The organism is Paenibacillus plantarum (assembly GCF_013141695.1).
Taxonomy (GTDB): domain Bacteria; phylum Bacillota; class Bacilli; order Paenibacillales; family NBRC-103111; genus Paenibacillus_E; species Paenibacillus_E plantarum.
The window spans coordinates 1-57,671 of record NZ_WHNY01000043.1 but is presented as its reverse complement, the minus strand read 5'-3'; the positions used below and the strand labels follow the sequence as shown (position 1 = coordinate 57,671).

Here is a 57,671-nt window from a genome sequence, read left to right as displayed (position 1 = left end):
AGACAGTAACCTATTTGAACATTGCTTTCCTGAATGCGATTGACCGGGTGTCTTCCTTTGAAATCTTAGGCTCGAATCAGGCGGATTTCCAGCAATCGACGGTGCTGTTATCCAAACGAAGCAGCCGGGCACTTCGCGTCGGCGACAGTATTTTGCAGCCCTATGTGCTGAGTCAGCCTGGAGCCTACCGCTATTTACGGTTGGTTGGGTATGGCAATAGTGCGTCAGGGAGCTCAAGCAGTTGGAACAGTATAACCGAAGTTGAGCTGTACACGGGAACACCACCAGAAGTGACTGAGCCGACAGGACCAACTGGGCCGCCGCAAGCGGGGGATAAACCGGTAGATCCGCTGCCGCCGGTTCAAGTTGTTCGTGTGAATACAGCAAGCGAGTTGCAGTCTGCGCTCGACCAGGCTGCTCCTGGTACGACGATTGAGTTGCAAAATGGCACCTACGAGCAGCAAGGGGCATTCATCATTAAGGATAAGCATGGAACGGCTGCGCAACCGATTCGGGTGGTGGCTGTGGAGCAAGGGAAGGCGATTATCGCTGGGGACAGTTATATGTATATCCACAATGCCAGCTACGTCAGCGTGGAAGGGCTTACGTTCCATTCCGGCGGCGGGTCGGCGAATAGCGAAGATTCGTTGAAAAGTCGAGGTATTGTTGACGACAATTTCTTAAAAACATTGAAAGAGCTGCACCCTGGTGTAGAACTGTATGACACCAACAATGTCTCCATTCTGCGCAACACATTTGCCTTAGATGAAACGGGGCAGAAATACAGGTTTACAAAAGGTGGGCAGATCATTTGGTGCGTCATCGGCGTGGAGAACAGCTGCCGTTATGGCAGCGAATATAACGCTAATAACGCCGTCTATACAGGGGAAACGTCGCATACACCGGGCTCTACGCTGCAAACGGATGGTGGGACGGATCGGCACTATATCCGGGTAGAGGGCAACGGCAGTCATAACCGGATTGCTTACAACGATATTGGACCGAAGACCGGCTTTGGCGCTGCAATTACGTACGATGGCAAAGATATGGTTTCGCAATACGACGTGATTGAGTACAATTATTTCCACGATATGGGTCCACGGGTCTCCAATGGGATGGAAGCGATTCGTCTCGGACTCTCAGGATTGTCTCTGGTGCCCGGCCATGTGACCGTGCAATACAACCTGTTCGATGGCTTGAACGGCGAAGATGAGATCGTGTCGGTGAAAAGCAGCGACAATACGATTCGGTACAACACGATTCTGAATTCCTTTGGAGGCATGGTGGCTCGGCATGGTCATCGTAACAGCTTCTATGGTAACTTTATTATTGCAGACGGGAAAAAAGAAGGTACCAGTGGCTTCCGTATTTATGGGAATGACCATCAAATATATAACAATTACATGGAAGGCTTGACTGACGATGCCATTACAGTTGATGGCGGCACGGAGGATGCGGGACCGGATGGCAGTGCGAATCCGATGATCCACTGGGGGATCGGCGTGAATGAGGTGGCTCCACTCCGGAGCTTGTCAGAGGAAAGACAGACGGAATTGCTTCGCGGACATTGGCGGCAATATAACGTACAGATTTTTAACAATACGATCGTCAATTTAGCCAGCAAAGCTTCCGCGCTGAAAATGGCGAAACGGACATTCGAGCCGACGGGGACGCAAGTGTATAACAATGTGATTTTCAGCAATGCGGGAACGATATTCAATGAAAAAGATATTACCGATGGCAGACCGACCTATGTCGGCAACATGACCGACGGTCTTGCGGTTGTGTCAGCAGCTGCGACTGTTGTAAGCGCCACGTACAAAGGTGATTTGAAGCTGGTTCGTGGCATTGACGGATTGATCCGTTTATCGCCGTTAAGTCCAGCGGTTGACGCCGCACAAGGCCCGTACCTGCCGAGGGATGATATGGACGGTCAAAGACGGACAAATACGGTTGACGTCGGTGCGGATGAGTATGTGCCTGCGAGCGTGCTGACGCAACGGCCGTTAACGTCGGCCGATGTTGGGCCAACTGCAGGTCGGAACGTGCCAGCTGAAGAGGAGAAGCCAGCTTTAAGCGGCATTCAAATCAGTTCGAATCTGACAATCTCACCGGCATTCAGCTCGGAGATCACTTACTACACAGTGACGGTCCCAACTGGGATCAACAGCTTGACGTTGACGCCGACTTCCCTCGCTAAGGGGGCTGCGATTCAAGTTAGCGTAGACGGTGGTGCGCAGCAAACCGTTCTCAGTGGCAGCGAGAGCAGAACGCTCGCCATTGCCGCTAGCGGCAGTGTGGTTCTGCTGGATGTGACAATGCCTTCCGGTGTACATAAAACGTACACGATACGGGCACAGCGTCCAGCGGCAAGTGGTTCGTCTTCATCGGATTCCTCATCGGGTTATACTCCAGCGCCTGTACCAACACCAACGCCGAAGCCAATACCGGAACCGAGCAAACCGCCTGTAAGTCCTACAGATCCGTCCAAACAGCAATCGTTCGTTGATGTGCCGAAACATTGGGCATCGGAGGTTATCTCTCGCGCAGCTGCCAAAGGCATCGTGAACGGTTACGCGGATGGCAGCTTCAAGCCTGACGAGCCCATGACGAGAATGCAATTTGCAGCTATGTTAGTTCGAGCTCTTGGTTTGAAGGCTGAAACGTCAACGACGAAGTTTGCCGATGGAGCAGATATTCCAGCTTGGGCTGTCTTCGAATTGGGGGCAGCGCTGAAAGCTGGTATTCTTCAAGGGTATGAAGACGAATCCTTGCGGCCGAATAACCCGATCAACCGAACAGAAATGGTTGCTATGCTAATAAGGGCTTATAATCAGCAAGGGGGAGTTTCATCCCAAGTGTCATTTAGCGACAGTTCCCAAATTCCAGCTTGGGCATTGCCAGCCATTTCGCAAGCTGTTTCCTTAGGGCTTGTAACCGGACGTGAGCAAAATACGTTCGAGCCGTTAGCTAAGGCAACGAGGGCGGAAGCCGTAACGATTATTATGCGGTTATTGGATCGCTAACGTTATTTTGATCTCATATCTCATGCACAAATACGTATAAAAGGTAGATCATATGCAGTAGGCCTGACATCCCGTTTTTTTCGGGATCTGGCCTGCTGCATTTAGTGCTTTGTTTGCACACCTGAAGGGGGAACAATAATATGGAACATTTTGGACAAGTTAATAAAGATCAATGGAACTTATATATCGATCTGACCGCGATCATCCAACAGGCTGATGTTTGCCTGACGTCACTTCCTGTTCAGATTACGGATGAGATAGCCCCGCATAGTCCGGGAAGCGCTCATGACTATTATTCAAATGGCGATTACTGGTGGCCAAATCCCAATACGCCAGATGGACTGCCGTATGTGCGCCGAGATGGTGAGAGTAATCCAGGTAATTTTCATGCACATCGGATTCTCCTTCGCCGAATGCGATCTAGGGTTGCTTGTCTGGTTGCCGCATATCGAATAACGGGTGAGCAGAGGTACGCTTCCCACGCAGTTCGGCTGCTAGATGCATTTTTCGTCAATGAGAGCACACGAATGAATCCGCATCTGCTTTACGCGCAAGCAGTGCCTGGCGTATGTGACGGAAGAGGGATCGGTGTCATCGATACGCTGCATTTGATTGATGTGGCAGCAGCTGTTCAGATGCTACAACGCAGTCACTTGTCGGTAGCAGATTCACTCGTCCTACAGGATGTTTCCACATGGTTCGCGGAATACTTGCAATGGATGAATGAGCATCCGCAAGGGGTGGAAGAAAGAAACGAACCGAACAATCATGGGGTATGCTGGTATGTGCAGGCTGCCGCATTTGCACGGTTGACCGGTCAACATACGATGTTGGATTGGTGCAGAGAACAATACAAAACCAAACTACTGGTCGAACAGATGGCCACAGATGGCAGTTTTCCGCGGGAATTGTCCCGTACGAAGCCCTATGCCTACTCCCTCTTTACACTCGATAATTTCGTTACGCTTACGCATCTACTTTCTACGCCAGACGATAATTTATGGAAATTTCAGCTGTCGGATGGCAGAGGTATAGAGAAAGGGATCGCATTCTTACTTCCCTACATTGAAAATAAGCAAACTTGGCCCTATGGCCGAGATGTCGAATATGATGCGCAATGGCCTGTAGCTATGTCATTTTTACTGCTTGCAGGATTGGCTTATGATTCTGATAGGCTACTCGCCTTATGGCATACATTAGATCAAAAGCCGAAAGAAGCAGAACTGCGGCGGAATATGGCGATTAGGCAGCCGCTGCTTTGGATATGAGGGACTTAAAACAGAGACGGGTTCCTCTATTTTCGCTATAATATATGAAAACAGTGACAAATGGGGATAAGGGGTTAGTGCTAATGAAGTTTAATCGGATCCGGTTTAATAAACGCAGCGTAATGTTTACTTGGTTTACTTCTTATATTTCCGTGCTGCTCGTCCCAATCATCATAAGCGGAATTCTATACGCGGCTTCATGGCATGTGGTCGAATCGGAAGTAAATCGTGCCAACACGAACGCATTGAAGCAGATGGAATTAGCGATAGATAACAGTTTGGGAGGTATTGAGCGATTAAGTCTGGAAATTTCCCTCAATAAACAGGTGAATGCGTTTATCAATACCTCACTGCCGCTTTCGGATAACGATTATTACGATTTAGTCACCATTTCGAATGATTTGCGGGTGTACCAGACAGCGAATGAGTTCATTGAACAAATTTATCTGTATTACAAAAATAGCGATACGGTCATATCGACCCGTAATCGGACGGACGGGCGCCAATTGTTTCAGATGTTGGACGGACAAACCTTGAGAGGTTATGATGCTTGGAAGTCGTTTCTAGACGAACGCTATGTTCAGGCCTATATGCCCGTGACGATGAAAGAGAATGACAATTCGTACAAAGCTGTTTTATTTGCTAAATCGGTGTCATTGGCGAATCGCGATCAGCCAGGAGCAGTGCTCCTGTTCGTGATGAGAGATACGAAACTGCTTGCCAATCTTCCGCCATCGGAAGCGACATCTGTTGCGCTGTTGGATAAAGAAAACCGACTAGTTGCTTCTAGTGGTCTTGAGAAAAGGCCGCAATTTCTTACTTATGACAAATTTACTGGCGAAAATGGACTCTTCTACGGGGATGTAGCCGGAGAACAGGTCGCTGTATCCTATACCACGTCAGCTAGGACAGGCTGGAAATACATGTCGATGATTCCTGCTGAGCGTTTTGACGACAAGATGAGATATATGAAAAGGCTCGTGTATGCTAGCATTTTGCTCAGCCTTCTGCTAGGCGGGGTGGTCACTTTCTTGTTCCTTCGCAAAAATTACAATCCGATTAATCTGCTCATCCGCAGTTTCTCCATGAAAGCAGGGATTTCATTTGCCGAGGGAACGAATGAGTATGGCTTCCTGCAAGATGCGCTGAACAATACATTCGCGGAGAAAGAGCAGGTTGATCGCCGTCTGCATCAGCACCGCGATGCTATTCGCTCGCATTTTCTGCAAGGGCTCTTAAAGGGGAATCTGGAGCAGGACATTCCTGTACATGAATCGCTCTCAGCGCACGATATTCGATTGTCATCCGCTCATTTTGCTGTACTCTTGTTCCATATCGATCATTTTGGCAAATTCCAGGAAGATGTCACTGTAGATCCACAGAAGGTGAAGTTGATGCAATTCATCCTGATGAATGTGGTGGAAGAAGTGATCGGCAGCCAGCATCGTGGTTTCGTAACGGAAATTGACGACATGCAGGCCTGTATTTTTAATTTCGGCATGGGGCAGGACCCCGAGGACCTGCAGCAGGTTGCCGAGCAGGTGAAATTGTTCTTGCTTGACCATTTCCATGTACATTTGACGGTGTCGATTAGCGGAATTCATACCGAGTTGTTCGGGATTGCCGGGGCCTATCAAGAAGCGCTGTCGGCGATGGCTTATCGACTTGTGGTAGGAGGGGGAGAGATCATTCGATACGATGAATTACCGAGTTCCGAAGCTGCCCACCAGGCCGGAAATTATTATTACCCGTTACATGTGGAGCAGCAATTGATTAATTTTGTCAAAACAGGCGATTATGAAAAGTCGAGCTCTATCATTGAGCAAATTATAGAAACAAATGCATCCAATGCGGTGTTGTCCGTACCGCTTGGCAAGTGCCTCATGTTTGATCTAGCCAGCACGATGTTGAAAACGATGAATGAAATCGGCTCGCAAAGTAATAAAGCGTCCTTTATCGAGCAGTTTCATCCTGTGGAACGACTTTTCGGATGCGAAACGATGAAAGAAATGAAAGGGGAAATCCTTTCGATTCTTGGGCAGGTCTGCCAGTCCATCCAAGCTGAGCGCAAACAGGAGTACAGCCCGCTTGGCGAGCTTGTGAGCTCCTTTGTGAAAGCCAACTATGCGGAAGATAATTTGAACATTTCGATGATTGGAGAGAAGTTCGGAATCACGCCTTCTTATTTATCCAAACAATTTAAGGCACAAACCGGCGATGCACTGCTTGATTTTATAAGTCGAACACGGCTCGAAGAGGCCAAGAAGCTGCTAAGCGAACAATCGCTCTCTATTATGGAGATTGCGCGGAAGGTTGGGTATGCAGATATCAATACGTTTAATCGGACCTTTAAGAAGTTTGAGGGCATTACACCAGGGAAATACAAAGAACTAAAGTGATACGTAACCGTTTGACATGGAGTCGTACAAGCTTGCTTGCGCGACTTTTCATTTTTTGCATAGTGATTTTGGATTCTGATGATTGCTTTCTACGGATTTTAAATAGTGATTTGCAGTTTTGACGATATTCAAAAGGGTGCTTTACCAGCCATACTAAAGCTACAGTGCTGCAACGAAATCAATCGCACTAGACAATATGAGGGGGATTCCACATGAGCAGTCGTTCAAAAAGAAAATCCATAAGCCTGGCACTAAGCGTAGTGGTCGCTTCTAGTATGTTCGCCGCATGTTCCAAAGATACAACGAAGTCACCAAGTGAAACGGGAACTGCTACAACAACGACAGCACCAACTGCGGCAGCAGGCAAATATCCAATTGCTACGCAAGAAACACTAACATCTTGGGAGCAGATTAACCCGAACTTGACAACGTTATTTCCGAATATAGGCGATTCCCCTTTTGGTAAGAGATTGGAGAGCGAAACCGGCGTTAAGGTCAAGTATACACATCCTGCTGACGGTCAATCGAAGGAACAATTCAACTTGCTGATTGCTTCGAATAATTTGCCCGATGTGATTGAATACAATTGGGGCGGCGGTGGAACAGCTGCGTATCCAGGTGGACCAGAGAAGGCGATTGCCGACAAGGTCATCCTTCCTCTCAACGACTTGATCGATAAAAACGCACCAAATTTAAAGAAGCTGCTGCAACAGGATAAAGAGCTGGACAAAATGATTAAAACGGACAACGGTACCTACTACGCGTTTCCAATGATTCGTCCGGACAACGGCCTGGTTTTCCGTGGACCGATGCTTCGTAAAGACTGGCTGGATGAGATGAACCTCAAAGTGCCTACGACGATTGATGAATGGTACACCGTATTGAAAGCGTTTAAGGAGAAAAAAGGAGCTACCGCTGCTTTGACCGCTCAGTACAGCAATGAATTGAATATTCAGGATGCCTTCATTGGCGCTTATAAAACAGCCAACCGATTCTACATCAATGATCAAGGCAAGGTGAAATTCGGACCGATCGATCCTCAATTCAAAGATGCTCTGACGCTGCTGAACAAATGGTATGCGGAAGGATTGCTAGATAAGGATTTTGCATTGAATACGGATTCCAAATCGCAGGATACGAAATTACTAAGCAATGCTTCTGGAGCGACAGTCGGCTTACTTAGCGCCGTTGGTAAATGGATGGATACGGGTAAGAAGACGAACCCGAACTACCAGCTTGTAGCTGCTCCATACCCGACGTTGAACAAAGGCGAACGCGCTTTCATCGGTCAACGTGACTTTAAATACAACCCAGCTGTAAGTAAAGCTGTTGCAGGGGATTCCAAACATGCGGAGCTGGCTGTCAAATGGATGGATTATGCGTTTGGCGAGAAAGGCGCATTGCTCTTCAACTTCGGTATTGAAGGCGAAAGCTATACGATGAACAATGGCGTGCCTACGTTCACTGATAAAATCACCAAAGATCCGAAATTCAGCCTGCAACAAATGGTTTCCCAATATACAAAGCCGAACGGTCCGTTCTTGGGTGACAGCCGGAAGAGCTTCAATACGTACAAAGAGCAAGATGACGCTGTCGGGATTTGGGAGCAAACGGACGCTGTCAAGCATGTGATGCCTCCTTTCTTGACGCCAACAACGGAAGAAAGTAAAGAACTGGCTAAATTGAGTACAGCGATTACGAGCTATAAAGAAGAAATGTTTGTTAAATTTGTTATGGGCAAAGAGCCGATCAGCAAATTTGATGAGTATGTCAAACGGATTAATGAAATGGGGATCGAGAAGGTAACCCAAATTTATCAACAAGCGTTGGATCGATACAATAAGAGATAATTAGTTTACGGTACATCTTGCGGGAGGTAGACAGGACTGTTCTGACCTTCCGCAAGAATTGGGCCGTGGCAGGAGAAGGTGATGCGATGAACACCATGATTTCCAAAACGAAGCCAGTTTCCGCCGTTGAAGACAAACGGAAAGTATTCCGTTTCGGGCTATTGCTGGATATACGTAAAAACAAACTGCTATATGTGATGTTGCTGCCTGTTCTGCTGTATTATGTCGTCTTTCATTATGCGCCCATGTATGGCGCCCTGATTGCTTTCAAGGATTACTCCCCAAGAATCGGTATTTGGGGGAGTGATTGGGTCGGGTTCGAGCATTTTGTTAATTTCTTTAATGGAGCCTACTTCTGGCGAACGATTAAGAATACGGTTCTGATCAGCTTCTACCAGCTGTTGTTCGGGTTCCCGGCACCTATTATTTTGGCGCTTCTACTGAATGAATTGAGGCATGCTTTCTTTAAAAGAATTGTGCAAACCGTGACGTATATGCCACATTTTATTTCCTTGATTGTTATTTGTGGGATTCTGAAAGATTTTACAACTAGTGATGGGGTCATCAACGATATCATTGCCTTCTTCGGAGGAGAACGGTCAACGTTCTTGCTTGAACCTAGTCTGTTCCGTACCGTCTATGTTTCTTCCGGGATATGGCAAAATATCGGATGGGGAACGATTATTTTTTTGGCGGCTTTAACCGGAATAGATCAAGAGCAGTACGAGGCAGCCAGAATCGATGGCGCTGGTCGATGGAAACAAATGACACACGTCACGCTGCCAGGGATTATGCCAATCATCATTATTTTGCTTATTCTCGACATTGGCAAGATGATGAATGTCGGGTTTGAGAAAATTATTTTGCTATACAATCCGGGCACTTATGAGACGGCAGACGTCATTTCTTCCTATGTGTACCGCGTTGGTCTGCAGGATTTCAATTATAGCTACAGTTCAGCGGTGGGCTTGTTTAACTCGGTCATCAACTTTGCCCTGCTCATTTCCTCCAACTGGCTGAGCCGCAAATTTAACGATACAAGCTTGTGGTAAAGGAGTGTGCGTGAGGATGGTAAACAAGAGGAGCTTTTCAGAAATATGTTTTGATACGTTCAATGTTTTGCTGCTGATTTTAATGATGCTGCTTACCGTATATCCACTTATTTATGTGTTGTTTGCTTCTGTAAGTGACGCAGGAACTCTGATGGGCTATAAGGGTATGTTATGGCGTCCTCTCGGATTCTCACTTGATGCTTATACGAATGTATTCCGCAATCCGATGATTGTAAAAGGCTACGGCAATACGCTGTTTGTCGTACTAGCGGGCTTGGTGCTGAACATTACGCTCACGGCGTTCGGGGCTTACGCCCTCTCGCGAAAGAGCTTGCGGTACCGCAAGCCGCTCATGCTGTTTATCATTTTTACAATGTTCTTTAGCGGTGGGTTGATCCCCCTTTACTTAACGGTCAAAGGTGTGGGATTAATCGATTCCTTATGGTCGCTTATTATTCCAACTGCTATCAATACCTTTAATCTGATTCTAATGAAGACAGCTTTCGAAGCGATCCCAGATGCACTTGAGGAATCGGCCAAAATCGATGGGGCGAACGACTTCGTTATTCTATTTCGGATTGTGCTCCCGCTCTCGATGCCCGTGATCGCTGTCATGCTGCTGTATTACGGCGTAGGCCATTGGAATTCCTGGTTTAATGCGATGATTTTCCTGCAGGAGCGTTCGCTCTATCCATTGCAGCTTGTGCTGCGGGGGATTTTGCTGCAAGGGGAAACCAATGCCAATTCAGGTGCTTCCGATGACGATGCTGCCATGCTGGCCGCTACTTTGAAGTATGCGACGATCATCGTTGCGACGGTTCCGATTTTGTTCGTATATCCATTTTTACAGAAATACTTTGTGAAAGGTGCTCTCATCGGAGCCGTCAAAGGATAGAGGAGGGATCTTCGCGTGAAAGAAGTTAACAGCTCTGCGGTTAAACTAGAGGTCGATTGGGAAGCCTACATGGCCAATAACGATATGGAATGGGTAGTTAAGCCTGTTAGCTGGGATGAAGGAGCTTTCCTCGGCAATGGCTTGCTCGGCACGATGGTTTATGGGGAGGAGCATGCGAGTAAGCGAAATGTGCTTCGCATGGTGACCGGGCGCACGGATGTCACGGCCATCCGTACGGACAAACCGGGATTCCCGCCCCGCGTTCAGCTTGGTGAACTGGATCTGGAATTGGAAGGGAAGATCTATCATCCAACAAAGATGCGCATTAACTTGTGGAACGCTGAATTGCAAGCTACGCTGACGACAACAAGCGGAGAGGTCAAGCTGCGCTCACTCGTTCACAGTCTCGATCCCGTGATCGCTATAGAGATCGAGACGACAGAGGGAGAAAGTGGCGCTCGCTTTGCGTGGTACCCTTTTCCAGAAGTCGATCCTGTTCTGAAGAATGCAGACGGCGTGAATTTAAATCAATATGTGCCGCAGACGGAAGTAGCGTATACGGAAGATGAGGATGGCACTCGCGTGTGTACCCAAGGGTATTCCGGCGAAGATGGCTGCGTAACCGCTTGGAAGGACGTGCAGGTTTCGCCGAATCGGCGCATCTGTTGGCTGTCCATTGCCCGGGGGCATGGTGAATCGGCAAAGGCTGAAGCCGTAGAGGCGGTGGCGCAGGCTTCAGCGGCGAATTTCGAAGAATGGGTTCAAGCTCACCGAGCATGGTGGCACCGATATTACCAGCAAAGCTTCGTTTCGCTGCCGGATGGACGATTGGAAAGCTTTTATTGGATACAAATGTATAAGTTGGCTTCAGCTACGCGAGTAGATAAACCCTTGATTGATAATCAAGGTCCTTGGCTTACATCGACGCCTTGGCCTGGTGTTTGGTTTAACATGAATGTACAGATGAGTTATTCACCAGTTTATACGGCTAATCGTTTGGAAATGGGGGAATCTCTTGTTCGTTCGTTGCATGCGAACAGGAACCAGCTGACTCGCAATGTGCCTGAACGTTTCCAGCACGATTCGGCTGGGTTAGGACGGAGCTGCAGCTTCGACTTGGAGACGAATGTAGAGGATGAGGTTGGCAATTTAACGTGGATTTGTCATAACGTGTGGCGGCACTACCGATATACAATGGATGATGGCATGTTGGAGGAAATATTATTTCCGATTTTAAAGCGGAGTGTGAATTATTATATCCATCTGCTGGAGGAGGGGGAGGACGGCTGCTTGCATCTGCCTCCGACGATATCTCCCGAGTACGGCTCATTCATGCGGACAACGGTGCCGGACTGTCATTATGATCTTTCCTTGCTGCACTGGGGCTGTGAGACCTTGCTTGCGATATGCAAGAGGTTGAGCGTTAACGATCCGCTCAGTCCGAAATGGGAAGACATTCTGGAGCATTTGGTTCCGCTGCCAGTCGATGAGACTGGCTTTATGGTGGGGCGTGATATGCCGCTTGCTTACGGCCATCGTCACTTTAGTCACTTGCTGGCGATTTTCCCGCTGCATCTGATCAACGGAGAAACGGAGGAAGAGCGGGCTTTAATCGCAACTTCTCTGCGTCATTGGCTGGCGAAAGAAGGCGATCTACGCGGCTTCAGTATGACCGGAGCGGCATCCATTGCCGCAGTTCTTGGTTGGGGAGATGAGGCGATGCGGCTCCTGCAATCGCTGCTGCTCATCATCAAGCCGAATACGATGTACAAGGAAGCGGGACCGGTGATCGAAACGCCGCTGGCCGGTGCAGAATCGATCCAGGATATGCTGCTTCAGAGCTGGGGCGGCAAGCTGCGAGTGTTTCCGGCTGTGCCGGAAGCGTGGACAGAACTGGCCTTCCATGACTTGCGAGGGGAAGGCGCGTTCTTAGTCAGCGCAGTCCGCAAGGATGCTGCTACGCAGTGGATTAGAGTGAAGAGCTTGGCGGGAGAACCTTGTCTGATCAAGACGGGCTGGCAGGGACGGATTCGATGGGAGATCTTCGGCGTGGATGGCAAGGAGCGAGTGACTGGTGAATCGGTTATTCACGATGAACTATCACTGGAGTTGAAGAAAGGTGAAGAGGCTGTTCTCTACCCAGGTGAAGAGATTCCTGATTTCCATGTTCGTCCGGTCGGAGGCAGGGACAAGGTTGTGCGGTACTTCGGTGGACATAAGCCTTGGCGGTTATACGGGTTTCATTCAGACAAATAAGTCGATAAAATAGTTCCGGCACGATAACGAATGAAAATGAGGCTGTCCCATAAGTAGATTCTTCTACTTTAGGACGGCTTTATTTATGTAGCGTACAGTTTGGCACCCTTTCCTTCGGTGATTAAATGGGTTAATAACTTTGCGCAGGGGGAAACTAGATGCCTTATTTGGCTGAAATGGGCTGAAATCGATTCCGAGGGGAACTTAGGTGCGTTAATGGCAATTTGGAGTGATTTTATCGAGCTTTTCGGCAGAATAGAGTATTGTAGTTCCCCTTCGATGGTGATTTTGCCTATTTATCTGTAATTAGGACATCCTAGTTCCCTTTCGAGGATGACGTAAGGAACAGTCACATTTTATTGTATCAGGCATGCCAAAGGGGAAGACTTACCTCGTGTCGAATAGCTTATTCGCCCTATCAGGATTTCCGATTGTATTCTTCTTCGGTTACACAAGGGATTCAACTCGGGATGAATGTGATCAAGCCTGAGAAGCATTTCATCAAGCGCTTTCCCTGCTCAATGTAGCAGGGATTTTTTTGTCCTTATTTAGTTGGGGAGTAAGGTGGTGAACGCTCCAGTATGGGATCGCGGTGCTGCGAAAGGGAACCACGTTCCGTATCTTCGGCATGGCGCAAAGAAGGGGGGCCGTCCCAATAATAGGACATCAGAACTGATATTGAAGATTTCGGCTCATTTTGCAGTGTTCTTGCTAGGGGATATCACATCGATTCGAAGTAAACGACGCAAATTGAAATATACACCGACGCTCAACTAGCGTACTGTTCAGGTAGATACCACTCTTCCACAATCGACTACTCGTTCTAAGGGGAAGTGGCGTTCAATTTACGATGTTAATCGGAGGTAAGTTGTTGACATGAAGAAACTCAAAGTTGGGGTCATCGGGCTTGGTGAGGTTGCTCAAATTATTCATTTACCGATCCTAGAATCACTAAGCGAATGTTATGAAATAGCTGCGATCTGTGATATATCTCCCCGTTTAGTGCAGTGGGCAGGATCTCGATATGGTGTTCACCAGCAGTACACAGATGCATTGGAACTCGTTAAGCAGTCTGATCTTGATGCTGTTTTTATCCTAAATAGCAACGAGTATCATGCGGCATGTGCGATTGCTGCAATCGAGCAGAAGAAACATGTATTTATTGAAAAACCGATGACGATGACCCAGCAAGAAGCTGATGCCATCATAGAAGCACGAGATGAACATGGTGTGAAGGTCATGGTCGGCTATATGCGCCGCTATGCACCGGCATTTACACAGGCTGTCCAGGATGTCAGAGACATGGGACGCATTCAATATGCGGTTATTCGCGGCATTATTGGGATGAATCATTTTTTTACGAATCAAACAAGCACCGTTCATCGCTTTGCAGACATTCCGGCTGAAGCTGCGATCGAACGCAAAACCATCCATCAACGATTGATGAAGCAAGCGATTGGTGAGGTTCCGCAGGAGATCTATAATGCCTATTCGTTGCTGCTAGGTTTAGGATCACATGACATTTCCGCAATGCGCGAGCTTATTGGTGTCCCGAATCGCGTCGTTTCCGCTGTGCAATGGCAAGGGGGCTCGAGTATGGCAGCTACCTTCGAATACGATGGCTTCTACGCGACGTATGAAACGGGGCTAGATCAGAACCGACGTTTTGATGCCCATATCGAGGTGTTCGGATCCACGAAACAGTTGAAAATACAGTACAATACACCTTATATCCGGCATTTGCCGACGACCTTACATATAGGTGAAACAGTAGGAGAAGCTTACGAGGAGCGAGTCCATCGGCCAACGTTTAAAGATCCTTACACCATCGAAATGGAAATTTTCCATGAATCCATTACGCAGGATAAGAGCTTGAAGACGACACCAGAAGACTATAAGCAGGATTTGACGATTTTCAAAATGATGGTCGATCAAATGCTGATCACCTATAAGCCGCAATAGAGGGAGGATCATTAGACGGACAATTCGACTCTGGCTCATTATGCACATGTAGGTGTATTTTAAACTCATCATTGACTTCAAACGAAGAATGTGCGACCATAATCTAAACGTTTAGAATTTGTTGAGGTGTGAGTGAATGAAAGCTACCATCAAGGATGTAGCCAGAGAGGCGAAGGTATCTACTGCCACGGTTTCTTTCGTCGTCAATGGGATCGACAAGGTGAAGAAGAATACGAAAGAACGCGTTCTGCTCGCTATTCAGAAATTGAATTATGTCCCAGACCAAGCTGCACGTGCGATGATCAAGAAGAAGACAAAGACGGTCGGCTTAATCGTACCGCTTCTTACGAACGAATATTGGGCTGAGCTTGCTGAACAAATTCAAGAAGAACTTATTCTTCGGGGATATACGTTAATGATTTGCACGGCTGGGATGAAGTCGGCAGAGCTTACGATCAACTCGCTGTTGGAAAGAAATGTGGATGGGGTTATTCTAAGTGGGCGAATCGCCAGTGTTCCTGATGATCATTATATTCAGATGTTTATGGAGCGTAGGATTCCGCTTGTTTCGATTGGTCAGATCCATAAGGAGGTCACCTCCGTGTGGGGAGATAATTTGAACAGCTCCAGAGAGTTAGTTGAACATCTTATTCAACAAGGCAACACGAAAATTGCCTACATCGGTTCTATATCTACAGGAATTGGTCGCGAGCTGGGCTATCGGAATGCGTTAGCTATCGCAGAAATACCAGTCGATGAAACACTTGTAAGAAACGGCAAATTAGAGGATGTACACAATTTCAGTCAGTATGGCTATCATACAATGAAGCAGCTCGTTGCGGAGAAGTGCGAATTCACGGCTTTATTCGGTGCGAATGATCTGATTGCGATTGGTGCGATCAAAGCGTTGCAGGAGTCAGGACTTCGCGTTCCGCATGATGTTGCTGTCGCAGGATTTGATGATATTGCTATGGCTGCGCTCTATAGTCCATCTATTACGACAGTCAAGCAACCGATTGGTGAGATGGCAGGCTCAGTGGTTGCAGCACTCATTGAACAAATTGAACAGCCCGACGGACCATCCATGGTAAGAAAAATTAGATTCCCAATGACAGTGGTCGTTCGCGAAAGCTCCATCTCCCCAAAAGGCGGATACAAGAACTAATTGTATCGCTTTCAATTTAAAATCTAAACGTTTAGATTTCATCTTTGAAAATTCCATCATCCCTAAGGAGAGTTACGTATGACTATGAAAACGTTAAATGTTGGCATTATCGGTCTTGGAGAAGTCGCGCAAGTGATTCATTTACCCGTACTAGAGACGCTTCCTAAGCAGTTCCGCATCGCAGCTTTATGCGATATTTCGCCTAAGCTAGTAGCTCATTTAGGTGACAAATATAACGTTGAACACCTATACACAGATGCTGCCGAGCTAGTCAAGCAACCGGATCTGGATATCGTTTTCGTGTTGAATAGTGATGAATACCATGCGGAATGTGCGATTGCAGCAGCGAATCATAAGAAGCATGTGTTGATCGAGAAGCCGATGTGTTTGACGGAGAGCGAAGCTGACGCCATTATTGAAGCTCAACAACGCAATGGGGTGAAAATTATGGTTGGCTATATGCGCAGATACGCGGCTTCTTTCGTGGAAGCGGTAAAGCAAATTGGTGGCTTTGAGAATATCCAATATGCAAGAGTAAGGGATATCATTGGACCGAATCGCCTATTTGTTAAGCCAACGAGTCATGTCGTTTCCTTTGATGATATTCCGGAAGCGTTGAAGGCGGATAAGCTTCATAGAAGTGAAAAATTAGTGAAAGAAGCGACGGGGGTAGACGCGAAATCACCAAATGGTCAGTTATATCGCCTACTGTGTGGCTTATCTAGCCATGATCTTTCCGCTATGCGTGAAGCGCTTGGTATGCCGAGAGGGATCGTTGGTGCAAAAGTAACGAACAATGGTAGTTTATTTTTGACGGCAATCTTCGATTATGATAAGTTTGCAGTTACGTTCGAAACGGGGACCGACGCTCAGGGACGCTTCGATGCTCATTTGGAAGTGTATGCGACGCATAAATCCGTCCGTGTTCAGTACGATACACCCTATATTCGCCATCTTCCAACGAAGCTCCATGTGCATGAAACGGTTGGCGAAACTTATATAGAATCTGTGATTCGTCCTACTTGGACAGACTCGTATACCTTAGAATTGCAATACCTGTACGACGTTATTACGCAGGACTTAACACCGAAGACGACCCCAGAGGATTCTAAGCAAGATCTTGCCATTTTCAAAATGATTCTGGATGCGCTATCACGCAATGAAATCTAAACGTTTAGATTTCGGCGTGTTAACTGCTGAAAGGAGGCACATATGCGTAAAATTACTGTAGGCATTATTGGAACAGGATTTATCGGACCTGCTCATATCGAAGCGATAAGAAGGCTGGGATTCGTAGAAGTTGTGGCTATCGCGGAATCTAATCTCGCTTCAGCCGAGAAGAAAGCTCATCGGTTAGGCATTCCAAAAGCTTACGGAGATTATCGAGAACTGCTACAGGATCCGGATATTGAGGTTGTACACAACTGCACGCCTAATTATCTTCATTTTCAAATTAATAAGGAGGCTATCTTAGCTGGTAAACATATTTTGTCAGAGAAGCCCTTGGCGATCTCAAGTGTAGAGTCTGCGGAGCTAGTGGCTCTAGCGAAATCCAAGGGGATTGTACATGGCGTCAATTTCAATTATAGACAATTCCCAATTCTCCGGCAGCTTGCCTCTATGATTCAAAGGGATGATCTAGGGCATATTCATCTTATTCATGGAAGTTATCTACAGGACTGGTTGCTCTATGAAACGGACTATAATTGGCGACTTGCTCCGGAAATTGGCGGTGCATCTAGAGCTGTTGCAGATATTGGCTCTCACTGGTGCGATACCATTCAATATGTCACAGGTAAAAAAGTGGTTGAAGTATTTGCCGATTTGGCAACGGTCATTCCGATAAGGAAAAAACCTATTCACCAAGTAACGACATATGCTGCTCAAGGTGGCGAAGCGGTCGACTACGAGGATGAGGTGATTGTAACGGAAGACTATGCATCTGTTCTACTTCGGTTTGATGATGGGGCCAAAGGCGTCTTTTCGGTTTCACAAGTGAGTGCGGGAAGAAAGAATAAGCTTAGTTTTGAACTAAATGGCAGCAAAAGGTCTGCATTTTGGAACCAAGAAGAAGCCGAAAAGTTATGGATCGGCCATCGGGACCAAGCGAATGAAGTGCTTTTGGCCGACCCAGCCCTCTTTTTACAAGAAGCACGTTCAACCATCCATCATCCTGGGGGCCATAACGAAGGCTGGCCAGACACGATCAAGCATATGATGTTACACTTCTATTCTTTCCTTAGGGAAGGGAAAGACCCGCTAACAGAGCAGGCTAACTTTGCGACCTTTGAGGATGGGCACCGCTCGATGTTGATTACGGAAGCCATATTGGATAGTTATACGAAGGGGCAATGGGTGAAAGTAAAGATGACTATGGGATGACATAAGAGGATATAACGATTCGTGCAGCCTGACGGTAACTCGTAGTAAGCGAAGCAACATCCGTTTGTCTCCTAGCCGGTCTAGGAGGCCCAATACGTCCGAGCAAGTTCGTCCCATTCAATTCCTCCTGCGATACGTAGCCGGTGTCACACCCGTTTTCTCTTTAAACAAACGATAGAACCTTTTCGGATCCTGAATCCCAACGGCTGCGGCGATATCTGCAATGGATAGGTCACGATTGGAAGGATCAACCAATAGACGGCAGCTTTGGTTAATTCGCTCATGGGAGAGCAGCTCCGAGAAGGACGCACGGGTATGTTCGCTAACAATGCGTTGTAATTGTCTCGTACCAATTCCTACCTCTTTAGCTAAGCTTGCTAAGGTAATCTTATCAGCTAATCGGCTTCTAATCGACCGCAGGACAGCTTCCATTCTGTCTTGATTGGGAGAGGATGAAGCTTCATTGTGATCTATGGCGCGTTCCATGACGATGAGCAGCTGGAGGAGTAGCCCGCACATCATGGTTTCGTAGCCAGTCCGCTTCTGTTGGAATTCAATGAATAGGGATGACATCAGTTGTTCGAACTCTCCCGATTGTTCTCTCATTTGCAGCCATTGACCGCCATGCGCAACCAGATCATTGAACCTGTACATATGGTACTGCTCTGGCAGAATGGAGGTAAGAAAATGAAATAGCGATGCGTCGAAGATGCAGTTGCCTATTCGCAGCGGCTTATTCGGATGTGGAGAGGAGGGCCGGAAAATATGGGAGATGCCAATTGGAATGAAAAATAAATCGCCTTTGCTGACGCGAATTGTTTGATCTCCGATGTAGTGAAATCCACTCCCTTCCCACACATAGCTGATTTCATAGAAATCATGCAAATGTTCAGGAAGTTCGAAATGTTCGTAAACTTTATTGACGTATATCGCAAATCCATTTTCAAAAAACTCTTCGCCTTTCTCAACATGCATATCAGGTCTACGCATAGGAACTCCCTTACTTGGTTTAGGATAATGTCATCATATACCTAGTAGATGTCGTTATCAACCAATAACATTGCGGCAATGTGAGAGAATTGAAATTGCAGCTTCTTGAATAGGGAAAAGGTTTGCCTGTTATGTTGAAGGACATAGCGGGCAAACCTTTTGTATGTTCACAAACAACGTCTAGGAATTCATAGACGCCTCCAATGGCGTGGATGCCACGCTTTTCCGATTCATAATGATTAAGTACATGGCAATCACAGTAAGAATGATCCCGAGTATTCGCAAACCACCCGCGTTGAACGTATCTCCCATTACAATGCTGATCAATAAGGAAGAAAGAATGGTTCCTAGGTATCTGGAAGTATTGAACAATCCGGAGGCTACCCCGATGATTTCTTTCGGTGAGCTTTGAAACAAAGCAGCTTGCATCCCAACATTATTCAAGCCATTGCTAACCCCGAACGCGGCTAGTGCCAAACATACACTGATCATCGGAGTGGTTGGATGCCATGTCACGATCCATATGGATCCAAGTGTCATCAATATCGCGGATAGCAGCAAGGCTGGTCGAGGGCCAGATTTATCAATCCATCGACCTGCTAGGGGAGATACGACGAGTGAACATAAACCTAAGCTAAGCATGAGAAGCCCCGTATGGAACTCACTGACATGGCGTACCATTTGCAAATAGGACGGAAGCCCGAAAAAGAGGGAGTAGAAGAGTACGTTAACGAGCATGTATTCGACATTGACCCTTGTCATTGCCGGATATTTGGCGAATGTGCGCAAAGGAATAAAGGGGGCTGTTGTTCTTAACTCATGTCGTACGAAAGTCCCCAGTGAAACGAGCCCAATCAGACCGACGATGACATGCTTCATGGAGATGTGTCCAACTGATTTGGCTGACAGCAACCCGACGAGCAGCCCAACTAGCCCCACTGTGAAAAGCAGAATCCCAGGCGCATCGATCAAAGCCAACCATTTTCGAAAAGATAGTTTTTGTGTAAGAGATGTTGCCTGATGATCATTGGGAATGAACCTCCACGCAAGTAGATAGCTCGCCAAGACGAACGGAATATTGACGAGGAAGATGGCCTGCCAGTCCCACCAGTGAATCAGGATACCGCCTATGAAAGGGCCAATGGCTGCAGCTCCAGATAGGAAGATGGACATGACGGATAGAGCAGTCGCTTGTTTCTCCGTTATATGAATCCGCACAATGGCCATGCCAACTGCAACCATCATGCTTGTTCCTATCGCTTGTATGATACGAAACACAAGAAGCAACCCGAAGTAGGGCGATAGCGGAGCTAATAAGGAAGCAATAAAGGCGATAACCAGCCCGGCAAGAAATATCTTCTTGCGACCGAATAAATCACTAGCCTTTCCCATGACAGGCTGCGCGACAGCACTCGCCAAGTAGAATACAAAAATGACCCAGGACACCTCAGTAAATTCAAGACGATACACATTTTGCAGCCTTGCGATAGCAACAGCAATCATCGAAGAATTTAATGGGTTCAACAGCACCCCCAATCCAACTGAAATCAACAACCATTTGCTGCGATTATTCATGTCTGACACCCCCCTGTTAACTGATGTCATCGTACTTGAAATTCATTATTTATTCCAATGACTTTTATGTTATGATTTCATTGATTAGAAGGAATGAGTCGGAGGCGGCGGTGAACAATGGAACTACTTCAATTGCACTATTTCATCACGGTGGCTCGATTGGAACATATGACCGAGGCCGCGCAGAGCTTACATGTTACGCAATCGTCTCTGAGTAAAACGATTCAACGCTTGGAAGAGGACCTTGGTGTTCCGCTATTCGATCGAATCGGGAGGAAGCTGCGATTGAATGAGTTCGGAAGCAGATTCCTACAGCGTGCTGAACGAGCTTTATTTGAATTGGAGCAGGGGAAGCAGGAGTTAAGTGATTTATCAAGTCCAGAACATGGTGCGCTCGAATTGGCTGTTACTGCCGCAAGCACCTTGCCCAATATCCTGCGAGCGTTCAGGAAAAAGCGCCCCCATCTCCAATTTCATGTACAAATGCTGTCCACGCAGGAAATGGTGACGCTTCTTCATCGCGGTGAGGTTGATTTTTGCTTGTCCTCACCACCGGTTCAAGGGGAAGACATCGAATGTCAAATCGTGTGCATGGACCCGATCCTCTTAGCTGTTCCATTGGGGCATCGGCTAGCAGCCAGAACCAGCGTTTCCTTAAGCGAGCTCAAGAATGAATCGTTTGTCGGTGTAAAGAAAGGCTACGGTACCCGCGATTTAGTAGACTCCATATGTAATTCGGTTGGATTTGAACCGAAGTATGTGTATGAGGGAAATGAACCTGCCAGATTAAGCTCACTTGTGGAAGCCGAGATCGGAATTGCTTTCCTACCAAGCTCAGCAAGGAACTCACGTGAACAGATTACCTACCTACACATCGAAGATCATGAATTGGTGCGGGAAATTGCTTTATTATGGCACAAAAGTCGGTACATTTCCCGGGCTGCACAGGAATTTCGTGAAGTTGTGGTCGCTTATTTTCAGGAGATGTCTGGGAATGCTTGATTTTAATAGTTGAAGTTATTTTTGAAATGAGGGATTGCATTGCATTTTGAATTAAGTACGGCAATTATCCAACTGATATCAGTAGCATTCACGGTCGCAATTTTGACTTTACTTATTAAGCTTATTAGAAAAAAGAAATCAAAGTAAAGTGATATAAACTTTAGTGGAGACTCTTTACAAACGAACGTACATTCGTTATTGTTTATATGGGTGGATTTCCCAATAGCCAAGGGAGTGATCATGTGGAAGTTATCAAAACGAAGATTGAGAGTTCTCTTACAGTCTTATTGGTATCTAATTATGAAAAGTCTAAAAAGTATTATGAAGATGCCCTTGGATGTGAAGTAAACGAGTTTTGGGCCATTCGAGACAATTTTGGATTAGGATTTAAGTTGATTCAAGCAACTCATATAGAAGACGTTAGACCTAACAAAGGTACTTGGAATACATATGCTTATATCAAAAATCATGCTGAATTGGATGCTTTATTCATAGAGCTTAAAACCAATGGGGCAATTATTGTTTCAGAACCTAAAGAAACAGCACATGATTGGGGTACTTGGAAAGATTTCTCGGTTCAAGATTTAGATGGATATGTAATCGGTTTCGGATCGGGAAATAAACATAATAAAGGAGAGGAATAACGATGTCTTTTTTTAAGAAAATGATGGCTAAAGTAGGGATCGGGAATATTGATATCGATACACAGTTCCATACGGAGGCTTTCATTCCAGGCGAGCTGGTAGAGGGCGTTATTATTGCTAAAGGCGGCAGTGTAGAGCAGAAAGTGGACAAAATCTATTTTCAAATTATGACCGAATACCGCAAGCCCTCACCCATTGATAACGAACCGAATCGTATGGTGACAGAAACGGTTGTGATAGCCAACATCCTGTTGGGCGAGAGTTTTGTTTTTGAACCGGGAGAATCGATCGAAATTCCTTTTCAATTCGTGCTGCCGCATGAGACACCGATTTCTATTGGCGTAAGCAAGATCTGGATTCGTACAGGCATGGATATTGACAACGCGGTTGATCCATCAGATCGTGATAATATTGAAGTTTTGGCTCATCCGCACACATCTGCTATTTTCGAAGCGTTGGAGGAATTGGGCTTTTATGTACATAAAGCAGAAAATGAATATTTTCCTAAACATAATTATTACCTGCCCTTTATTCAGAATTTTGAATTTGTCCCCTATAAAAATAGCGAATTTAGCCGCTCTGTTGAAGAGCTGGAGCTTGTATTCTACCCGGATGAAAACGGGGTTAAAGTGCTCCTGGAATTTGACCGCAAAGCGCGTGGGTTTAGCGGACTCCTAGCAGAAATGCTGGATATGGATGAGTCCCATCACCGTTATTATTTCAGCGCCGATGAGCTGGAGGAAGGCACTTCAGCAGTGGCTAATCAGTTCAGAGGCATTTTTAATAATTTGCTGGGTGTGTAACGAGCATGTATAGTGACAAGTGCATATGAAGTTAAGAAGGCGGCTGACCCAATTGGATCGGTTGCCTTTTCTCATTTAACGGATTTGAGTTCAGTAAGTAGGAAAACAAAAAGAGACGACAATTATGCCATCTCTGTAATTAACAACGTGAATACGTTTCATGTAGGTACAAGTTAGTCACAAAATTTGATTTTATATTTAGTTCCGTCATAGAGTTCAATCTTAAACTCCTTTAAAAATTTCCATTTGATGCTGTCTAACCACTCCGCTAGCATTGCTACTCTTTCTGCTTCATTCTGGGATTCATCAAATGATAATTTTGATTCATCACCATTATAATACTCTGCTTTGAGCTTCTCGATATCCTCGATATCAAGTAGAGACAATACACCGTCGACCCAGGAACGCTTTAACATCATAAACACCTCCTAAAATATAGATACTAAATCTATATAGTATAAGGAAAATTTTAACAATTGCTTGTACATAGTTACTAGTAAATAAGTGGATTTTTTTCAATAGTTTTTAAGAGAAAGAGATCATAGGAGAAGACTGGATTAACCCTTGCTGTGCTTAGATTATTTTGGTGTTGTGATGGAGCAGATCGTGTATAATTATACCCATATAGATGGGCAGAAATTGAAGGGGATAATAATGGACGAAGAGGATATCAAGCAACGTATCAAGGATTACCAGCAGGCAGATGGAGTTCGCGCTCTCACTTGCGGTAACAACAGTAAACACGAGAAATTATACCCTAAGGTTCTTGAACAAGGGTTGGTTCTTCTTTGCCCTAATTGCAAGTATACGCAGACGTACATCCCGGATCTCTTTTTTGATGATGGTTTTTATGAGTGGCTGCGGGGCATGAAGAGCTTGATTTAAGGAGATAGTCTAGTATGATCCGCAGCCCGTTGCTGTGGGTCTTTTTTTGAACTTTGGTGGTTATTAGTCAGCTTTCAAAATAAATTGTCAGTAAAGGGGCCTATGTCATGCATCCAAGAGCTAATACGTTAGGTTTAGTTATTAAAGATAACTATATTCTTTTGGAGGAGAAAGAAGGAAGACATTCCAAAGGAATAGGTTATTACTACCGTCCAATTGGTGGAACAATAGAACTTGGAGAACGATCAGATGAAGCGTTACTAAGAGAATTTAATGAAGAGATGGGTGTTGAAGTAATGATAGTACGATACATCACCTGTTTAGAAAATATCTTCAGAATAGATGATCATATAGGACACGAGATAACTCAGATATACGAAGTTGATTTTAAAGATAAGAGCTTATATGAGAAAGAACATTTTACTGTAGTTGAAGGGGACAAGGTTACTTATGCAAAATGGGTTTCGAAAGAAGAAGTAGTATCAGGGAATAAGATACTATATCCAAATGGATTAACAGATTTGCTAAGGCTGCCGTCACTTTTGGTTTGAGAACCTTCTCAATGGGCAGTATAGTCGAAAAAGGAACTTGAATGTAAATCTCGAATATCTAATGTAATCTGAAAGGTTAATAAAATGATGACAGACAGGAGTTAGATACAATGATAAAAGGTTTCGGAGGAATATTTTGGAGAACAAAGAATCTTGAAGTTATAAAAAAATGGTACAGCGAAGTGTTGAAGCTTGAAATAGAAAATTGGAATGGGACTATGATAAAACCTCAATTAGGAAATGAGACCATCTTTTCTTTCTTTGCCGAGAATGACAGTTATTTTCCAACAGATCAACAAGTGATGTTAAATTTCCAAGTAGAAGATCTAGACGAGACGATTAAACATCTTGAGCATATGAGGGTACCTCTTGCCAAGAAAAAAGAGAGTAGTGACTATGGAAAGTTTGTTTGGATCGAAGATCCTGATGGACGATTGATCGAACTTTGGGAGAAATAAAGGGACAGATCCTATGTATGGACAAACAATTTGTTTCCATGAATTCGGTGAACCACAAGACGTCTTAGAAGTAAAACAGCGAGAAGTTACGCCGCTAATGCCTGATGAGATTTTGGTAGAAATGATTGTTCGTCCGATAAATCCCTCTGACTTGATTCCGATTCGCGGTGCTTATAGACACCGTATCTCGTTGCCATGTATTCCTGGCTATGAGGGCGTAGGATCAGTGATCGATATCGGTAGTAACGTGTCAAAATCCATGCTTGGTAAGCGTGTATTACCTCTCCGAGGAGAGGGGACTTGGCAGCAATATGTAAAAACATCTGCTTCGTTGTCTATTGAAGTGCCAAACTTCATCTCTGACGATGAGGCTGCTCGATCCTATATCAATCCTCTCACTGCCTGGATTATTTGTAAGGAGTTGTTTAAACGCTCCAACAATTCTTTTCTATTAGTTAATGCGTGTAATTCTGCAATCGGCCGTATTTTTGCTCAATTATCCGTTGTTTTTGGATATAGGCTTATAGCCGTAGTGCGGAGTTCAGCGTATACAGAAGAGTTGTTGCAATTAGGTGCTTGGCATGTGATTAACTGTTCACAGAGCGATGTCTATAAAACGGTGATGGACGTAACGAGTGGGCAAGGTGTTCATGCTGCGATTGATTCTATCGGTGGAAAAGAAGGCTATGAACTTGCACGTGCTGTGCGACGAGGAGGTTTCTTTATATCCATTGGATTGCTATCAGGACTGCAAGTGGATTGGCAAAGAATTGCAATTGAACTTGATATTCAATCGAAAATTTTTCATTTGCGACAATGGCTACAAAGGATCTCAGTCGATGATTGGCAAAATTCCTTTCAACAGATTTTTGCATTGCTTCGTCAAAAACAGCTCATCTTAGGAAGGGCTGAAGCGAGGTACAAGTTAATCGAAATTACAAAAGCAGTGCAGATAGCCGAGCTATCGGGCCAACAGGGGAAAGTGCTACTTACATGATAGATCCTCATACGATGAACGATTGATACATATAGACACCGAGGTAGCTGGTCGTTGACGATCAGCTGCCTTTTCCATGTAAACAGGCTGATCTGAAAAAAAGATCGTAAATTCAGTCACATCAGACTAGAAATAGTAGGATCCCCCCTGCAGTATTTACCGAAAAACTCTTATAATAGAAGGTAATTTTTATTCAATATCGTTCTGCCAATTTCGGATAAGGAGACTGAAATTATGTATAAACTGGTCATTGTCGACGATGAACCTGCCGTCCGAGGAGGGCTCAGTCAATTCGTCCAGTGGAGCGACTATGGGATTGTTCTCGCCGGAACAGCGGACGATGGAGATACGGGGTTGGAGCTGATCGAGCAAGTAAAACCCGATATCGTACTGACAGATGTGATGATGCCGGTCATGGACGGGATCCAAATGTCGCGGGAGATTCGAGAGCGGCTCCCTGAAACGAAAATCGTATTTATAAGCGGTCACAATGAAGCAAACCTTTTGCGTTCGGCCTTGCAGGTGCATGCTGCCGATTATATTTTCAAACCAGTCAAACGAACTGAGCTCCAAAAGGTTATTGAAGGTGTCGTGCGAGACTTGCGTTCGGAAGAGAAGGAGCGGCAACGCCTCAAAGACATGGAGGTCAAATTGACCCAGAGTATGCCACTGCTTAGGGAGAAATTTCTGATGGCATTGATCCAAGACGGGGACGCAAAGCCAGAGGTGCTGCGGGAAAGAGCTGCGTTTCTCAATCTGGAACTGCCGCTGGAAACGCCATATCTCGTACTCGTTATAACCATTGACGATGCCAGGGAGGTTCTAGGTAGTCGTTCGGAGAGGGACAAGCAGTTGTTGTCGTACTCACTCTTGAACGTCGTTCAAGAACTGATTGATCAGTACCTGCATGGGTATGCATTTGAGAACAGAGCTGCTGAATTCGTTGGACTCTTAGTGCTTGATGATCCGATGAAAGACCCGGAAGCAACGCTGCTTTTGCTGGCAGAGGAGATTCGTGACAATCTGAAGCGCTGGCTGAATATCAGCGTTACGATTGGAGTAGGCGAACGTGCCGATAATATCCGGATGCTTCCAGCGTCTTTTCGGCATGCACGCGATGCGGCTGACCAAAAGTGGTACATGGGCAAGAATCAAGTGATTACGATGGACAGTTTAGAAGTTGGAGCTGCCAGTTCGATTCGGTTCGATAGCAGTCAGAGTGAGCGACTGGTATCCGTGCTGAAATCGGGGGAAAAGCAACAATTGGAGTTGGAAATGGAAAGCATTCTCGAGCCGCTGGCGCAAATTCGCAAGGACGGCTTTAAGTACGGCCGGCAGGTAGGACTGCAAATGATCGCTCTCGCCGGCAGGTTGCTGCTTGACCTTAATTTGCTAACCCGTGAGAAAGAAGAGGAGGAAGCTTGGGCGCTTGATCGACTCCTGAAGTTGGAAACGATGGCCGAGTTAAAAACCTTTGTAAGCGATTACCTATATAGCATCTGCTGCTGGATTCAGGAGAAGCGGAGCGGACGATCGAGTAATGTAATCGAACAGATTCAGAAGTTTATTTCTGAGAATTACGCCAAGAACTTGGCCATCGCGGAGATCGCCGCCTACGTTTATCTCAGTCAAACTTACGTCAGTTTATTGTTCAAGCAGGAGACTGGCGAGACGATTTACGAATATTTGATGAAAGTCCGTATTGCGAAAGCGAAGGAATTGCTGGTAGATCCTCGCATCAAGTTCTACGAAGTGTGCGAGCTAGTCGGCTATACGGATCCGAGCTATTTCAGCAAGCTGTTCAAGAAGATGACCGGACTTACGCCAAGCGCTTATCGGGACCAACAATAGGAGAAGAAGTGTTTAGCATTCAAAAGGAGTTGATCCAGTGAGAGGGGTTTTGCAAAAAAGAAGGATCCGTCCCTCTAATTTGTGGGAAGGCGTTGTGGCGGCCAGGAGGTGGATGCTCGCCTACGGTCTGATGATTTTCCTGCCAGTATGTATGATGTTGTTCGTGTATTATGAACAGTCCTCCCGAATTTTGCAGGAGGAGGTGACCCAGACCATGCAGCAGACATTGAAACAGGCAGGTATTAATTTAAGCTCGCGGCTCAACTATGTGCAGAATTCATCCAATTCTATATTTATGAACAATAAACTGTATGAAAATTTGGATCCCGCTTCTCCGATTATCGAGCGCATCGCTCAGTCAAAGGAGCTGCGCAATTTGCTCGAATCGGTCCAATCGGCACCAGACATTGTCAGGGCGCGTGTTTTTACCGATCCGGGGAATTTATACGGATTCGATTTGTTGAATCTTTTTCCGCTAGATAGTTTGAAAGTTCGCCCATGGAACAATGAGGTCATGAACGCTGGCGGCAGTATCGTGTGGACGGGCATCTACGAAGAAAACTATCTGGACTCGGGACCTGCACGGATTCTTTCCTGTGCTCGATTGCTGAGACATCCGCGAAATTTTGCTCAGAGTCTTGGTGTGCTTATGCTTGACGTTCCCGAGAAGATGCTAACTGAAATTATTTCCGAGCTTAATTTCCCAGCTCAAAGTCGTGTATATATCGTGGATCGCAGTGGGACTATCATTTACAGCGCGGATCAATCGGTAATCGGCACCAAGACTGCCCTCGAGAGAGAATCTGATGATGGAATCATCAAACGGTCTGAAAACGGTGTAGAGGTGTTTGAAGTGCGTGCACCTATCCGAGCTGCGGATTGGCGTCTCGTACTGGAGGTGCCGAAGACCGGCCTGACGCATCGTACAACCACGTTAAGTCAGTGGTCTGGCATCGCGACGGTTGTAGGCATGACGATCATGTTTTTGATTCTCGTGTTCATGTTATTGGCGTTCGTTATTAACGGGATGAACCGGCGAATCAAATCGGTCGTCAAGACGATCCGCACGGAAGGTGTCGAAGGGCTGGAGGAGCCGGGAGGCGACTTTCGGTTGCTTGAGCGAGTTGTCGATCATTTGGTACATCGCGTGAAGGATTTGATGGAGGAGGCCTACCGTTCGAAAATGCTGGAGCGAGAGGCTGAACTTCGTGCGCTGCAAGCTCAGATCAATCCCCATTTTCTCTATAATACGCTGGATACCATTAATTGGTTGGCGATCTCTCGCGATGCCGACGATATCAGCCATCTGATTGAGAGTCTGTCTGATTATTTTCGGCTTAGCCTGAATAAAGGGAAGGATCATGTCTGCGTAGTGGATGAGCTCGAGCTCTCGAGAGTCTACTTGGAGATTCAACAGAACCGCTTCCCTTCCACATTTGAGTTCTTCATTGAAGCGGATCCGGAGGCGAGTCGATGCGTCATTCCGAAGCTGACGCTGCAACCCATCGTTGAGAATGCGCTGCTGCACGGTATCCGCAAGAATAAAGGCAAAATCGGCATCATTAACATTCACGCGAAGCGGTGCGGAGACGTGCTTGAGATTACCATCAAAGATAATGGGATTGGCATGGATGAGCAGCTAGCTTCCAGTCTGTTGTCTACTTCGCGCCCTTTACTGCATGCTGAAGGAAACGGCAGCTCGTATGGTCTATACAATGTGAACGAGAGAATCAAGCTTATGGCTGGTTCCGATTATGGACTAACGGTCCGTTCTCGTCTAGGCGAAGGTACTGTTGTGATCGTTCGTCTCAAGGCAATGAACGAGGAGAGAATTAAGTAGGATACACCTAGAAAGTGTCGGATTACCCACTACATGACGCACTCTCCTGTAGGTACAATAAAGCCATAAGTGCAGGAGGTGCAACCACAATATGAGCGAAATCATCACACATTTGAATGGAAAGGCAGGGGAGGCCAAGTTTTCTCGCAAGCGTGAAGGCAGATGGCTAAGGGTATGGCGGAACCTCGATACGTATGTACTGCTGGTGCCTGGGCTGCTTCTACTGCTATTGTTCAAATACACACCGATGTACGGAGTCTTAATCGCTTTTCAGGACTTCAACATTTTTGATGGGATCAGAGGAAGCCAATGGGTCGGATTGGAGCAGTTCCGAAAGCTCATGCAATCGACAGAATTTATGCAAGTGTTCACGAATACATTGCTCATCAGTATTTACAAGATTGTGTTGCTGTTCCCGATACCCATCCTGATCGCTCTGCTGCTGAACGAAATTCGGTTCCCAGCGTTCAAACGGACCATCCAGACGATTATCTACATGCCTCACTTCTTGTCCTGGGTCATTATCTCTGGCTTGTTCATGACGATCTTGTCCCCTTCTGACGGACTTGTCAATACCGTCATTCAATGGTTCGGCGGCGAATCCATACGATTTTTTATGGACAACCACGTATTTAGAAGTGTCGTCGTGTTCACGGCAGGCTGGAAGGAGATCGGCTGGAACGCGATTATCTTCATCGCTGCCTTAGCGAGTGTCGAGCAGGAGCAGTACGAGGCGGCTTCTATCGATGGAGCGAATCGCCTGCAGCAGATGTGGCATATTTCGCTTCCCGGCATTGTGCCGACGATTATCCTGATGCTCATTCTCCGTCTTGGTATGGTGCTGGATGCAGGCACAGAACAGATCCTGACGATGTATAACCCTACTGTCTACGCATCCGGCGATGTTATCGGTACTTTTGTTTACCGAATGGGTCTTGGAAAGATGGATTACAGCTTCAGCACGGCAGTCGGCCTTTTCAATTCGGTCGTCGGTTTTATTCTCATCATCTCCGGCAACTGGCTCAGCAAAAAAACGCTGAACCGCGGAATATGGTAAGGAGGCCTGGCATGCAAATCCGTAAAAGAACATTCAGCGACTGGGTTTTAGATAGTTTCGTCTACGGCTTCATGATTGTGTTAGGTCTGATTACCTTATTGCCGATGATCCACGTGTTCTCCAAATCCGTCAGCTCGGACTGGGCGCTTGTATCGGGACGGGTGAATCTGCTCCCGGTAGGCTTTCAACTGGATACGCTCGTAAAAGTCGCTACCTCCTACACATTTGCCCGAGCATTCGTCATTTCGGTTATCGTGACTGTAGTTGGGACACTATTGAGCATATTGGTGACCGCCATCACAGCTTATCCGCTATCTAAGCGGCATTTGCCCGGTATCTCGGGAATCATGGTATTGTTCGTTTTCACCATGCTATTTAACGGAGGACTTATTCCGAATTACCTGTTAATTCGTGAGCTGCATTTGCTTAACAATTTATGGTCGCTCATTTTGCCAGCCATGATCAGTGTTTTCAATATGCTGGTCATCAAGAGCTATTATGAAGGTCTTCCCGAAGCACTTGAAGAATCGGCGCGGATGGATGGAGCCAAAACGTATACGATTTTGTTCCGCATTATTCTACCGCTCAGTATGCCTGTACTCGCTGCGATCGCCTTGTTCTATGCCGTCGGTTTTTGGAACGATTACTTCAGTCCGATGCTGTACATTAGCGATCCATTATTGAAAACGCTCCAACTGCATCTGCGCGATATCGTGATGGAGAACGATACGGCGAACGCGCTCAACAAGTCGGCAGACGATCTGATGAATATGTCACCGGAAAGTATCCGTGCCGCTACCGTAGTCGCATCTACTGTGCCTATCCTTCTCGTATATCCGTTCCTTCAGAAGTATTTTATTAAGGGTGTATTGATTGGTTCCGTCAAAGGCTAATGCTGCATTAACGCCGGCGGAATCCACCGCTGCTTAATGATAAATTTCACAACATATATAGGAGGGTTTAAAAAATGAAGAAAACGATGAAATGGGCTGCGCTCCCTGTCGCAGTCAGCCTGATGCTGCTTACCGCTTGTGGCGCAAGTAGCGAAGGTGAGAAAAGCAGCTCCCCAACCCCGGCCCCGTCCACACAGCCAGCGACTGCGGGCCCCAAGCCTGAACTGAAAGCGCTTATGCGACTGGGCCCTAACTTCGCTAAAGACCCGATCGCCATGATGTTGGAAGAGAAGACCGGGTACAAAGTCAATTACGAAGCACTTCCGGTCGATAAGCCGGAGGACAAACTCAACCTTCTGATTGCTTCCTCGGAGCCTTATGACATCGTCTCGACAGCTGGGGACAGCAGTTCCAAAGCGATCTATGCCGACTATGCCAAAAAAGGCGCATTGGTCGATCTGACTCCGCTTATTGAGAAGTACGGTAAAAACATCAAAGCATCGTTGTCCAAAGAGACACTGGAAATGGCCAAAGTCGACGGTAAAATCTATGCCATTCCGACGCGAACCCTCGAATCAGTCGGTACGAGTCTGATGATCCGCAAGGATTGGTTGGATAAGCTGGGTCTGAAAGTCCCGACAACGCTTGACGAGCTGTTGGTTGTACTCAAGGCGTTCAAGGAGAAGGATCCTGGTGGTAACGGAGCCAAAAATATTCCGATGGCTATTAAAGGCGACAATCCATTGGTCGACAACCTCGTCGGCGCTTTCGGCATGGTGAACGATTGGAACGATGTGAGTGGCAAGTTGGTTCCTCGCGCGATGAATCCTGCTTTTAAGGAATATTTGACTTATATGACCGATCTTTATAAGCAAGGGCTGCTTGATCCAGAGTTTGCGATCAACAAGGACGCAACTGTGAAAGAGAAGTTTACAAATGGTAAGGCAGGCGCCATCGTGTTGCATTGGGCAGACATTCCGTCGATTGACGATGCGCTGAAGAAAAATTTCCCAAGCGCCACCTATGCGTACATTCCTGCGCTGACGGGCAAAGACGGCAAGGCAGGTTTGGCACAGTCTTCGGGATTTGATAGGCTGACCTTTATTCCGAAAGCTTCCAAGCATCCGGAAGATGCGATCAAATGGATGGACGCCAAGCTGGAACCGGATACGTTCAAAAACATGGCGATCGGTGTAGAGGGCACGCACCATACAGTCAAAGAAGGAAATTATTATCCGATTTTGCCGATTTTCAATGACGAGCGCGGCTCTGCCAGCAACTATTTGACAGGTATCGATGAAACCAAATATCCGATCTATTGGCAAGCACGCGTCCGTAAAGATGACCGCCTCTACAAGGGCTGGGAATTCTTGAACAAGTTGCAAAAGCCGGAAGTATTCAAGCAGAATCCGCTCGGTTTAGCGCCGTACTTCCCGAATTACTCCAAGGAAAATGCGCAGCTGAATCAGATGGTTAATGATTATGCCGTCAAAGTCATTGTCGGCGGCGAGCAGCTTACAGGATTTGACGCCTTCACAGACAAATTCAAAAAAGCCGGCGGCCAAACGAGCTACGACGAAATCAACACATGGTACGCGACAACTCGTAAATAATGCAGTGCGGCAGTCTGACGATAACGCTTAGGCGGTGCAGGCTGCCGCATTCGCTGTGCCTTTATGAAAGTATGAGTAAGTAAAGGGGGGATGAATGCTGTAAGTCAAGCAAGATGATATCCATTATGGGAGGGAATTGGGATGATTGCTTTGGAATTTTCGAAAAGGTGGAAATTGCACGGTTTCATGATGTTCTTTTTTTTGATCGGTATGCTGCTATTTACCGCATCTTCCGTCAACGCCGCTCAGCAAGAGCCTTATAATTGGCAAAATGTTAGCATCGGTGGTGGCGGATTTGTAACTGGAATTGCCATTCATCCGACTGAGCCGAATCTCGTCTATATTCGCACCGACGTCGGCGGAGCCTTACGGTGGGACTCCGTTAATCAGAAGTGGATTCCATTATTGAATGCGCTTCCAAGAGAGAAATACAATCTGTACGGCATTGACAGCATCGCCCTTGATCCGGCAGATCCGAATGTGGTTTACGTTGCAGCGGGCAAGTTCGACTATGTAGGAGCTCCTGCGGATATTCTGAAATCAACAGATCGGGGAGTCACATGGGCGTCAACCGGGTTCGCTCCCAGGCATTATGGCAACGGGCCGGGACGAGATTTGGGTGAACGGCTTGCGGTAGACCCCAATAATAGCCAAATCATTTATATGGGAACTCGTTATGACGGGCTGTGGAAAAGCACATCGGGGGCCAGCGTAGGCTCATGGGAGCAAGTTGCTAACTTCCCGAGCATCGGTGCTGCTCCGACTGGTCTCAATTTTGTTTTATTTGATAAGAGTACAGGATCTCCCGGCATTTCGACACAAACCATCTATGTCGGGGTCAAAGGCACTGGTATCTACCAGAGTGTGAATGGGGGGACAACATGGACGCTGATGAATGGAAGCCCGCTTACTCCACGTCGGGCTGTTCTGGCGGATGGCGGCACCCTATATGTCACTTATGAATCTGGTGTCACTAAGTTTGCAAACGGCGTATGGACCGACATTTCGCCCCCGGGGGTAGGGAGATACAACGGCATTACGGTAGACCCTACAAACCCGAACATCGTGATGACAGCTGTAGAAGATGGTTCGAACACGCCAGCGCCGATCTACCGGTCGACCAATGGAGGCCTGAATTGGTCGCAAATCACCTTCGTCAAACATCAGAATGTTCCCTGGTGGACGAGTAATTGGTTTGCTGCTAATACATCGACCTTGACCATCGATCCCCATTTTCCAAATCGGGTATGGTTAACCGACTTTTACGGCACATGGCGCACAGATGATATAACGGCAAGTCCGTCCCACTGGTATACGTACGAAGAGGGCCACGAGGAAGTGGTGACGTTCGCTTTACGCAGTACGCCGATCGGTGCACCGCTGCTTAGCGGGCATGCGGATGTCGATGGTATGCGTCATACGTCGCTCACGACGTATCCAAGCAGCAAATTAGGCAGTCCGTCACTAGGTGATACGGTTTCCATCGATTTTCAAGAGAGTAATCCGAACTTCATCGCTCGGGTAGGTTCCACCCGTTATGCCGGCTCAGGGGGTGGCGGCTACAGTACCAACAATGGGGCAACCTGGACGGCATTTCCCAATCCGCCCGGAATCGCTGGCCGCATCGCCGTATCGGCTGGCAGCGAAACGATGGTCTGGGTTCCGCAGCACGGAAGTCCGTTATATTCAACCGACCGTGGACAATCTTGGACACCGGGAACAGGTGCACCATCCGGAACCGTACACGATTTCTGGGTCTGGTACCAGCCGCTAGCGTCTGATCGCGTCAATAGCAATACGTTCTATCTATTGGAACGTAACACGTGGAAACTATTCCGCAGCACAGACGGTGGCGCGTCTTGGAATGTTGCGTCCACGATGCCAACAATTCCGGCGAAAACTCCCGCGTATTTCAGTGTCAAGGCAGCTCCGGGTAAGGCGGGAGAAGTGTGGGTTAGCCTGGATGGGGGAGGTCTCTGGCGTTCCAGCAACTCCGGCGATTCTTGGACGCAGCTGCCGAATGTGCAGCAGGCGACATTGTTTGCATTTGGTAAGAATAAGTTAGGTTCTCAGGATCCCACTGTCTTCGTCTATGGCAAGGTGGATAATAGTGTGGGTATTTTCCGATCCGATGATTTCGGCACGACCTGGGTGAAGATTGACGTCATCGATCCGGCGATTGGCGCTGAAGCCAATACGATGGAAGGCGACCGTCAAACATGGGGGCGTGTTTATATCGGAACGAACGGAACCGGTGTTTTTTACGGTGACACTTTGATGAGCGAAGGAACCGACACGGAGCCGCCTACAGCTCCTTCGAACCTGTCATCCCCGTCGCATACGTCTACGAGCGTTAACCTCTCTTGGACAGCTTCAACCGATAACACCGGTGTAGCGGGGTACAACATTTACAACGGAGGCGTCTATGTCGGTGCCACGACAACGCTTTCGAGTACAAACTACACTGTAAACGGTTTAACGCCTAGCACCACCTATTCGTTTACGGTGAAAGCCAAAGATGGAGCGGGCAATCTCTCAGCTTCGAGCAATGCGCTGAGTGTGACAACAGCGCCTCCGCCGGCACCTCCGACGAATCTGATAACGACATCCGCGTCACTCACTACGCTTAGTCTGAGTTGGAGTCCGCCATCCAATCTTTCTGGCGTAGTTGGTTATACCCTTTACGTCGGAACCAAACAGGTGGCTTCTACCTCGGGCACGACGTATACACTCACGGGATTGTTGCCCGACCGAACATACTCGGTTACAGTTCGTTCCGTAGACGGTGCAGGGAGCGCGTCAGTAGCTAGCAACACACTGGCTGCGACAACTGCGTCAGGCCCAGGCACGCTTGCCTTCAGCGACGATTTTCAGGATGGGGTAGCGGATGGTTGGACGCCTGCGAACGGTACATGGTCTGTCGTAACATCAGGCGGATCCAAAGTTTATAAGCAATCTTCCTGGCTGGGGACGAATGCGTTCAGCACAGTCGACACCAGCACATATACCAATTATAGCGTGGAAACGAATATCAAACTTACCCAAAATGATATTGACCTGGCAGCAGGTATTACGGCTCGTTATCAAGATCCGAACAATTTTTACTATTTCCGAATCAAAGCAGGCAAGCTGCAGATTGGCAAATCGGTGAACGGAACCGTCACGATCCTGATTCAGAAAAATTATACGATGACGACGAATGAAGTTTACTCGTTCACCGCAGTATTAAACAACAGCACACTCGAGTTATATGTGAATGGGTTCAAGGAATTATCCGTTACGGATACGAGCCATGTCTCGGGCAAAATCGGCCTATATGCCTTCAAGACGAGTGTTGAATTTGACAATGTGAAAGTCGTTCATAATCGCGATTTCACGCCGCCGACAGTTCCTGGGAATTTGCGCTTATTGGCAAAAAGCGAGACTACGGCAGAATTGTCTTGGGATGTATCCTCGGACAATACTGGTGTAACCCAATATGAGGTGTATCAAGGTCCAGCATTGATAGGAACTGTATCATCCAACACATATTCCGCAACCAATCTTGCAGCGAACACCGCTTATACATTCAGCGTAAAGGCAAGAGATGCAGCAGGCAACATGTCCGGAGTGAGCGCTCCGCTTAGCGTCACGACAGACCCGTACCTGTTTCAAGCAAAGAAATCCATTACCGCCATTACCGTTAACGGATCCCTGGACGAACAAGTATGGTCCACGTTCAAGCAATTAAAGAAACCGATTATTGGCACTCCGAACAATACGGCGGAATTCAGCTCGCTCTGGGACAATACTTATTTGTATGTAGGAGTCAAAGTCATCGACGGTAAGTTGTACAATACATCTGTGCAACCTTATTATGATGACTCCATCGAAATCTATATCGATAGCAACAACAATAAGGGCGCAACTTATGACAGCTATGACCAGCAGTATGTCAAGGGTTGGAACGACAGCACGCTCTGGCTGCAGAGAGTGATGCCAAACGGAGTGCTGCATGGATGGGCGCAGATTCCAGGTGGATACAGCGTGGAGTTAGCGATTCCTTGGAGCACGCTCGGCCTTACACCATCTGCCGGCATGACCATCGGCTTTGACGTCGCGAACAATGACACCGACACCGGAACCGGCAGGGAAAGCCAGCTGTTGTGGGCTGGAACGAACGACAACTGGACGAATACGTCCGCATTCGGAAGCCTGCAGCTTTCCACGGTCTCCATTGGGGATACACAGCCGCCTACAGTTCCATTGAATTTGACATCGCCTTCACACACGGACCGAACTGCAGTATTGTCTTGGACGGCTTCTACTGATAATGTAGGTGTTACCGGATACGAAATTTATAACAGCGGAAACCTAGTTGCAACGGTAACTTCGACGACTTATACGGTCACCGGGTTAACGCCGGGAACTAGCTACAGTTTTACTGTAAAAGCGAAAGATGCGGAAAACAATGTGTCGGCGGCGAGCAACTCAGTCAGCGTCACAATGGATGCGTCTTACACGCTGATCCCTGTTACTAAAACGAGTTCCACCATCCTAGTCGATGGCTCGCTGAACGAAACAACATGGGCCATAACGAAGCAAGTGAACAAAAACGTGATCGGAACTTCTAACAACCAGGCGCAATTTGGGGTATTATGGGATGATACTTATTTGTATGTCGGGGTCATCGTCACCGACGGAAATCTGTATAACAATTCGGCGGAGCCTTACTCCGACGATTCCGTTGAGATTTATATTGACGGTAATCATAACCAAGGCGCAACATATGACAGCTATGACCGGCAATTTATCAAAGGTTGGAACGACTCCGCTCTGTATGAGGCTCGAAGCCTCACGAACGGCGTGCAGCATGCATGGGCCACGATACCAGCTGGATACAGTGTGGAAATGGCAATTCCGTGGAGTTCACTTGGCATTACACCATCAGCGGGGATGACGATCGGCTTCGACGTGGCGAACAATGACGAGGATGATGGGAACGGTCGACAAAGCCAGACAGTATGGGCAGGAACATCCAATAACTGGTCGAGTACGTCGGCATTCGGGGAGTTGAAGTTGGTATTGCCATAAGTACCTATGGCGTCGAAGGAAATGTAGAGTTCAAACAGATGGAGGGCTAAACGCATGAATATCATTCAACAAGTTTCAACAACACAGAAAGCTGTTGCTTTTACATTTGATGATGGCCCTAACCCAGAGTATACGCCTCAATTGCTAGATATTTTCGATGAGGTTTCCGGTCGTGCTACTTTTTTTATGATGGGAAAACAAATCGAACTATATCCCGAGACCGCGCTTGATGTTCATGTCAGGAAACATGAAATTGGGAACCATACTTTCTCTCATCCTTTTATGACCCAAATTAGCTTGGAAGAATGTGAGAGAGAACTTCTTGTTACGGACGAATTAATTACTGAGGTAACAGGAACTAAGCCAGTTGTCATGCGTCCACCTTACTTGGATTTCAACGAGGAGGTTCAAGCGATTACTGACAAAATGGGTTACCCTGTCATTGGATCCAATAACGGAGGCACAAGGGATTGGGAGATGCCTGGGGTTGACCACATTCTTGAGGTAACCCGAGCGCAGGTCGGATGTGGGAGCATCTTACTCTTTCATGATGGTTTTGGAGATCGTTCTCAAACGATAGAGGCCGTCCGAATTTTGGCAAAGGAACTGACAGACCAAGGTTATCGACTTGTAACGGTTAGTGAGCTTTTGCAAATGTCGGAGTCATAATTAGGAGCAGTAATTTGGATATTATTCATACAACATGAATATTGAGAGGTAGTTGAGAGAAGCTGCGTAGAATTTAATTCTATGCAGCTTTTTTATGTGAATAAATAGGGGACGGGCAAATTAATTCAAAATTGAGTCTATCTTCTCTCCTGTAATTAGGTTATATTTGGAAGAATTATTTGTGAGGAGAGATGCAGATGTCGGACATACAGGCAATTGTATTAGACTTGGACGGAACATTGCTCGGTAGTGACAAATCCATATCACCTAGAAATTATCAGAGTGTTAAAAGATGTTTTGATTCTGGGATTCCTATTATTGTTGCCACGGCGCGACCGCCTAGAGCAGCTAATCAATTTGTACAAAATTTTCCTTTTGTAGACTACTTGGTTTATTATAATGGTGCTCTAGTAACATGCAAGTCTAAGCAAACTCAGCTTCACATTAGTATCCCAAATGAGATTTGCCAACAGATTAACCAATTCATCGAGTTACAAGCTCCTCAATCCTTCATTTCATATGAGGTTAATGATTCTTGGTATGCATGTACACCTATTCCGGACTCGCAACGTACTCATTTCGGCCTCCGTACGAATGATCCGAACCCCGAGATTATGAATAACGATTTATTTAGTTCACTCTCCCCAACCAAAATTTTGGTTCAAGGTTATAGCACATGGAGGGATATAATAGAGCAATTCGGTGACCATGTGAACGTAATCGCAACCGATGGCGGGGCATTAATTCAAATCATGCAAAAATCAGCATCAAAGGAAGAAGCTGTGCAATGGGTGCTTAACGATATCGGGGTGAAGCCAGAAAATGTAATGGTATTCGGAGATGACTTTAACGATTTAGGACTATTCCAAATGTGCGGAGTTCCAATTGCAATGGAGAACGCGATTATTGAACTGAAAAATTGTGCAGCGCACGTAACCGATTCGAATGATAACGATGGTGTTGCTGTTGCAATTGAGAGATTTATGGGTGTAATCAATTGCTGATAATTAACGCGCTATAAGTAAGGAGTTCATTTTTAAATGAGATATGTAAAATGGTGCATGGCCTCTTTATCACTTTATACACTTCTAACAATCTTAGCGTGGTTCATTGATGAATTAGGATGGAAAAGGGGAGTAACCGAAGGAAAATACCAAATATACGCTAACTTATTTTCAAACATTCAATTCCCTATTAAACTGCTTCTAGGAATGGATGATGTGATCAATTATAACTTTAGACTTTTACCGTATATAATGGGTGCCATCTGTTGGATATTTATAGCAATTTTGTTTTGTAGGCTGAGAACTAGTACACATCATTAACCTGAAAGGAGCCATTCCGGCATGATTGTGATCCCCGATACATTTATAAAAAGAATGCACGAACTCCACGGTGAGCGAGGTGTCGCCTGGTCGGAGGCGCTGCCAAGGCTAATCGCGGACTGTGCAAGCCGTTTCGACTGTAGCCCTGAAGTTCCATTTCCTAATTTATCCTATAACTTCGTGCTCCGCGCAACGCGCAGTGATGGGAAACGAGTCGTCCTTAAATTATCTTTTAAGAAGGATGAGCTATCTAGAGAAGTTAGTGTTCTTCGTGCCTTTGAGGGCCGAGGGGCAATTCATGTGCTAGATGCAGATGAGGAATGGGGAGTTGCACTACTGGAGGGTGCCGTGCCTGGCAAACCTTTGTCGACAATTGAGAATGATGCACTAGCGACGGATATCTTTTGCGATGTGTTTCGCCGCCTTCACCTTTCGCCACCACCGGGGAGTCTGTACCCGTCAATGAAACAGCATTTTGCGGCAATTGAGCGTTACCGAGAGCGAATCAAAGACATGGAAATTGAAGGACCACTGCCACCGAGCTGGGTGGAGAATGCCGAAGAATGTCTGGAATATCTCATCGCGACCACGAATGAGAATCTCTTACTGCATGGCGATCTGCATCATGATAACATTCTTCGCCAAGACGAAGAGAAATGGGCTGTCATTGACCCCAAAGGAATCATCGGTGACATCCATTTTGATACGATCCAGTATCTGCTTAACTACGAGGATCGGGGTGGCGACTGCGAACAGGTGCTGCGGAACAGGATAGCGATTATGGCTGATCGACTTGGTCTTGACCCTCGACGAATCGCGATGTGGGGTGTGGCACGAGGTGTGTTGGAGGCGTGCTGGACGATTGAAGACGGAGGAACCGATTGGCACAGAGGCATCCAAATCACGGAACGCTTTGCCAAATTTTTGGATTAAATGAACCGTCAAAGTAGCATTGACAATGGAACGGACAATTCGTATGAACCAAATAGGATTGTAAAAAAGTGTAAATGGGGTTGAATATGGATGGCGACAGCAGACTGGGAGAAAAAAATTACCGAAATTACTTTATTTGTTGAAGATCTGCATCGGTCAAAGGCATTTTATCAAGAGACGTTCAAACTTGCGATCATATATGAAGATGAAAATTGTGCGGTGTTTGATTATGGGAATACAAGCATCAATCTGTTAAATCAATCGAATGCACGCGAGTTGATTGAGCCGGCGCAGGTAGGTCGCCCCGGAGACGGCGCGCGGTTTCAGTTCACGATCCAAGTCTCAGATGTTGACCAGGTATGCGACGAGCTGGAAGTACGCGGCGTTAAGTTATTGAATGGACCGATAACGCGCCCTTGGGGGCGGCGGACGGCTTGTTTTGCTGATCCGGACGGGCATGTATGGGAGATTGCTCAGGTGCTGTAGTTGGGCTACTTGGCGGGAAGCTTAGATGAGGCTTTCAATTATGATTTGACGGCAACTGGTATTTAATCGGCTGCCGTTTTCTATTGAATGGGAAGTACATGAATTTTATTACATCTCTTTATAGTACTTGAAACGGTAATACGAGCAATATCCAAGGATAAACAGATAGGCAAAAATCAATAGCAAAAGTATTGTTAAATCTATATCCATCAAGGCAAATGGGATAATTAAGGCTCCAAACATAAAGACCATCATGTCATATGCTTTCGCTTTTGCCCGACTAGCAATTGCCAAATTACGCTCATCTTTCATATCAATCTCTAGCTGCTTGGCAGCGGTAGCATTGTTCTTCACAGCGAGTTGGACGACTATTTCTCCCATGCCGTGACCGAAAATACTACAGCCAAGCCCAAAACAGATATAAGGCAACGCTCGCAGCATACCTTGTGGATCTTCCATTGTTTTGATGAAGTACAGACCACCTGCAAATAGTGCTAAGCCTACAACGGTAATAAAATAAGACGAAGTCGGTTTTTTCATACATGTTCATCCTCCTCATATATAAAAATTTCTTCGATTGTCATACCGAAAAAACGAGCAATCTTGAACGCTAAAAGGATAGATGGGTTATAACGTCCGTTTTCCAACGAACCGATAGTTTGCCTTGACACTTCGAGAGCCATTGCTAATTCTTCTTGCTTAATTCCGCGTTGCTTGCGGATTTCTTCTAAACGGTTGTTCAATGCGTTCTCCCTCCATACGGAAAGCTAGCTTTCCATAAGAGGAGTATATCGCGCGATGTAATCAATGTCAAGCGTACTTTCCATTATGATGAGACTAACTGCAAAGGGAATGTCCGACCTATTCCCCCCGCAAGATCATGCGATGAGAACAGAGGCGGTAACAGTTCTCTTGAAAGTTGGCGAACAGAGAATACTGGGTGATTTTGCCTGGGACAATACACACCCACCTTTTCGTACATAGTATAATAACTGGAAAGACATTCACATGGAGTGTGGAAGGATATGCCAATATATTGCCCAATTCAGCCTCCGGTATTTCTCAAGGAAACGCCTAACCCCAATTATGTATACCGAGAATACGCGCCAAGCAAGGCGCTAGTGCCTTACATCGCTTGTTATTGGAAGCTTGATTTCCGCACAGATGATGGCAAGGATCTCTTACATCGGATCATACCTGACGGATGCGCGGATATCATTATCGATATGAATCCCGCTTCTACATCCCAAGGTGCATTTGTAACTGGCCTGATGACCTCTTTTGAAACGATGAATCTCTCGTCAGACTGTTCCCTGTTCGGAATCCGTTTTTATCCACATAAAATGCGCTATTTTATCAAGTATCCCGTCTCAGAGCTTACCGGCTATCAAGTGCTTCTAGAGGACGTATGGGGAAACGAAGCCGACCTGGTTGCAAATGAACTAAGATCCGCTCAGACGCTGCTTGATGCCATTGTAAGACTGGAAGTAAGGCTGCAGAATGTTCTTCTTCGCAATGAATATGAATTCGAGAGTCCGCTGCGAGTGGCATTGTGTGTCATGGGCACTACGATCAATCTCACTTTATTCACACCTTTAAACGACTATACGGAGTGGTGCCAAATCAGATTTGGGCTTGAAGTTGTCCGTTTTTTACAAGCGGAGATGCTACTATTGGAGAGATAATACCTTCATGCATTGAAACCAACTTTATAGCAGGAGGACAAACAATGAAACCACGCATTTCCGTACTTACACTGGGAGTAGATGATTTGGAAAGATCGCTGAGGTTCTATCGGGATGGATTAGGGTTTCCGACCGAGGGGATCGTGGGCAAAGAGTTTGAACATGGTGCGGTGGCTTTTTTTGACTTGCAGGCTGGTGTAAAACTTGCTATCTGGAGCCGTAGAGATCTCGCTCATGAGACGAAAGTACCTCTTTCTCTGCCGAGCTCAACCGAAATGACAATCGGACACAATGTCGGCAGCAAACAAGAAGTGGATGCAATCATGGAACAAGCTGTGCGGGCAGGGGCTGTTCTTGCGGATCCTGCGCATGACGCTTTCTGGGGAGGTTATTCAGGACATTTTCTCGATCCTGACGGCCACTTGTGGGAGATAGTCTGGAATCCTGCATGGGATAACGTGGAGTGAGTCGGGACACCGGCTTTTTCCACGTTTTTATCGAAAGAAAAATGATAGATTAATCTCAAGGCTGCCCGCGTGGCGGCCATTTTTACTTTAACTAGCTAGTTTTATCGACGGCTATTCCATCTGAGAATTACTACCAGTTAAATTTACCGAAAAATAGGAGTTCACCCTTCTCCGCAGGTAGGTCATAAACTCCATATATAGCAATCATAGGCGGGGATTCGATATAAGTTTTGGATAAGGTGGAATAAACTTTGACCTCAATCGTATCACCGGCTGCTAAAGCGTCTTCTTTCGTTTCCCAATAACTTATGGCACAGAACTCATTAGTTACATCTTCTCCCAAAAATGTAATACCTTTAAATCCCTTTAATGTTTGATGGACCATGTTCGTTTTCTCAGCCCATTGCTCTGCGAATGATATTGGGGCATCAGGTCTTAATCTAAACATACTTAATCTAGCGTACATTAGGAATCTCCACCTTCGACAGTCAATATTAAAATTTTATGTGAGATCAGTTTAAAAAGTGTATGTTTAATGATTAAATATGAACGAAACAAATACATGGCGAGTACGTCAGATATTATAAGGGGAGGGAATCAGAAAAACGTACAGGACGGATGTGGGTTTAACTGCAAAGATTGTGGTGCTAAAACCTCAGAAAAAACGCTGTGGGGTCGAAAAGTAGTTATAGAATATGCATGTGGTTTATTGCCCTCTGATTCCCCTGATTACCACAAGAAGAAAGAGCTGTTTGTATCATTTTTGGGAACCGTTCATTAAAATTTATTAATTTAATGTGTGCAAGAGCTCAATAGCAAGAGGAGAATGCTTCTGGAGATTTATCCAGCCCAAGAGGAGGCAATAGAATGAAAAACATGATCCCCCTGGGGTTATTTATTGCTCGTACTTATGCTCACAGGATGTGGGGACAGCGGGAATGGTGCAGATACGTCTGTAACGTCCCATTCCCCAATGCCCGCAACAACTGAATTGCCTCCCAGCTCAACGCCAGTATCATCTCCGCTAACTACAGAGGCAAACGTAGCGAAAGAAGATGACTCCATCAGAGCAATAGGTGCGCATTCGGATGGACAACTACTCGTCAAACCTGAGAACAAAGCGAGCGTAGCGCCTTTGGGGGCACCTAGCTGTTATGGGGTGGAGACTGATTCCCATTGGACAGGAGATTATGAGGTGGTATGGGAATCCAAATCTGATGGAATTACAACCCAAATTAGTACATTTCCAATAGACTTCGAAATTGTACAACCAAATGACTCACCAGTCATCATGCAGCCATTTACCCTGGAAGATATGGATATATTCGCTTATGTTCCTCGTTACACCGATTGTCATGGTCTCGAAACTTACCTTTTCGGAGTAAGTAATAGGAAGGCTTTTCCGATAACGTTTGAGATAAAACCAGGAGTAAATTGGGCTTCTATAAGCCAATTGCCGCACCATCCATTCAAAGTTGTAGGCGGAGAATTTATTGTGACTGGCGGTTATGGGGCGGGACAGGATTTCATTACCATCTATCATTTCAGTTATGATCCAAAGAAAAAGTCAATGATTCTGAAAAGTACAAATGAAGTGAAGCCTAACGATATATAGCTACTGTCGAGATGTCCTATTCCTGAGCTTTCAGAGATACTATACGTAAGCAACCCTCAAATCAGAGGCTGCCGAGAGAACCGACAGCCTTTCTCAACGTGCATGATAGTGTTCAATAAGAATGGGCATTTTGTAAAGTAACCTGCGCGAATGTAAGGGCAGAGGAGTACAACTGCCCTTTTTTGAAAGATAAGAATTTATATGTTTGGGGTTTACGAGAATCACGTTAGGGGTGTTGTGAAAGCGATCTGTCCTTTCCATAAAATGGGAAGTAGGAAGACTTCACCTAGGTTAACCGTTGCTGTTGGGATAAGAGCAGATGAGGGGGGAACCCGTTGTGATGCAAGGTTAGCTTTCATTTTTTCTGAGGTACGGACAGGAGGGCCGTTATTTAATAAGAAAAGCAGGGAGTCCAAATGCTAACGGACGCCACGGCGGTTATTTAGTCCCTTGCCACGCATGTTGGCACACAAATCAGTCAATAACGCCTCTGGTGTCCATTAAAAATCAAAACGGCCTCATTTTTAGCTATTAGAGGCTGTCATGTCCGTTAGAAAATTCAACCATCCTCTTTTCGCGATACTCTTTAGGTTTGGGAAGAATAGGCTCGCCTGTTTACCTTGAACCATAGACAACCCTCTCTATACACATCACATTGGGTAATTACTAAGGACCTGAGGCAGAGCCTCAGGTTTATTTTGTTATGTCTTATAGTCACGTAATGATTATTCGTGTGAAGGTAGGGATTACTTACGTCTAAAAAACCTTATGCCGCTTACGTTTCTGGACTGTCAGGTATTGATTATAGGCGGTAAGTAAACGACGGGCTAAGATAAATAGCAAGCAGGACATCACAACGACGAGGAAAGGTGAAAACAGATGAATCACAACGATATTCAACATGTACCTACACAGTCGATGCTCATTGATACCGATGTGCACAATGGGATTAGAGACCCTCAAGATTTGCTTCCTTATTTAGATAAACCGTGGCATCAGCAATGGATCGGCGCTGGGACAGGTGTAGGTACACCTTATTACTCACCAGTAGGCGTGCTGAGAAAAGATGCAATTCCTGAAGAGGGGGTTAGCTCTGGCAGTGACCCGGTCTTCATGGTGAAGGATCACATTGAACGTTATGGCTTTGATTATGTGATTTTAACAGGGCAGAATGCCCTGGAAATGTCGCTCAATCCCGATATCGATTATGGCAATGCAGTGATATCCGCCTATAACGATTATTTAATTGATCATTGGTTATCTATAGATGATCGCTATAAAGGCGCTATGGTGATTAACCATTCGGATCCCTTGTACGCGGCAAAAGAAATTATGCGAATCGGCGGGCATCCGGATATTGTCGAAGTGATCATGTGCAGCGGCAGTACACGTTTATATGGGAATCGTTTTTTTCATCCTATTTATGAAGCTGCAGAGAGGATGGGCTTGCCTGTATCCATCCATCCAGGAACAGAGGGACGCGGTATAGCTGGAGCTCCGACACCTTCCGGTTATCCATCACGCTACATGGAATGGCATAATATTCTCCCGACCAATTATATGGCGCACATCAATAGCATGGTGTGTGAGGGGGTTTTCGAGAAATTTCCGGGTGTAAAAGTGGTCGCGATTGAAGGCGGTATCGCTTGGCTGCCTCATCTGATGTGGCGAATGGATAAGAACTACAAAGCGCTGCGGGATACGACGCCATGGCTCTCAAAGCTGCCCTCGGAGTACATTCGGGAACATGTCTATTTAACGACACAGCCGATTGAGGAACCGGAGGTACCGGAGCATCTCGTACAACTCATTCAGATGTGCAAGATGGAGGATCGCATCCTATACTCAAGTGATTATCCGCATTGGGATTTCGATCATCCCAAGATGGTGCTCTCTGCTTTTCCTAAGGAGCTTCGCAAGAAAGTTCAAGGTGAAAATGCGGCAGCCTTATACGGTTTGCATAAGAAGGAGATTTTGAAGTGAGGGGGGATTACCGGTGAAGGCAACCAGAATCAGATTAACATTGCTCAAAGATATACGACGTGATCACTGGCTGTACATCATGGCCTTGCCAGGTATTCTCTATTTTCTCTTGTTTAAATATTGGCCAATGGGCGGCGTCATAATCGCCTTTCAGAACTTCCAGCCATTCACAGGTTTTTTCGGAAGCGAATGGGTAGGATTGAAGCATTTTCATCGCTTATTCTCAGATCCTGATTTCTTCATGCTGTTGCGCAATACGTTAATGCTTTCGTTCTATCAATTGGTCTTTGCTTTTCCGGCGCCAATCCTATTGTCCTTAATGCTGAATGAATTACGTCGTGAGTGGTTCAAACGCTGGATTCAAACGCTCGTCTATATTCCGCATTTTATGTCTTGGGTCGTTGTTGTCGCGATGTTTTTTGTTATCTTTGAATCCGAACAAAGCTTATTCCAATCTTGGATTGCCTCGTTAGGCTTCGAAAAATTTTCGCTCATGATGGATCCCGAATTATTCCGTCCCATGTACATCCTGCAAGTCATCTGGCGGGATAGCGGATGGGGAACCGTTATTTATCTAGCTGCGCTGGCGGCAATAAGTCCAGAGTTATATGAGGCAGCCAAAATGGATGGCGCTGGACGCTTTCGTCAAATTTGGCACATCACATTGCCAGGCATACGCAGTACGATTGTGATTCTACTTTTGCTGAAAATAAGTGATATTTTGGAAACAAGTTTCGATCATGTCTTCAATATTGTCAACTCACTGACGCGAGATGTGGGCGAGGTATTCGATACCTATGTGTATCGCGTGGGCTTAGTTGACGGACAACTCAGTTATGCGACTTCAGTTGGTCTATTTAAGGGTGTTGTTGGCCTAATCCTTGTCGTGTTGGCAAACTGGCTTGTGAAGAAATCAGGCGAGGAGGGTCTCTACTAAATGACGAATAAACGTTGGGGAAATTATTTGTTTGATGGAATCAATATCATCCTGCTTAGCTTGTTTGCATTAATTACGGTTGTGCCATTTATCCATGTGATTTCCAGTTCCTTCGCCTCTGTGGCCGAGTACAACTCACGATCGTTCCTGCTGTTTCCAACGGAGTTCTCACTGAAGGCCTATGCGTACATCTTTACAACCAATGCGCTGCCCAAAAGCTTAGGAATTACCGTATTCATCACCGTTGTTGGTACGCTGACAAGTTTATTGCTTACGACGTTGTTTGCGTATCCGTTATCGAGGAACCGTTTTCACTTCCGACGTACCCTGATGTTCCTTATAGTAGTGACGATGATTTTCCAGGGAGGCATGATCCCCGATTATCTCGTCGTGAAGGAGCTTGGCCTGTTGAATTCGTATTGGTCGCTGATCTTGCCACGAGCGATTATCGCATTCTATCTCATTATAATGATTAACTTCTTCAAGAACATTCCCGAGGAGCTTGAAGAATCAGCGAAAATCGACGGTTGCGGGGACTTGCGTATGCTTTTCCGCATTATTATTCCGCTTTCCATGCCGGCGATTGCCACACTGACATTGTTCTATGCTGTACTTCAATGGAACACGTACATGCATGCCGTTTTGTACATTAACGATACAGAGAGATGGCCTATTCAGGTGCTGCTCAGACAGATTGTCATGGTTTCTCAGGCAGGCTTTGTTGAGCAAGGTTCGATAGCCGGGGAATCTGCGATCCCCCCAGAAACAGTGAAAATGGCCGTGATCACGGTGGCAACTATGCCGATCTTAGTCGTCTATCCATTTTTACAAAAATACTTTGCAAAAGGTGCCTTAGTTGGCTCTGTGAAGGGATAGTCGAAAGGAGGAACACAATCGAATGGAAAAGGTTTGGGTAGCTGCAAAAGATGAGATTATGGAAGGTGCCTGTAAAATTGTTAAAGTGAAAAATGCCGAATACGGCATTTATAAGGTGAAGGGCGAATATTACGCATGGCGCAATGCGTGCCCGCACTTCGGTGCTCCCGTCTGCAAAGGAGTCATTACGGGGACGCGTCTACCTTCTCTCGTCTACGAGTATAAGCTTGGGCGTGAAAATGAGATTGTCAGGTGCCCTTGGCATGGCTGGGAATTCGATCTAACTACTGGGGAGCATCTAGTAGATCCTCAGACCAAACTTCGTCAAGGCAAGTTAGATAGTACAAGCGCTGAGCAGGAAAGCTTAGAGAAAGCGGAGCTGGAATTTCAGGCAGATGGCATTTATATGTGGGTGTAATGGTTTCAAAGCGGCTATACTAGACATACAGCCGCCTTAAATAAACATGTTCAACAACTAAGGAGGAGTAATTTTGAAAAACAACAAAGTGGTTAAGTCATGGGGGCTATCACTCACGATGGTTCTAGCTATTTCGGCTATACTATCGGGCTGTACGACATCAAACAGCACGTCGGGGACATCAAGTCCAAGTGCAGGTGCAAGTTCCGGACCTGCTGCGAGCCCAGCTACACCGACAGGACCTGCTAAAGTGTCGATGCTGAACGTGTATTTTTCGAACACGGCTCCGAAAGCAGACGGGCCTGTTGTCAAAGAGACAGAACGCATCGCGAATGCGAAGCTGGATATTACGTATGTGCCGTTCAATGTATACAGCGAGAAATTGAATGTCACCATGACCTCCGGGGAGATGCCGCAGTCGATTATGGTCGAAAATCCATTTATTACATCGGTTATTAACGGTATACGATCTGGTATGTTCTGGGATTTAACGCCATACTTAAACGAGTTTCCTAATTTGAAAAAATACGATAAGAATATCTTAAACAATCTGGCTGTTGATGGGAAATACTACGTGATTCCGCGTCCACGCCCACTTGTACGTATAGGTACGATCATTCGCAAGGATTGGCTGGATAATGTGGGTCTTGCGGAACCGAAGACGATCGATGAATTTTACAACGTTTTGAAAGCATTTAAAGAGAAGGACCCGGATAAAAATGGTGTCAATGATACGTATGGCCTCATGCTCTATGAAAATGGTATCCCAGCTGATATTTTCGCATGGTTTGGCGCTCCGAACAACTGGATGGTGGATAAGAATGGGAATTTCATCAGAGATGTGGAAACCAAAGAGTATCGTGAAGGTTTGACTTTCCTACGTAAATTGTATAACGAGAATCTAATTAATAAAAACTTTGCTATCGTTGTGCGAAATGAAGCTAGAAAAGATTTATACAATAATAAAGTGGGTATCAGTATCGAATCCATTGATGCTGTCGTACCGTTCTACTATCTCCAAATGGCAGATACCAAAAATAAGTATACTATGACCGTAAGTCCGCCTATCAACGGTAAATCGTATGCGACTACTGGACATTTCGGCGGTGCTTTGATTCCGAAGACGAGTGTCAAGACAGAAAAAGAACTTCGTGAGGTTCTTCGTTATTTCAATACAGAGAATAGTGATGAAGCCAAAGCTGAATTTCTCCGTATTTCCCAAGAGAATGACAAAAAACCAGCGGCTGAGCAATTTAATGTGGACGACCTCAAAAACTTGATTACGACAGATGCGATTGTTTACCCAACAGGTACGACAGATACGGATGTAATGTTGAAAAAGCGGATGATAGAGCTTGCCGACGCAAGCGTTCAGGATCCATCCATGGGCCTGATCTCTCCAACTCAAACAGAGAAGGATGCACAGTTGAAAACCCTCTTGTCTGATGCGCGAGCACAGTACATTATGGGCAAAATCGATGATGCAGGCTTCGATGCAGTTGTTCAACAATGGAAAAAAATTGGCGGCGATCAAGTAGCCAAAGAACTATCCGAGCTTTACAAGAAAAAGTAAGCAAGGCTTAAAGGGGCGTATCTAAGGATGCAGCCCCTTTACTCACTTCCATGGTATGATGAATCGTGTAAGGAGTATGGGGAAGAGTGAGGGACTCATAATGAGAAGATTTCAGACATCCAGATTTTTCAAAAACCTAGTGTTGCTCAGCTGTATTATCGGGATACTTCCTGTCGTGCTTCTAGGCTATCTCTCCTTTAATAAATCATCAGCCATCCTGGAAGAAGAGATTATTGCCAGCAATAGGCTCATCCTGAAGCAGAACAAGGAGAAAGTCGAATATTTGCTTAAAACGATTGATACTTTAGCGACACAAACGATTAGCGGAACCGCCATGACGAATGCGATTTCGATGCAAACGGTATTGGATGCACCTTTTGACTACGAATACCATGATCTCTTTGAAAATCTGCTCTATGAGCTCGTCCATATTCAAGTGTTTGAATTGGGTATTCAAGATGTGCATTTGATGAGTTACCGTCAGGATTGGATTGTTGAGGGCGGTGCTGTTTATCCGATGATAGACCGACCATTGATCGAGACGCATGATAAACGTCTATATGATTTGCAAAAGTTACTGATCTCCTATCGAGATGATTCTCGTCGCTCCTATTGGAAGCTGACTGAGGATGAGAAGTCCGGTTATGTATTTAAGCTAATTAAGCATATTCCGTTGAATGCGATCAACCCGGACGGCATTATTTCGATCAATATTCCTTTGCAAGAGCTCAGTAAGCGTCTTGCTGGTGATGTCAGTAAAGGACGTACATTGATTATCAATGAACTAGGATCTATCGTCGCCAGCCTGAACAATCATGACATCGGAACGAACGTGAAGGCCGAGAACTATTATCAACGAATGCTCACAAGCGGTGAGCAGGAAGGTTTTTTCTTCTATAAACAGGATGGCCAGGAGTTTGTCATTCATTATAATCATGCGCTATATAACAATTGGATGTATGCATCCATTACCCCATTGGAGTATGTGATGAGCAAATCGAATGGCATCAAGTTCTATACGATTATTTTTGTAGCCATTTTGATCACGCTTGTTATCACTACATCTTTCTTTTTTTCGCATAAGTTATATTCACCAATTAATCGGATCTATCGCTCTATTCAGCCGGATCACAAACAGAGGCAGAATAATGAGTTGACCTATATCAGTGAACATTTGACTCATTTGACGAAATCAAGTACGAAGCTCAAAGAGGAAATGGTATTTCTGCATAGCCAAACGCGTGAATTTTTTGTGTTTAAGCTGCTATCTGGCGATATTCGGCTAGAGTCGATGGAGGATCAATTAGAACGCCATGATTTTCCAATCAATTGGGATCATTGGTGTGTACTTGCCTTGCAAATTGATACGATGGAAGGGACGCGCTATACCGAAAAGGATATGGATCTGATGCTTTACGCCATTCATAATATGATCGAAGAAATTGTCCCTCAGTCCATGCGTCTTAGCTCTATTGTTCAGAACCAGGGAGTCTTTCTTTTCTTAGGTGGCGGTCTAGAAGATGATACGCCATTAAAAGTGCAGGTCTTTAACAAATCGGAAGAAATACGCAATAGCATTAAGCAATATTTGAATCTGAAAATAAGCATAGGGATTAGCAGGAGGTACTCGAATTTTATGTATGCACCGCTCGCCCATCAAGAAAGTCTGGATGCCTTGGCTTATCGCGTTAGACTGGGATCGGAGTCCATTCTGTTCATTGACGAAGTGGAGCCTAATAAAGCACAGATGTTCCGTTATCCGAAAGAGCTTGAATTTCAGATTATGGAGGCAATCAAGCAGTCGAATGAAGAGCAGGCGCAGGAAAGATTACAAGCGATTATTGCAGATTTTCTGAAAAATCAGATGAATCACTACGATTATCAGCATTTTATCGGACGTTTATTTAACAACTTAACGGGGCTTGTTCAGGATGCAGGTGAATCCGTACAAGAAGTTTTCCAAAAGGAGATTTTCACTTCAGAAATATTGGTTCGCATGCATGCGGCCAAGCAGATCGAGGAGTGGTTCTGGAAACAGATTATTGGGCCGCTTCTTGCATGGACGGAGGAGCGTCAACGTAAGCAAGATGTGAATATTTCAATGCTGATGATTTCAGAGATCGAGCAGCATTTTGATCAGGATTTAAGTGTCGAGATGTTTGCCGCGCGGTTTCATTACCATCCTAGTTATATTAGCCGTGTGTTTAAAAAGGATACCGGTGTGAATTTCTCTGAGTATGTGTCGAACCATCGCATAGAAGTTGCGAAACGTTGGTTACAAGAGACAGATATGAAGATTGCGGATATTGCAGAAAGGCTGCAGTACAGCACGGCTTCCAACTTCAATCGGAATTTTAAAAAGGTTGTACAAGTTACACCGAGCCAATATCGTGATCAATTCAAATAGGGAGCGGGATCGAAGATGAGACAGGTTCATTATTATCCGGCACTCGTTATCAGCGAGTCGAAGACTCTACTGCCTGAGGGTAAACAGATTGCGAGAGGGTGGCGTGCGGTACACCTGGGAGAAGGTCTGGAGCAACTATCCTTAACATGGCAGCTGCAAGAGGATCAGTTAAAGCAAGCAGCAGGACAAGGCAGTCGTTTGCGGATTACCGTCGCATTAGATTATCGGGATGCCCAACAGGTTGATGTGATCTTGCGTCAATCGGATGAAAGAATCGGAGCCATAGATATTCGGTATGCTTATGTATTTCAGCCTTTTGAGCTGCTGCTAACGGAGGAACAGACTGCAGCCGTGCTGAATGAGGGAGTGCGATTGGAACTCATAGGTAGCAAGGAGCCGCTTTGGGTATTTGATGCACATGATGATGTGGCGGAACGTGTGCTATTCGTTCCACACTTGGTGATGGGAGAACCTGATTCACGTGTCGAAGAAGCGTTGAATACGATGCTTTCACTATCCTCGATACAACCCTTTGGTTGGATGGAGGGATGTGTGTTAGATGGGCTGTACAGTTTACAGCCGGTTCTGGGGGAAGACCGAGTGAATCCCATCCTGGATTTGCATTTCAGCCAGTTTTTTAACGAGCAGGGAGATTTGCTCTATGAGGACTTGCACGGACAACAGGCTGACGGTACGTTTACAACCATTGAGGCAACCTTGCCGCTTGCAGTCATTGCGAAATACCGCAGAGATCATCCTGTGATTCTCAAAGCACTTGAATTTTTTGAAGCAGCAGGTCGCAGGAACGGTGGAGCTGTCATTGATGAGGATATGGTCACAGCAGAAGGCTCGTATACGGTGGCGTATCCGCTTGCCGTTATGGCGAGACAATTCAACCGTCAAGATATGGCGGAGCAAGCCATTGCGCAGATTCTGCTACGACGAGATTGCCTGGCACGCGAGCAGCATGTGTTCCTGCGCTATCAGCGGAAATCACAAGAACATACATTTCGCAGCTGGGCGAGGGCTGTTGCTTGGTATTACCTAGGTTTGGTCAAAACCTGCATCGAGCTGAAAGATACTCAATTCGCGAATCTGGCAGGAATGGCTGAGTTAGAGGCTGAAATTATTCGCATTGCACAGGTGGCCGCAGCGTGGAGGCAGCCTGACGGGTTGTGGTCTTGTTTCCTGGATGATGCCACGACAGGCATTGATACCTCGGGATCAGCGGGGATTTCGGCTGCATTTGCATTGGCTGCTAGTCGTCAATTGTTGCCGGACGAGTACATGATGCTTGCCCGGCATAATTTCCTGGAGCTATCTACTTATTTGACACCTGATGGCATTTTGAGAGGCGTTGCCCAACATAATGCAGGAGGAATGGCGTTGCAACAGAGCGGATATCGGGTACTCTCACAAATGGGGCTAGGCCTATGGGCACAACTTTATGCGTATATGAGGTACTAGGGAACCTACATAGATTAAGCTAACGGACAGGTACTCCTTTTATGTTAATATAAGAGTAGCTGCCAAGGGAAAAGTAAGAGGCTGCTATCGCGTTAATTCAAAAGGAGGAATACGTTGATGCAGGATCTAAAATTATTTGACCCTGAAGCTTTATTTGAGCATTTATATATAAATGCACCGATTGGGATCGCTTTAATCTCTCTGGATCGCAAATGGATGAATGTTAACCCTGCGGTTTGCCATATTTTCGGCTATTCGAAAGAAGAATTCATGAACTTTACGCCAGATGATATTCGACATCCTGATGATAAGAACAATACCAGAGGTTTACTAACAGAATTGTTGGATGGCGTAATTCCTTCATTTGAATTAGAAAATCGGTACTATAATAAAAATGGCCATATCGTTTGGACCTCCGTCTATGTTTCATTAGTTCGTGATAAGAATGACGGGAAGCCTTTATACTATATTACTCAATTTATCGATGTAACCAAGAACAAGCTAGCAGAGCTAAAGCTGCAAGAAAGTATTGAGCGGTATACGTCGCTAAAGAAATACAACCACGATGCTATTATTTCTTTTGGTTTGGACGGCATTATTATCAATGGCAATAATATGGTACAACACATGACTGGATATCTCATTGAAGAGTTAATCGGCAGTGGAATGTCCAAACTAATTGGTGAAAAAAATTCAACGAATTTGCTTCTAGCTTTAAACGATCATGTAGAAATCGAAAGAGTTGAAAAAGAAATCAATTTGATTCAACACAAGGATGGTTATTCCGTTGAAGTGTTGGTAACGCTAGCTCCAATCATCATCCAGACCCAGACGAAGGGCTTTTACATCATAGCGAAAGACATGACGGAGCAGAAGAAGTTGATCATTGAGAAAGAAGCAGCTGAAAAGACGAATAAAGCCAAAAGCGAATTTTTAGCCATGATGAGTCATGAAATCCGTACGCCTATGAATGGGGTTATCGGTATGACGGATGTGCTTCTTGAGACGGAATTGGATGAAGAGCAGATTGAATATGTCCAAATTATTAAAAAGAGTGGCGCTACGCTACTCATGATTATCAACGATATTTTGGACTTCTCCAAAATCGAATCCGGCAAAGCCGAATTAATGGAAGAACCTTTAAATGTGAAAGATATTTTATCAGAAACGCTTAATTTGGTCATGTCTAAAGCACTTGAGAAAAATCTGGAGATCACGACATCGATCTCTCCTAAGGTTCCTAACTTGGTTCATGGCGATATTACGAAGTTGAGACAAGTTTTGATGAATTTACTCAGCAATGCCATAAAGTTCACGCCGAACGGAGCGATTTCGGTCAGTGTTGAACCTGTGTCGCAAGAACAGAATTCAGTGCGCCTTCAATTCGCCATTAAGGATACAGGTATCGGCGTACCGAAGGAACAAGTAGGTCATTTATTTGACCCCTTTTATCAAGTTGATCACTTTATGACTCGACGAACAGAGGGGACCGGATTAGGACTAGCTATCTGCAAAAAGCTTGTTGAACTTATGGACGGTGAAATCTGGCATGAAGCATCCAAAGACCAAACAGGATCAACTTTCCTGTTCACGGCCAACTTGGGGGTCCAATCGAATCATGCAGATTCATCACACTATGATATGTGGCCCCAACAGGATGACATTGTCGGAAATTCAATGGAACAATCCTTGAAAATCTTGATTGCTGAAGACAATGAAGTGAATCAAGTTGTGATCAAGAAAATATTAGAGAAACTCGGGCACAAAACGACCTTAGTACATAACGGAAAAGAAGCCGTGGAAGCTGTTAAGCGGTATCCTTATGATATCATCTTTATGGATATTCAAATGCCTTGGATGGACGGATTAACGGCAACGAAATTAATTAATGACATGTTTAAGGGTAAGAAACGCCCGTACATTGTGGCAGTGACAGCTCACGCCATTAAAGGTGACAGTGAGAAATATCTGTCTGAAGGTATGGATGCCTATATCAGCAAGCCGATCAGCATTAACACGATAGCAGATGTCATTGATGGATATGAGAATATGAAATATATATATTAGATAGTAACAGTTTACGTGAGTTAGTTGATATGCGTATGACACTATATTCATGCTTTGGCTACTGCTATAAGTCTGCGTTATTGGATATGTTGCTTCAAAAACGAGAGTTACATAGAGAACCGAGATGAGGCTGCCAGCATGATTGGCAGCCTTTTCTCAAAATAATTGAAAGTAAAATATTTAAGCGCAAGGAAAGTATCCCGGTCACTCGTCGCACACTAGCGCACAAATATTGTGCGCAAGGAAAGTATCCCGGTCGCTCGTCGCACGCTAGCG

General features: G+C 45.8%; 45 protein-coding genes (1 of these 45 running past the window's edge). 39 read left to right on the top strand and 6 right to left on the bottom strand.

Features of this window, described 5'->3' with window-relative positions; translation table 11 throughout:
• The 11 genes from GC096_RS15195 to GC096_RS15145 form a co-directional block, all read left to right on the top strand.
• Nucleotides 1–3,026 carry the 3' portion of a chondroitinase-B domain-containing protein gene (locus GC096_RS15195; protein WP_171631342.1) on the top strand. Its footprint begins 1,882 nt before the window's first position, so only the last 3,026 of its 4,908 coding nucleotides appear in the window; its start codon lies beyond the left edge, outside the window; the stop codon is at nt 3,024–3,026.
• Between the two features lie 140 nt (nt 3,027–3,166).
• Nucleotides 3,167–4,294, top strand: a complete 1,128-nt coding sequence (locus GC096_RS15190; protein WP_171631341.1) for an alginate lyase family protein — start codon at nt 3,167–3,169, stop codon at nt 4,292–4,294.
• A gap of 83 nt (nt 4,295–4,377) precedes the next feature.
• Nucleotides 4,378–6,693 carry a helix-turn-helix domain-containing protein gene (locus tag GC096_RS15185; protein ID WP_171631339.1) on the top strand — a complete coding sequence of 772 codons (2,316 nt, stop codon included), beginning with the start codon at nt 4,378–4,380 and terminating at the stop codon, nt 6,691–6,693.
• A gap of 212 nt (nt 6,694–6,905) precedes the next feature.
• The gene (locus tag GC096_RS15180; RefSeq protein WP_171631337.1) at nt 6,906–8,543 is read left to right on the top strand and encodes an extracellular solute-binding protein; all 1,638 of its coding nucleotides are present in this window, start codon (nt 6,906–6,908) and stop codon (nt 8,541–8,543) included.
• 86 nt (nt 8,544–8,629) lie between these two features.
• Complete coding sequence (locus tag GC096_RS15175) at nt 8,630–9,595, top strand: ABC transporter permease (RefSeq protein WP_376769503.1); 966 nt, start codon at nt 8,630–8,632, stop codon at nt 9,593–9,595.
• 16 nt (nt 9,596–9,611) lie between these two features.
• The gene (locus GC096_RS15170) at nt 9,612–10,490 is read left to right on the top strand and encodes a carbohydrate ABC transporter permease (protein ID WP_171631336.1); all 879 of its coding nucleotides are present in this window, start codon (nt 9,612–9,614) and stop codon (nt 10,488–10,490) included.
• A 15-nt stretch (nt 10,491–10,505) separates the two neighbouring features.
• Nucleotides 10,506–12,746: a glycosyl hydrolase family 95 catalytic domain-containing protein gene (locus GC096_RS15165; protein WP_312886275.1), complete on the top strand. Its 2,241-nt coding sequence runs from the start codon at nt 10,506–10,508 to the stop codon at nt 12,744–12,746.
• Nucleotides 12,747–13,622: 876 nt separating this feature from the next.
• On the top strand, nt 13,623–14,708 hold the full coding sequence (locus GC096_RS15160) for a Gfo/Idh/MocA family protein (RefSeq protein ID WP_171631334.1): 1,086 nt from the start codon (nt 13,623–13,625) through the stop codon (nt 14,706–14,708).
• A 136-nt stretch (nt 14,709–14,844) separates the two neighbouring features.
• Nucleotides 14,845–15,873: a LacI family DNA-binding transcriptional regulator gene (locus GC096_RS15155; RefSeq protein WP_171631332.1), complete on the top strand. Its 1,029-nt coding sequence runs from the start codon at nt 14,845–14,847 to the stop codon at nt 15,871–15,873.
• 78 nt (nt 15,874–15,951) lie between these two features.
• Nucleotides 15,952–17,043, top strand: a complete 1,092-nt coding sequence (locus tag GC096_RS15150) for a Gfo/Idh/MocA family protein (protein ID WP_171631331.1) — start codon at nt 15,952–15,954, stop codon at nt 17,041–17,043.
• A 42-nt stretch (nt 17,044–17,085) separates the two neighbouring features.
• Nucleotides 17,086–18,255: a Gfo/Idh/MocA family protein gene (locus GC096_RS15145; RefSeq protein ID WP_171631329.1), complete on the top strand. Its 1,170-nt coding sequence runs from the start codon at nt 17,086–17,088 to the stop codon at nt 18,253–18,255.
• Nucleotides 18,256–18,372: 117 nt separating this feature from the next.
• Here GC096_RS15145 and GC096_RS15140 read toward each other — a convergent pair whose 3' ends face one another.
• Both GC096_RS15140 and GC096_RS15135 read right to left on the bottom strand, forming a co-directional pair.
• The gene (locus GC096_RS15140) at nt 18,373–19,245 is read right to left on the bottom strand and encodes an AraC family transcriptional regulator (RefSeq protein WP_171631327.1); all 873 of its coding nucleotides are present in this window, start codon (nt 19,243–19,245) and stop codon (nt 18,373–18,375) included.
• 180 nt (nt 19,246–19,425) lie between these two features.
• The gene (locus GC096_RS15135) at nt 19,426–20,820 is read right to left on the bottom strand and encodes an MFS transporter (protein WP_171631326.1); all 1,395 of its coding nucleotides are present in this window, start codon (nt 20,818–20,820) and stop codon (nt 19,426–19,428) included.
• Nucleotides 20,821–20,937: 117 nt separating this feature from the next.
• Here GC096_RS15135 and GC096_RS15130 point away from each other — a divergent pair, with 117 nt between their 5' ends.
• From GC096_RS15130 to GC096_RS15120, 3 genes are all read left to right on the top strand, one after another.
• Nucleotides 20,938–21,822 carry a LysR family transcriptional regulator gene (locus GC096_RS15130; protein WP_171631324.1) on the top strand — a complete coding sequence of 295 codons (885 nt, stop codon included), beginning with the start codon at nt 20,938–20,940 and terminating at the stop codon, nt 21,820–21,822.
• Nucleotides 21,823–22,064: 242 nt separating this feature from the next.
• Nucleotides 22,065–22,466, top strand: a complete 402-nt coding sequence (locus GC096_RS15125; RefSeq protein ID WP_312886274.1) for a VOC family protein — start codon at nt 22,065–22,067, stop codon at nt 22,464–22,466.
• Nucleotides 22,467–22,468: 2 nt separating this feature from the next.
• The gene (locus GC096_RS15120; protein WP_171631320.1) at nt 22,469–23,269 is read left to right on the top strand and encodes a sporulation protein; all 801 of its coding nucleotides are present in this window, start codon (nt 22,469–22,471) and stop codon (nt 23,267–23,269) included.
• A gap of 173 nt (nt 23,270–23,442) precedes the next feature.
• On the opposite strand, the gene GC096_RS15115 is transcribed toward GC096_RS15120, so the two are convergent.
• Nucleotides 23,443–23,688, bottom strand: a complete 246-nt coding sequence (locus tag GC096_RS15115) for a hypothetical protein (protein ID WP_171631318.1) — start codon at nt 23,686–23,688, stop codon at nt 23,443–23,445.
• A 235-nt stretch (nt 23,689–23,923) separates the two neighbouring features.
• Here GC096_RS15115 and GC096_RS15110 point away from each other — a divergent pair, with 235 nt between their 5' ends.
• The 14 genes from GC096_RS15110 to GC096_RS15035 all read left to right on the top strand — a co-directional run bounded on the left by GC096_RS15110 (nt 23,924) and on the right by GC096_RS15035 (nt 41,900).
• Nucleotides 23,924–24,154, top strand: a complete 231-nt coding sequence (locus tag GC096_RS15110) for a hypothetical protein (RefSeq protein ID WP_171631317.1) — start codon at nt 23,924–23,926, stop codon at nt 24,152–24,154.
• A 107-nt stretch (nt 24,155–24,261) separates the two neighbouring features.
• The gene (locus GC096_RS15105) at nt 24,262–24,705 is read left to right on the top strand and encodes an NUDIX hydrolase (protein ID WP_171631315.1); all 444 of its coding nucleotides are present in this window, start codon (nt 24,262–24,264) and stop codon (nt 24,703–24,705) included.
• Nucleotides 24,706–24,815: 110 nt separating this feature from the next.
• The gene (locus tag GC096_RS15100) at nt 24,816–25,163 is read left to right on the top strand and encodes a VOC family protein (protein WP_171631313.1); all 348 of its coding nucleotides are present in this window, start codon (nt 24,816–24,818) and stop codon (nt 25,161–25,163) included.
• 13 nt (nt 25,164–25,176) lie between these two features.
• Entirely contained in the window at nt 25,177–26,160 is a 984-nt protein-coding gene (locus GC096_RS15095; protein WP_171631312.1) for a zinc-dependent alcohol dehydrogenase family protein, read from the top strand.
• A gap of 234 nt (nt 26,161–26,394) precedes the next feature.
• On the top strand, nt 26,395–28,011 hold the full coding sequence (locus GC096_RS15090) for a response regulator (protein ID WP_171631311.1): 1,617 nt from the start codon (nt 26,395–26,397) through the stop codon (nt 28,009–28,011).
• 112 nt (nt 28,012–28,123) lie between these two features.
• Entirely contained in the window at nt 28,124–29,851 is a 1,728-nt protein-coding gene (locus GC096_RS15085; protein WP_312886276.1) for a sensor histidine kinase, read from the top strand.
• Nucleotides 29,852–29,942: 91 nt separating this feature from the next.
• Nucleotides 29,943–30,908: an ABC transporter permease gene (locus tag GC096_RS15080; protein ID WP_171631307.1), complete on the top strand. Its 966-nt coding sequence runs from the start codon at nt 29,943–29,945 to the stop codon at nt 30,906–30,908.
• Nucleotides 30,909–30,919: 11 nt separating this feature from the next.
• A complete protein-coding gene (locus tag GC096_RS15075) occupies nt 30,920–31,801 on the top strand; it encodes a carbohydrate ABC transporter permease (RefSeq protein WP_171631305.1) in 882 nt (293 codons plus the stop codon).
• A 74-nt stretch (nt 31,802–31,875) separates the two neighbouring features.
• The gene (locus GC096_RS15070; protein ID WP_171631304.1) at nt 31,876–33,414 is read left to right on the top strand and encodes an extracellular solute-binding protein; all 1,539 of its coding nucleotides are present in this window, start codon (nt 31,876–31,878) and stop codon (nt 33,412–33,414) included.
• Between the two features lie 141 nt (nt 33,415–33,555).
• Entirely contained in the window at nt 33,556–38,487 is a 4,932-nt protein-coding gene (locus tag GC096_RS38460; protein ID WP_216626141.1) for a sugar-binding protein, read from the top strand.
• 54 nt (nt 38,488–38,541) lie between these two features.
• Nucleotides 38,542–39,156 carry a polysaccharide deacetylase family protein gene (locus tag GC096_RS15050; protein ID WP_171631302.1) on the top strand — a complete coding sequence of 205 codons (615 nt, stop codon included), beginning with the start codon at nt 38,542–38,544 and terminating at the stop codon, nt 39,154–39,156.
• 197 nt (nt 39,157–39,353) lie between these two features.
• On the top strand, nt 39,354–40,160 hold the full coding sequence (locus GC096_RS15045; protein WP_171631300.1) for a Cof-type HAD-IIB family hydrolase: 807 nt from the start codon (nt 39,354–39,356) through the stop codon (nt 40,158–40,160).
• Nucleotides 40,161–40,502: 342 nt separating this feature from the next.
• Nucleotides 40,503–41,414: an aminoglycoside phosphotransferase family protein gene (locus GC096_RS15040; protein WP_171631298.1), complete on the top strand. Its 912-nt coding sequence runs from the start codon at nt 40,503–40,505 to the stop codon at nt 41,412–41,414.
• A 90-nt stretch (nt 41,415–41,504) separates the two neighbouring features.
• Nucleotides 41,505–41,900 (top strand): VOC family protein, encoded by a 396-nt coding sequence (locus GC096_RS15035; RefSeq protein ID WP_171631297.1) that lies wholly within the window; start codon nt 41,505–41,507, stop codon nt 41,898–41,900.
• A 108-nt stretch (nt 41,901–42,008) separates the two neighbouring features.
• Here the strand turns inward: GC096_RS15035 and GC096_RS15030 are convergent, their stop codons facing one another.
• Together GC096_RS15030 and GC096_RS15025 are read right to left on the bottom strand one after the other, a co-directional pair.
• A complete protein-coding gene (locus tag GC096_RS15030) occupies nt 42,009–42,440 on the bottom strand; it encodes a hypothetical protein (protein ID WP_171631295.1) in 432 nt (143 codons plus the stop codon).
• Nucleotides 42,437–42,643 (bottom strand): helix-turn-helix transcriptional regulator, encoded by a 207-nt coding sequence (locus GC096_RS15025; protein ID WP_171631293.1) that lies wholly within the window; start codon nt 42,641–42,643, stop codon nt 42,437–42,439. The genes GC096_RS15030 and GC096_RS15025 overlap by 4 nt, the downstream gene beginning before the upstream one ends.
• 282 nt (nt 42,644–42,925) lie before the next feature.
• Between GC096_RS15025 and GC096_RS15020 the strand changes: the two genes are divergently transcribed.
• Both GC096_RS15020 and GC096_RS15015 read left to right on the top strand, forming a co-directional pair.
• On the top strand, nt 42,926–43,585 hold the full coding sequence (locus tag GC096_RS15020) for a DUF6597 domain-containing transcriptional factor (protein WP_171631292.1): 660 nt from the start codon (nt 42,926–42,928) through the stop codon (nt 43,583–43,585).
• 44 nt (nt 43,586–43,629) lie between these two features.
• On the top strand, nt 43,630–44,052 hold the full coding sequence (locus GC096_RS15015) for a VOC family protein (protein WP_171631290.1): 423 nt from the start codon (nt 43,630–43,632) through the stop codon (nt 44,050–44,052).
• Between the two features lie 130 nt (nt 44,053–44,182).
• Here GC096_RS15015 and GC096_RS15010 read toward each other — a convergent pair whose 3' ends face one another.
• Complete coding sequence (locus GC096_RS15010) at nt 44,183–44,518, bottom strand: ABM domain-containing protein (protein ID WP_171631289.1); 336 nt, start codon at nt 44,516–44,518, stop codon at nt 44,183–44,185.
• Nucleotides 44,519–44,950: 432 nt separating this feature from the next.
• Between GC096_RS15010 and GC096_RS15005 the strand changes: the two genes are divergently transcribed.
• From GC096_RS15005 to GC096_RS14965, 9 genes are all read left to right on the top strand, one after another.
• On the top strand, nt 44,951–45,667 hold the full coding sequence (locus GC096_RS15005; protein WP_171631287.1) for a hypothetical protein: 717 nt from the start codon (nt 44,951–44,953) through the stop codon (nt 45,665–45,667).
• An 879-nt stretch (nt 45,668–46,546) separates the two neighbouring features.
• A complete protein-coding gene (locus GC096_RS15000) occupies nt 46,547–47,650 on the top strand; it encodes an amidohydrolase family protein (protein ID WP_246302764.1) in 1,104 nt (367 codons plus the stop codon).
• Between the two features lie 13 nt (nt 47,651–47,663).
• On the top strand, nt 47,664–48,587 hold the full coding sequence (locus GC096_RS14995) for an ABC transporter permease (RefSeq protein WP_312886273.1): 924 nt from the start codon (nt 47,664–47,666) through the stop codon (nt 48,585–48,587).
• Nucleotides 48,588–49,463, top strand: coding sequence for a carbohydrate ABC transporter permease (locus tag GC096_RS14990; protein ID WP_171631285.1), 876 nt, complete (start codon nt 48,588–48,590; stop codon nt 49,461–49,463).
• A gap of 22 nt (nt 49,464–49,485) precedes the next feature.
• Nucleotides 49,486–49,881, top strand: a complete 396-nt coding sequence (locus GC096_RS14985) for a Rieske (2Fe-2S) protein (RefSeq protein WP_171631283.1) — start codon at nt 49,486–49,488, stop codon at nt 49,879–49,881.
• A 73-nt stretch (nt 49,882–49,954) separates the two neighbouring features.
• The gene (locus GC096_RS14980; protein WP_171631281.1) at nt 49,955–51,454 is read left to right on the top strand and encodes an extracellular solute-binding protein; all 1,500 of its coding nucleotides are present in this window, start codon (nt 49,955–49,957) and stop codon (nt 51,452–51,454) included.
• Between the two features lie 100 nt (nt 51,455–51,554).
• A complete protein-coding gene (locus GC096_RS14975) occupies nt 51,555–53,861 on the top strand; it encodes an AraC family transcriptional regulator (protein ID WP_171631280.1) in 2,307 nt (768 codons plus the stop codon).
• A gap of 15 nt (nt 53,862–53,876) precedes the next feature.
• The gene (locus GC096_RS14970; protein ID WP_171631278.1) at nt 53,877–55,328 is read left to right on the top strand and encodes a glycoside hydrolase family 88 protein; all 1,452 of its coding nucleotides are present in this window, start codon (nt 53,877–53,879) and stop codon (nt 55,326–55,328) included.
• Between the two features lie 117 nt (nt 55,329–55,445).
• Nucleotides 55,446–57,395 (top strand): PAS domain S-box protein, encoded by a 1,950-nt coding sequence (locus GC096_RS14965; protein WP_171631276.1) that lies wholly within the window; start codon nt 55,446–55,448, stop codon nt 57,393–57,395.
• Nucleotides 57,396–57,671 lie beyond the last annotated feature (276 nt).

Excerpts from the sequence above, each read along its gene's own strand:
- GC096_RS15190 (WP_171631341.1), top strand. The coding sequence starts at position 3,167 with ATGGAACATTTTGGACAAGTTAATAAAGATCAATGGAACTTATATATC.
- GC096_RS15185 (WP_171631339.1), top strand. The coding sequence starts at position 4,378 with ATGAAGTTTAATCGGATCCGGTTTAATAAACGCAGCGTAATGTTTACT.
- GC096_RS15180 (WP_171631337.1), top strand. The coding sequence starts at position 6,906 with ATGAGCAGTCGTTCAAAAAGAAAATCCATAAGCCTGGCACTAAGCGTA.
- GC096_RS15175 (WP_376769503.1), top strand. The coding sequence starts at position 8,630 with ATGAACACCATGATTTCCAAAACGAAGCCAGTTTCCGCCGTTGAAGAC.
- GC096_RS15170 (WP_171631336.1), top strand. The coding sequence starts at position 9,612 with ATGGTAAACAAGAGGAGCTTTTCAGAAATATGTTTTGATACGTTCAAT.
- GC096_RS15160 (WP_171631334.1), top strand. The coding sequence starts at position 13,623 with ATGAAGAAACTCAAAGTTGGGGTCATCGGGCTTGGTGAGGTTGCTCAA.
- GC096_RS15155 (WP_171631332.1), top strand. The coding sequence starts at position 14,845 with ATGAAAGCTACCATCAAGGATGTAGCCAGAGAGGCGAAGGTATCTACT.
- GC096_RS15150 (WP_171631331.1), top strand. The coding sequence starts at position 15,952 with ATGACTATGAAAACGTTAAATGTTGGCATTATCGGTCTTGGAGAAGTC.
- GC096_RS15145 (WP_171631329.1), top strand. The coding sequence starts at position 17,086 with ATGCGTAAAATTACTGTAGGCATTATTGGAACAGGATTTATCGGACCT.
- GC096_RS15140 (WP_171631327.1), bottom strand. The coding sequence starts at position 19,245 with ATGCGTAGACCTGATATGCATGTTGAGAAAGGCGAAGAGTTTTTTGAA.
- GC096_RS15135 (WP_171631326.1), bottom strand. The coding sequence starts at position 20,820 with ATGAATAATCGCAGCAAATGGTTGTTGATTTCAGTTGGATTGGGGGTG.
- GC096_RS15130 (WP_171631324.1), top strand. The coding sequence starts at position 20,938 with ATGGAACTACTTCAATTGCACTATTTCATCACGGTGGCTCGATTGGAA.
- GC096_RS15120 (WP_171631320.1), top strand. The coding sequence starts at position 22,469 with ATGTCTTTTTTTAAGAAAATGATGGCTAAAGTAGGGATCGGGAATATT.
- GC096_RS15115 (WP_171631318.1), bottom strand. The coding sequence starts at position 23,688 with ATGATGTTAAAGCGTTCCTGGGTCGACGGTGTATTGTCTCTACTTGAT.
- GC096_RS15110 (WP_171631317.1), top strand. The coding sequence starts at position 23,924 with ATGGACGAAGAGGATATCAAGCAACGTATCAAGGATTACCAGCAGGCA.
- GC096_RS15105 (WP_171631315.1), top strand. The coding sequence starts at position 24,262 with ATGCATCCAAGAGCTAATACGTTAGGTTTAGTTATTAAAGATAACTAT.
- GC096_RS15100 (WP_171631313.1), top strand. The coding sequence starts at position 24,816 with ATGATAAAAGGTTTCGGAGGAATATTTTGGAGAACAAAGAATCTTGAA.
- GC096_RS15095 (WP_171631312.1), top strand. The coding sequence starts at position 25,177 with ATGTATGGACAAACAATTTGTTTCCATGAATTCGGTGAACCACAAGAC.
- GC096_RS15090 (WP_171631311.1), top strand. The coding sequence starts at position 26,395 with ATGTATAAACTGGTCATTGTCGACGATGAACCTGCCGTCCGAGGAGGG.
- GC096_RS15085 (WP_312886276.1), top strand. The coding sequence starts at position 28,124 with ATGCTCGCCTACGGTCTGATGATTTTCCTGCCAGTATGTATGATGTTG.
- GC096_RS15080 (WP_171631307.1), top strand. The coding sequence starts at position 29,943 with ATGAGCGAAATCATCACACATTTGAATGGAAAGGCAGGGGAGGCCAAG.
- GC096_RS15075 (WP_171631305.1), top strand. The coding sequence starts at position 30,920 with ATGCAAATCCGTAAAAGAACATTCAGCGACTGGGTTTTAGATAGTTTC.
- GC096_RS15070 (WP_171631304.1), top strand. The coding sequence starts at position 31,876 with ATGAAGAAAACGATGAAATGGGCTGCGCTCCCTGTCGCAGTCAGCCTG.
- GC096_RS38460 (WP_216626141.1), top strand. The coding sequence starts at position 33,556 with ATGATTGCTTTGGAATTTTCGAAAAGGTGGAAATTGCACGGTTTCATG.
- GC096_RS15050 (WP_171631302.1), top strand. The coding sequence starts at position 38,542 with ATGAATATCATTCAACAAGTTTCAACAACACAGAAAGCTGTTGCTTTT.
- GC096_RS15045 (WP_171631300.1), top strand. The coding sequence starts at position 39,354 with ATGTCGGACATACAGGCAATTGTATTAGACTTGGACGGAACATTGCTC.
- GC096_RS15040 (WP_171631298.1), top strand. The coding sequence starts at position 40,503 with ATGATTGTGATCCCCGATACATTTATAAAAAGAATGCACGAACTCCAC.
- GC096_RS15035 (WP_171631297.1), top strand. The coding sequence starts at position 41,505 with ATGGCGACAGCAGACTGGGAGAAAAAAATTACCGAAATTACTTTATTT.
- GC096_RS15030 (WP_171631295.1), bottom strand. The coding sequence starts at position 42,440 with ATGAAAAAACCGACTTCGTCTTATTTTATTACCGTTGTAGGCTTAGCA.
- GC096_RS15020 (WP_171631292.1), top strand. The coding sequence starts at position 42,926 with ATGCCAATATATTGCCCAATTCAGCCTCCGGTATTTCTCAAGGAAACG.
- GC096_RS15015 (WP_171631290.1), top strand. The coding sequence starts at position 43,630 with ATGAAACCACGCATTTCCGTACTTACACTGGGAGTAGATGATTTGGAA.
- GC096_RS15010 (WP_171631289.1), bottom strand. The coding sequence starts at position 44,518 with ATGTACGCTAGATTAAGTATGTTTAGATTAAGACCTGATGCCCCAATA.
- GC096_RS15000 (WP_246302764.1), top strand. The coding sequence starts at position 46,547 with ATGAATCACAACGATATTCAACATGTACCTACACAGTCGATGCTCATT.
- GC096_RS14990 (WP_171631285.1), top strand. The coding sequence starts at position 48,588 with ATGACGAATAAACGTTGGGGAAATTATTTGTTTGATGGAATCAATATC.
- GC096_RS14985 (WP_171631283.1), top strand. The coding sequence starts at position 49,486 with ATGGAAAAGGTTTGGGTAGCTGCAAAAGATGAGATTATGGAAGGTGCC.
- GC096_RS14975 (WP_171631280.1), top strand. The coding sequence starts at position 51,555 with ATGAGAAGATTTCAGACATCCAGATTTTTCAAAAACCTAGTGTTGCTC.
- GC096_RS14970 (WP_171631278.1), top strand. The coding sequence starts at position 53,877 with ATGAGACAGGTTCATTATTATCCGGCACTCGTTATCAGCGAGTCGAAG.
- GC096_RS14965 (WP_171631276.1), top strand. The coding sequence starts at position 55,446 with ATGCAGGATCTAAAATTATTTGACCCTGAAGCTTTATTTGAGCATTTA.